We start from the raw sequence: 56,285 nt of genomic DNA, 5'->3' as shown, positions 1-56,285 counted from the left end.
GTTGCTGCCGCATGAAGTCGGGATAGTTGTTGCCAGCGTCCGGCGGCTTGGAGAATTCAACCTCTTCACCCGGCCCCAGCTCCTGCATGGTGCCGGGCTCCAGCGCAACCATCGGCGTAAAGCCATCGCGATCCAAACTGAGAGGCTGGCCGGTAACTGGATCTCTAGGCACCGGACCCGAGTCCGGCGCCGGTCGACTGATGAAGCCGGCAAACAGGTTGGCCACTTCCTGCCGAAACAACACCGCGTCGTCGTAGTTGTCGAGACTGCGCAGGCGTTTAAGCACCGGCGACAAGCGCGGCACGCCACGCAGTTGTCCGGGCTCGACTGGCTCGAAGATATGCAGCACCTGGGCGGCGGGCACCCGTACCAACTGGTTGTAGCCAGCGTTCAGCGATGAGGCATCTCGGGGATGCGACAGGTACATCCAGTACGCCACGCGTTTGCCGCCTGGGGTGAATTCGATACCAGCGCGAATCATGTTGCCGGTTTTGGTGGTTTCGAACTTGTCGTGTGGCACAAACTCGGGGGCCAGAATCTGTAGCTGCAACGGTACCGCGAGCCCTTCATCCAGACCGCGCGGTCGAAGTCGCACGAAGCATTCGCCCGAGGTCTCAACCGTCCGGGCCACCAGCGCCTGCTGGCCGTAGAAGTCGGTGCGTTCATCGGCATCCGACTCATCGACCCAGTCGTCCCAGAGTTCCTGCAGCAATCGGCGCAGGACTTCATCGTCTGTTTTTGGCCGAGGTGTGATGCCGGTGCCGATCAAATTACTGACGCGCTTATCGATCACGTTGTAAGCGTATGGATCATTACGGACCGCTGCCCGCGAGCGCGAACGCAGGTTACGCAACGCCGGGGTGTTGATGCTGTTGATTCCGTTGTCCGGCGCATCCCAGCCAGTGGAGCGACGCCCCTCCCCGGCGCCTTCGTAACTGGCTTTGATGTTCGACGGCAACACGAATCCGTTACGGGTGAGCGTCGGATAGTGGCGGGCCATTAGATTCCCTTGCCTCCGTGGTACAGCCGAACCACCCGAGAACGTGGTCCAGCTGCGCTGATCAGCGAGGTACGGATTTCTTCGCGAGCCTTGAGCAGCTCGTCGACAGTACGGTACTCCACGGTACGGTCGGAGTAGCGCACGACTTTTTCACCGCGCGCGATGGCCGCCTCAACTGCGTCGAGGTGCTTTTGGGTAAAGGACATATCAGCGTCTCTTCAGGTAACCGCTGCTGGAGCTGCGGCGTTGAGATGGCGGTGCTGCGGGTCGCGATTGCACGATCGGAGCAACGGGTGGCGAAGCTGGTTGTGCTGCAGCTGCTGGTGTTGCTTGCCCGGTGATGCGTTCACCTTGAACAGGCTTGATGCCCAGCGCTTCGTCAAAGAGTCCCGACTGCGCCAGTGACTGACGCACCCGCTCCCAGTCGTGTTCCTTGTAGCGGTTGAGCCCGAGGTAGTGCGCCATCGCCAGGCAATACACCATCAGGTCCAACGCTTCGTTGCGCTCAGCCTTGCCCTTGACCCACTCAATACGCTTGTGACCACGCACGTAACGGGCGACTTTGCGCTCGGCGACGCATTGGTCGAAGAAATCGTCCGGTAGGTCGCAGGCAAAGTGCAGTGCACCTGGGCCGGCTTCGAATGGATAGCGGTTGTAGATCCAGTCCTTGGCCGTGTCGGTACCGACGAACCACAGTTCGGCCCCATTGCGTTCGGTCTGGCCCTTCCATGTCACATCGACCATGGAGGGACGTTGAGCGATCACCGGTTTACCAGGCTTGCTCGCGCCCTTGATGGCGAATACGTTGCGCCAACGGCGCACACGGCAGAACTGGTAGACCTCGTCGGTGTGATGGCCGCCGGAGTCGACGGCCACCGCAAGAATGCCGAGGCCTACACCGCACGGATGGCGGTACTTGGCCTTGAGCAATTCATCCAGCGCCGCCCACGTGCGTTCGTCGGCGGGGTCGCCCGAGACCACCTGGTAATCGACGACCCAGCGCTCCATGCCGACGCCCCAGCCCATCGCCATAAATTCCAAGCGGTTGGCCTGAACGTCGACGGAGCCAGTGATCATTAGCACCGCTGCCGGTAGCGAGCCGAGGGTGAAGCACTCCAACCGCGCACGCTGTCTCAATACGTCGGCTTTGGTTTGCTCTTGCGCGCTATCCCAGACCTTGGCCAAACGGGTGTTGTAAAACACCTGCATGGGCTCAAGATCGCCTTTCGCCTGGGCCTTTTTTGCTTTCTCAAATTGCTTGGCCAGCGACTTCCAGTCCATCCAGCCGAGCGGTGAATACAGCGCGTTGAGATGGAAGCCCACCGTCTCGCCATCACCCTCAGCATGGGAGCGCCATTCACCCTGGGCCAGCATCTCGCCCTTGTGATACTCCTCGATCAGCACGTCACAGTCGGGGCCGGCGCACTGGTAATGCACCAAGCTGAAATCCTTGGAGTAATGTAGGCGCTCCCATTCCAGCGTTTGCATATGCCCGCAGTTCGGACACGACACGTAGTAGTGACGCTGGTCGCTGCCGTCGAACAGGTCGGAAATGCGGGAGGCACCCTTGATCGTTGGCGAGCTGGAGAAATAGAACTTGGCGTTGCGGCCGAAAGTACTGCCCCGGGTTTCCGCCAGCTCGATGGGATCGCCCTCCTCGCCGATGTCCACTTCCCAGCGGTCGATCTCGTCGCCATACACGTAGCGCGCCGAGAGCTCCGACAGGTTGGCTGCTGAGCCGGCGGTGGTGACGTACAACGTCCCACCCTCGAACTCCTTGGTGTCCATGGTGTTGCGTGAGTCGCGCGAGCGGTTGGCAGCGACCCGCTCACGCAACACCGGAGTCGCCTTGATTGTTTTGCCAATTCGCGACGACACGCGTTTGGCCAAACCGAGGCTCGGCAGCAGCGCCAGGATGTTGGACGGCGCCATGTGCATCAAGCCGCCGATCCAGTTGAGGCCAATCTGGGTTTTCATCAACTGCGACGCGACCATGGTAATCACACGCTTGCACGGGTGAGCTGGTGACAGGCAACGCATCGGCTCGCGGGCATACGGTGTGCGCGAAGTGCGGTATTGACCGGGCTCTGCGGCGCCGGTGTCACGCGGGATGCGCATGTACTCATCGGCCCACTGATCAATCCAGACATCCGGATCAGGGCGTAGCCCACGGAAATACGCCTCGCGGTACACCTCTGCACCGTCAGGGATTTCTGTGGGCATGGGTTTAACTCGGGGTCAGTGCATGTTCAAGGTCTGCCAAAGACATGCGCTCGGCATCTTCCAGTGAGCGGCGGATCGCCGCCGTGAGGTGCTTTTCGATTTCCCACGGGTCGGTCATGGACGCCAGTTCGGGCGCCAGTTGCGGTGGCATGCCGAGCAGCTGATCGCGCAGCATGCGACCGGCGTTATAGGCGCCAGTCTGAACCGCCGACATGGACACCAATGACCCCTTGGCCTTGTGCAGTTCGATCTCGGCGAGCTGCGCCAGGTTATGTTCGCGCAGTGCCCGGGCTTTCTGGAAATCGGGTAGCGGCCCCGCCTGGGTAATCGCGGGCGGCGGCGCAGCCGTTGAAGTCGGCTCGACATGGCTGGATAACTGGCTGTACACGTCACGCTGGAGCCGATCCTGCTGATGGCGATCGGCGACAGCGGCCTTGCTGGGATCGGCGGTATCGCGAATCAATGCTTCGCTGGCTGAGACATCGACCTGCTTACCATCGGCGGTCAACACCAAGCGGTTGTTGTTTTTCAGCCAGGTGATGTAACTGGGCGCCCTGCCGATTCGAGCCGCGAAGGCGCTTTTAGACAGGTACATTGGTTCTGTCATAAGCCCTCCTTTTCAACGGCTTTTCAATGCAAACCTATCAATTTCAATGGATTGAATTTCAGTAAGCTGGCAACGCTGCCGCTAACAATTTCCCGCGGGTTTCCGACCCCGTACCCTCCGAATAACCCCAGGGTCCCCGGCGGTTTCAGGCTGACCCGCCGCCATTCGGCGGAACATCGCACACGCCAAGCCGCTTGGCTGCCCAGCGTTCGTACAAGCCGATGGCAACATCCGCGCCCGCCATCGCGGTGAGGCAACCCAAGGCGCCCGCCGTCCAGAGCGACATACCCGCCGCGATCATCAACATCATCGCCGACACCCCGCAGACAATGCAGGCCCCGGACCGAAGCGCGAGGCGGCGCAACAAGGCCCAGCCCCGCGCCCCATCTTTGTCAGCCCGCCACATCTCCCCCGATACGCCACCGACCAGAGCCAGGACGATCACTAACCAGATCGGCATTTCTGCCAGCGCTTGTTGCTCGTTTGTCATCGCCAACCCCTAAACGCAAAAACCCGGCGCAATGGCCGGGTTTGGTGGTGTGGTGCCTGCCGCTCTTTGCGGTCGCACCTATCGAAGATGACTACTTTTTACAGGTCGATTCCGGTGGCAGCAACCCTGTTTTAATGCCACCCGGTGAATAAGTGGGCAACGTAGGGTGAACGCCTAGCGAATGTCGGCGAATACACATCCCCGGCATTCTGTTCCTGCGGTGGTGTCCCATACGTCCCACTTTTCAGAATCGAAGTAGGACACCTGAGAGCGCCTGAATTCGGGGCATCGCCCCACTGTCCTACTTATCTTTCTTCTGTCTCGTGTAAAGGAAGAAATTTAATGAACACGCGTTCGCGCGTAAGCGCGTAGTGCTCGCTCGCTACGCTCACACGAGCGGGAGGCGCTACTAGGCGGGACAGTGGGACAACCCAACAACGACAAGGCCCGCACCTGTCCCACCGCATCAAAACGCAGCGAGACAAGACGGGCCAGTGGGACAACCACAACCGGAACGATGCCTGGGGTCACGCAGCCAGCCCCATCATCACGCCGAAGATCTGCAGATGCGCATCATGCAAGCGCTGGTAGTACATGTCGCGACCACAACCGCAGTGGGCATACCGCAAGCGCATATCTACATCGAGCGTGCAGTAATGCTCCCGCACCACCGTCACCAGCTCTGGCGAGAGGTGCTTGGTCACGATCAGCTCAATGTCCAACGAACTCTCCAGCGGCGCGCGGAAAGCACGTCGCCCCCTGATCAGTTGCCCGTTGCTCTCCATCATCATGGCAACCATATTTCCCCCAGCCAGCCCTCCTTTCGAATGTTCTGAATGCAGCTCCTGCGCCCACAACCGAAGCAGCGAATCGATCTCCTTAATCAAAACAAGGCTCCTCGAACGCTTCACGCTGCAATGCCGATGCACCGCCCCACCCTGTCGGCTTCTTGTAAGCCCAAGGCCGCTGTCCACTCTTCACCAATGCAGGCAACCGCACGCGCCGCCAACCTAGCCGATGCATGATCGCCCCGACCCGCATTTGCTCAGGTTTGCCCCAATGCCCAAAGTCCAATTTAAGCGCATTGGCCAGCACCTCGCTCCCGGTGGTGGTCTCACCGATCTGCGACTCTTCCAGCCAGGTCAGAATTGGCCCTTCCCATTCATCCACCACAAAGCGCTCGTCCTGCTCTTCGCCGAACATTGCAGCCTCATCGAGCGTCACCCACCAGAGATCGCCCGCGTCGTAGCAGAACACAGCCTCAGCCCAAAGCTGATCACGCATCGAGCGCAACAACTCCAAATCGACCTTGGTACACGCGACCGGCCAGTAACGCCGGTTGCCGGTGGCATCTTTCAGGTACTCGTCTTGGTTGGTTGTGCCCACGAAAACACACTGGCGTGGCACGTCCATCGTTCTGCGGCCGTAGCTCTCGCGATAAGTGTCAGTGGACGCCGAAAAAAACTGCTTGGCCTTCGTACTCTCAGCCTTGTTGAAGCTGTCCAGCTCGCCCAGCTCGACGATCCACTTGCCCCGAATCGCCTGAAACCCGTCCTTGTCGCCCAGCGCAAACGGCGTGTCCATAAACCACTCACCGCCGAGAATGCTCATCGCGGTGGACTTACCTGCGCCCTGCGCGCCCTCAAGAATCATCACCGAGTCAGCCTTGCAGCCAGGCTTCATCACCCGCGCCACCGCCGACAACATCCAGCGTTTGCCGACCTTGCTCGTGTAATCGGTGGCCTTAACGCCCATGACATCGGTAAGCCAACTTTCAAGCCGGGGCACCTGATCCCACTGCACCTTGCGCAGGTACTGCCGCACTGGATGAAACGCATGGTCATGCGCAACCACACTCACCGCTTCGATCACATGCGAAGCCTTGACCCGCAAGTTGTACTGCTGCGCGAGCCACTTCATCACCCGCACATCATCAATGTCCACCCAATCGCCCGTGCCGCCGCCATAAGGCGCCGCACGCAGCTTTACGATCTTCGAACTGAAGGCACTGTAACTAATGACCCCGGCCCAACGCTCATCATTGGCCAGGATCAACTCGACATTTTGCATGTGCGCGATCAACGCGCCGCTTTCACTGCGGGCCAGCATGTCTTTCCAGCCACCAGCAGCCGGCGGCTTGACCACCGCCAACACCTGACGGCGCACAGCTTCCAAACCTTCCGCGACATGCAGGTCGTTGAAGTCGGTCCACTTGGCTCCCCGCTCACCGGAAAAGATCGGAGCAACCACCTGGCCACCAACGATCAGCGCCGCGTTATTGGCCTTCTCTTCGCCGGGGTTCCAGGCATCGCCATTGGGCTTCGTGGTCTTCCAATCATCATCGCGGCAGATGATCAGCGGACAGCCGGCAAACCGCTCGCGCATAGCCTTGCAAACCACCAACAGATTCCCGGCATCAAACGCAATGGCCACAGTCAGTGACGTGGCCATATGCAGACTTGCGCCGGTAGCGTATCCCTCACACACCAGCACCGGCTCACCCGGATCTGGATGCGGCCCGATCAGGTGAAACGCGCCCTCCTTCGACATACCATAGGGCCAGTAGGATTTATCCCGTCCGGTGTCTTCTTGAATGGTCGGGAACACCACCTGCAAGCCGACGATCTCATCGCGGACATTGCTCATCGGCACCAAAAACGCACCGGTACGCGGCGCATATCGAACACCGAACCCCACAATCTGCTTGCGATCCAGATAGCCGCTACGGCCCTTCTCTGGCATGCGTTTGAACATACCCGCTGCACGCTTCGCGGCACGACGTGCCGCGTTAGCCGATATCTCAGCCGCGCGGCGTTTGGCCTCTTCCTGCCGAGCGCGCATAACTTCGCGTTCTTCAGGCGACATCCGCCCAGCCTTGACCTTGATCTTCTGAGACTCGCCTGAACGCCAGTCACCGAACGCACCGAAGATCAGCGTCTCGCCTCTCTCCGTGTGCTGTTCATGGACGACATACCAGCCATTCTTTTCCTTGCCCTTGTCCTGCGAAGTCTTACACCGGGTCAGCTTGCCAAACACCAGCGGCTGCGCAGGCTCAAGGCCGTAGTCCGCGAATTGCCCCAACACTTCATCGAGCATGGATGGCCTCCATGATCTCCTCGACCTCTTGGCAGCTCACGCATTGCGTGCAGCCAGGAACAGCTAAACGCCGTCCCTCGGGGATTGGGCTGTCGCAGTTTTCACAGAATAGAAACGAATGCGCCGCCATTGCAGGTTTAGCGGCGTTGCGTGCAGCGAGCGCCTGATCGATACGCTCTTGCACCAGGTCATTAGCAAAATCCGCGATGTCAGCCACGATCAACACCCCGCGTCGTCTGGTTGACATACGTGGCGCGGTTGAACAACCCCAACAGTCCCTGAATTCCACGAAACACCTGCAGGCGAATTGCGGCCAGTTCCTCATCGGACACAACCCCGTCGCCAATGCTCTTGGCCCATGTATCCGCCAGATCCGCCACTTGCCGGAAGTACTCGGCAATTCCGGTGGTCAGCGTCTCGGGCATATCGTTGGTGTACGCCTCAGCCAGCTCCTGCCAAGTCGTGTCACCGACCAATGCATGCACCGCATCCAGAATGCGACGATCCTTGGTCAGCTCCAGAATCTCGCCGAACTCTTGAATGTTCACCGTATGGCTGGGGTGGGTTGGGGACAGCTTGTGCTGCAGCGTGGTCGCATTTCGGCCGGTGGTGGCGGCGATAGCAGCGGCGCCGCCGGGGTAGTCCCGTGCGGCATGGTAAAGCGCAAGATCGAGCGGCAAAACTTCCCGCTGAGCCCGGTCTAGAGAGCTCAGAATGATACGGCTCATGGCATTAATCCTTGTAAGTTGCCAGTGCCGCGCGGCGTGCAGTGGTGATACATTTGCCGCGTGGCTTGAAAGGCCTAAACGCCGGCTAGATCTTCGGGATCGATACCGGCACCGTGCCAGGGCGAGCAATCCGTTGCTCACCCCTGGCGCAACAGCTGCCAAATCTGTGGTGGAAGAGGCAGCAACACCAAGGCTTCCGAGCCTTGGAAAAGCGCGATAAAGGAAGACGGTTGCATGTGGTGTGCCCGCATACCTTTATCGCGACCCGACAGCGCTGTGGTGGTGCGTGCCGGGAGGAACTGGGCGGCCTTTGGGTCGCCTTTTTTCTTGCTACGCTGCGGCTTTGTGAGGTGCCGATGCATTCAATAGCCAAGTTGCTTGGAAGGCATTACCTTTCTGCTTCCCTGCCGTCGCCAATAGCTCAGCGTATTTGGTTTCACCTGTGTAATCCGTTCGTGGGAGGCATGCAGCCTGACGCCATTTGTTCAATGCCTGATAGCTTCTATTGCATACCTTCGCGGCGGCCCCGATGCCGCCTACGGCTTCAAACGCGAATGCAATCGCGCTAGGAAAATCTGCGGGGTCCAACATGACAACCTCCATTTATCAACTCTCGGTTGATGTTATAGATCAACTGACTATTGCGCAACCTTTATGAGACTCTCAACTCATGGTTGATAAAAATACTCTCCGCGCAGCGTTCAGCGAGCGCCTACACGAAGCACTCGACGATGCCGGTATACGAAGCCGAGGTCGGGGTGTCGACATTCATCGCCATTTAAAGAGCTTAGGAGTTAATAAGACCACTCAGGCAGTAAGCAAATGGCTAAATGGCGAAGCGATGGCCGAAGCGGACAGCATGACTGCGCTTTGCTCATGGTTAAAAGTGCGCAGAGAATGGCTGGAGTATGGCGTGTTACCGAAGGCACAGACTGGTGAGAGCAATATTCACCACCTAATAGTCGGTGATGGGAGTAATGTCAGCGAAGTGGGGCAACACTTTGGCAAGGTCCCGTTGATCTCCTGGGTGCAGGCAGGGGCTTGGTGTGAGGCGATTTCAAACTTTGAATCATATGATGCTGATTCTTGGTTATCCTGTCCCGTCCCGATCAGTGATCAAGGGTATGCATTGAAAGTTCTAGGCGACTCGATGACAAACCCAGGACCCGGGCGTAGCTATCCAACAGGCTGCATTATCTTTGTAGACCCTGACGCAGAAACCAAGACGGGTGATCGCGTAATAGCTCGGCTTCCGCGCACCAATGAAGCCACATTTAAAGTTTTAGTAGAAGATGCGGGTAGACAATTCCTGAGGCCTATCAACCCTCAATATCCGATCATCGAAATTACCGAAGAAACGCATATTTGCGGCAAAGTAGTAGGAACATTCGTTCCCGAGTGACAAAAAAATTACTGCAATAAAAATCCGAGCCAACATAAATTGGCTCGGACAAACATCAAGAAGGTATGAAGCCGCCTCTACCACTAGATGATGCGGTGAATTTAATTAAACATGCAAATTCTTCAATATCCTTAGGTGGCTCGTCATTTTCCACCACTATCACCTGCTGCTCTCTAAAGTTTTTTGCTAGTGATCGGTAGAACGAGTCTTTAACCTCATGAGTAAAGCCGACCTCATCAGTATCAGGCTCACGATATACAACCAACGGCGAATCGATAATTACAACGCCCGGATGTGGCAAATGCTTCTTTATGCAATGCAGAAGCAGGGAAAGAGAGAAAGCCGCATGAGTAATAGCGCGGACGCCTTTACCATGGCTAGATCTAGCTCTATCAATTAGCACTATATCTTGTTCTTTCTCACTAAAACCTACCCGACCATGGTTTGGGAAATTCCACTCTGCTAGCAACGTTTCAACTTCAGAGATAAATTCACTCACCTCTCCAGCACCCAATTTTGGAGATGGCATTCCTTCTGTTGTGGAATTATCAGCACCTTCAATCTCTAACAGCATATCCTCAAGTTCATGAGCACGAGCAAACAAGTCGAGCGCTCTGTTATATAAATCTCGCTCACCCTGAATGTGGAGAAAAGCATTCAGCGCTGCTTCAATTTTTGGCTTAATCAGCCCATCCAGCTCTTCACCAATAAAATTCAGCTCAGCCTTTAACATTCTAAGCTCTTGGCTAAACTCATCAATTTGTGATTCATTATCTATCCTGGTGTCGTCCAGATCAGATAATAAAGAGTTGATTTTCCTTATCTCTGCTTTACATGACAGAGTTATTTCCTCATGAGAGGGGCCAACCCGTTCATGATCATGAGCCTGATGGTCAGATAACGCACCACAGACTGGACAGTTTTCCTCCCCCATTTGGTCAAGTCGAAAGCTGACCTCAGCAATACTTTGCAGCCTTGCAAGATCCGAGATGTACTGTTGCTTTAACAATGCAAAACGATTCTTCAGCTCTGCCAAAACATCTACTCTTGACTCAACTTTATACACCTCAATCAGAACATCTCTCCGACGAGCCTCAAGAAAATACGAAATTTCATTATCAGCCTGCAGCGCCAATTCCGTATCTTTGTAGACAACATCAACTCTTTTAGACTCCTCATACGCATATTCCCACGCAGGAATTGAAAGCGACAAAGAATCAATTTTTTTATTATTCTCCTCCAGCAAATAGCTTAATAACTCGACTTTACCTAACTGCTTCAAAGGAGAGAGCTTCTGCTCTTCGACCCCCTCTATCAAAGATGCATCAACTCCAGTCAACAACAATCGAAAAACAGAACTTTCCGCGGTTGCAGAAATGTATTGCCCTGTGAGCGCAGGCGATATCTCCTTGATTATTGATTCTTCATCAACGATTATCAGACGAGCGACATCTCTAAAACTAAGCTCCCTGACTTTACCGTCTTTATTAACCCTGACCCGCTTGTCTATGAAACCAGACATTTTCAGAAGAAAATTAGATAGGGTTTGTGAGTCACCAGCCTTATGCTTCGCTGCCAGATAAAATGTCTCGGTTGACCTTACGACCTTGAATTTCCCGGCAGTTTTTAAGCTTCGCGAAATTCTTACTTCTTCCCCAGTATCGATTTCAATCAAGCAAAGTTCTGCACTTTCATAAAAAGACGCTTCAGGCACACTCTTAGGTACTTTACTAGCACCTAGAAGATAATCAATGCATTGAACAATGAACGTTTTTCCAGTATCTGACGGCCCGGATATTACGTTTAGTCCCGTCCTGAAAATCACCTCCGCATTCGGCACGGAGGCTCCAGACAATGTCAAACTGGAAATCTGAAACCCCTTCATAACTCAAGTCCTTTTTTTAGAGCCGGTGCCATTTCAAATTCAGCCCCCCAGTCACCCGCCTCTTTCCTTACTAATTCAGAAAGTGCTTGATCCGACTGTTCCTTGAAACGATCCACCAACCACCCAGCCCTATCACGAAGTTTTAGCGAATAGCCTGCGTTGAGCACATCCATAAAAGAACCAGATTTTTCGGTAGCCGAGTACAAAACACCATTCTCCATGAACTTTCTCTCAATAAGCCCTTTGCTTTGATATAAAAGAAGACCTTTCTCGAGAGCAGCCCGCCTCACCAATAGCTCCCCACTCCTATGAGGAGTCTGCGGATGCAGACCCACAGGTCCAAAATTTAGATCATCAGAATGCACTATTAAGTAATCTAATATTACTAAACGCTGCAATGAATACGCAGAAGGATAATCTTCAGTGAGAACAGCTAACGCCCTTAAACCCACCTCGAGGGGGCCATTATATTGCGAAAACTCCGCAGCTTCATTCATCATTAGCCCCCCAACCAAACTCACCATCATTTACTAACTGATGGCAAATACCTTTCTTGTCTAAAATTGTAAGGCGCTCAACCAAGGGGTTGTCGGTAATAGGCAATAATGCCGCGAAGTTAGTAACCGACGTCAAACGCAAAAATTTTAGGTCATGATCCGCATCCAGTACGTCTGCCACACCTGCCCTTACTAGAAATTGCAGCTTAGTAAAAGGGCCTGGCGGAAGCGTATCTCGAGAGAAGGTGCGCAGGGCTTCAGCACTGTAGAATTCAAAACGTGAAGAGCTGAAATGCCGATTATATTTTTTATAAGCAGTCAAATCCTTTACAGAGCTAACCACTGTGGACAAAGCCTCACCATACACATCTAACAAAGCCTTTACATAATTCACTTCTTCATTTGCAATTTCTTCTGGAGGCGTCTCTACTGTCGGACGCAAAGGTAATCCCCCCCCAAAACGTGCAGCATGCCAACGTGTTTTAGCGTGCTGCTCAATTATACGAAGGGGAGGTACCGCATGAAAAATTGCAAAATCCAAGCCATCTAGATAGCTTTCAATACCCCCAGCAAGAACAATATCAGTTGTTGACGTTATCCTCTTTTCACACTGATCTTTCCACTGGAGCTTTAATTGCTCTTTTAGCAGCTTAGGCTTTTTCAACAGGTTCGATAACTTAGTCCCAGCTCCTTGGGGCGCGATGAAATAGTACTTCCTTGGATAGCGATACTCCCCAATAAACGTATAATAAACTAACTTACCCAACTCCACCCATATGTCAGATGGTGTCAATCCACTTTTGTAGTGCTTACATTGATAATTATCCCAAACATCAGGATCGACTATATCAGTAGCGATAATGTCCCTACCCATGTCTCCCGCACCACCACAACGCTCCACCTCTTTATAATTTTCACGGATCGAATCAACCCATTCGAGAGTGAAGTCTTCCCATTGACTAGCGCTAAAAATCTTAATGCGGTCAATCTTGGGAATGGGAATTCCAAACGCCGAATAAACAGCTGCCTCGTCGCTCATCGACGTCGTTGGCAGGGGCACCTTTTCGTCCATTTACTCACCCTAGATCCATTGGCCCTTTCTCTAATGCCTCTTAGGGCACCTTGTAAATCTGAGCTTATCTGAGATGTTGATTGGACGATAGCAATGCGGCATCAGCGGTGGCTCAGATCAAAATATCAACCACCAGTTGACATTTGTAGCGCTTTTGGTTGATCTTGTTGTCACTCTTCCACCACAGAGCGATACGAGACTATGTCCATCACAGCCACTGTGCACATCCACCCTACCGTAACTAACCTCTCTCGAATTTTCGAGGCTCGCCGCATCGCACGCGAGGGCGGCTGCATGTTTGTCATAAGCAGACCAAAGCAAAATGTAGGCGCGGCTCCATCGCCATCCGATCCAAATGGCGGAGGGCGTGCGGCATGATCAAATACAAAATCGACAACCGCACCCTGCAGTTGCTCAACGCCCAGGTCAATCTGACCGAGACCTTCAACCACGTCCTCCGGACAGCGCCCAAACGCGAGTGCCTTGCGTTCCGTCTCAAAATCGAACGCGGTACAACAGAGAGCACTTTCGTCGTCGAACTGGGCAACGAACGCCACACGCTGACCCTGCCGAACGACAAGAAAACGCACCTCAAACTGGCTGACTTCATCGAGGAGATCGCCAACGGCCCGTTTGACGCGAGCAACACTAGCGACCTGATACACCGCCCGCATGCCAGTCGCGAATACGGTCGCTTTGAAGTCTCAGACAAACAACGCGTATTCGAACTAATACGCACCGGCGGCGTACTTAACCTCGACATGGGCTTCGATTACCCCATTCAGGTTGCACTGCACCGTACTCAATCGCGCTCAGGTGTCACCACCATTCTGAGCATCGGTAACAAAAGCCCGCACACCCGATGCTTCACCGTGTACGGGAGCGATGTCGAGATCTACGGCAAGGTCACTGAATCCATCAACCATCTCGCTGCAGCGGCCACCCCCGCCGCGCACGCGGCATGAGGGGGACGCCATGGAACGCACCCTCGCCCAAGCCGCAACTCACCTGGGGCTGACTCGCCCGAAGCTCATTGCAAGCATGCGAGAGAAAGGCCTGCTCAACAAGCGGAACCTACCTGCCTACCCCAATCGTGATCGCGACTATCTGCGGGTCAAGGATGGCCACTGGTACCACGATCAGCTCGGCATGCAATACAGCCAATCGACCCGGATCAAGCAGCCCGGTATCCGCTGGTTGGCCGAGCAGTTGGGGATCGAGCTACCCGCCATCCCGGCAGACAACCGTGACGTGGCCTAGGGAATACGCCCGCCAGATCATCGCCATGCGGACACGAGAGGAGCGAAACGCCGCGCTCCTCGAAGTGCCCGAACATCTGCGCGAGCTGACCAAACGGCACTGCCTAAACGCCTGGAACCACCCGGCCAGAAAACAAAGCAAAGAGGCCCAACAAAGCCATGAGTAACACAGCGCAAAACCCGCTGCTCCTGCACCCGGCACCGGAGTCAGCCACCGTCGAACTGCTCTACCGCATCTTCGGCGACGTCCTGATCCCGCTCGACAAAGTGCGCGAGCAGTACTTCCGCAACCTCAACGAGCAATCGTTCGTGGCCGAGATCAGCAGCGGCCGCATCCAGCTCCCCATCACCACGCTGGACACCAGCCGCAAGGCACCGAAGTACGCCCACATCCGGCACGTCGCCTCATTGATCGACATCCGCGCCTACAAGGCCGACGAAGACATGCAGCGACAGCAGGACGACACCAACGATTAACACCCACAAAACCGAACGACTGCCACCACCAGCCAATGAGATCACCAAGAGCACACCACATGACCGCAATTCAGATCTGCGCACTCATCGCCCTGATCGCCCTCGCCGCCCTCCTTGTCTGGGCGGGCTACAGAATGGGTTACAGCGACGGCAAATCAACTGGCATGGAGGAAGGACAAGAGATCCAGCACGCCGCAAGCGCCAAGAACATTCGCGAATTGAAGGCGTCCCTCCACTTCATCACGGCCGACCGTACCCGCTTGGCGCACTACAGCAAACGTCTGGAAGTAGCGCTGGCGTTCGGCGGCCCTGAACACCTGGCACTGCTGGAAATCGCCGAAAAACTTCGGATTGCTGCAGAAACATTTAGTGCCTTCCGCACAGGTAAAAAGCTAGAGCGCGACACCCGCGGACTACGTGATAAGGCACTCGACATGGCTCAGCAATTGGCTCCTTTCAATGCAGGAGACGCCGCATGACCGAGAACCTCACTCAACCCGACAGCCCTCGCTACACGGCACACGCTTTACCAGCGGCTGACGAACCAACGCGCAACCAAAACTCAGAGGAAAGCGGCAAGCAAAAGGGCCGGTACAACACCCAATCCACGACCGCTTTGCTCTGCAAAGAAACCAGCGTCTCCACACTAGAAACAAACAGTCTCTGCTGCGAAGCAGCAGGCATTATTGCCTCTTCCAGCAGCACCACCGAGGCGCTTATACCCCACGAAAAGCTGCGCGAGGCAGCCACACCCAATGCAACGCTAACCGCTCAGAATCGCCCGCCCGCGCAGCTTGCTCAGGGGTATAAGCGTCCTTCATTGGAGGCCGCGTGAATGAGCTGGCTCTTTTCGCAGGCGCTGGTGGCGGAATACTCGGCGGCCAGCTCCTCGGCTGGCGCACCGTCTGCGCCGTTGAGCGTGATGCCTACGTCGCACAGATTCTGGCGCAACGACAAACCGATGGATTGCTCCCGCCTTTCCCGATTTGGTCTGACGTGTGCAGTTTTGACGGACGACCATGGCGAGGCCTTGTTGACGTGGTTTCGGGAGGATTTCCTTGTCAGGACATCTCGGCCGCGGGCAATGGTCTGGGCATCGCCGGCGCACGCTCTGGACTGTGGAGACAGATGGCACGAATTACCGATGAGGTACGACCGCGCTACGTCGAGTTGGAGAACTCACCGTTGCTTGTGGGAAGAGGTCTTGCCGTCGTGCTCGGTGACCTTGCCGAAATGGGGTATGACGCGCAATGGGGTGTTATCGGAGCGGCTGACTTCGCCGCTCCGCATCAGCGGAATCGAATCTGGCTCATTGCAGAGGACAGCACGCAGGCGCTGGCCAACGCCGGTGGCGAGCATGGCCAAGGGGTCCTCTCCTGCCGCATTGACTCGCCGATCCGGGGCAAACCGCACAAACGATCGCCTGGATCATGCAGTGATGGCACTGGATGGTGGTCATCTGAACCCGGACTGGGCCGAGTGGCTGATGGGGTGGCCTATCGGCTGGACCGACTTAAAGCCATTGGCAACGGACAGGTTCCAATCGTGGCAGCGAGCGCATTCAACCTACTTTTCAACAGACAATAACCAGGAGGCCGCATGAACACCCTTTTCCTGTTGATGGCCCAGTACAACGGTCAGGCAGTTATTTCCCTGGATCGCGTATGCGCCGATTACATGAATCTGACCGTGGAGAAATTCAAGCATAAGCGCTTGTCGGGAGAGATCGATATACCTGTGGTTCGCCTAGGTGCCAATAGCCAGAAAGCCGGGCTGGGCATCCACCTGAAGGATCTTGCCGACTACATTGATCGACAGCGTGAAAAGGCCACTCGCGAGCAGAATCAATTGATGGGCAGGGTTGCCTGAGGAGCAAACCAAAGAAGGAGAGCTCACGCTCTCCTTCTTTGCGAAACGTCCTAATTATAGAGAACACCATCCGGTTTGAGCTTCAACCACCACTCACACAATTTTTTCTCTTTCGTGGCGAGAGCCCCTTCCAGCAGCCCCATCATCAGATACTGAGCGTCCAGAACATCGTGCCTGATGCGTTCTCTCAGCTTGGGCGTCATGACAGACGCGATACCACCAGGGTATTTAACCTTGAGATCCAGGACAAACAGCAATCCCACCTGAAGCCATCTGAAGGTGATCCACTCATGGTCAATTCTGGCGACATTGGTTGATGAAAAAAACGGAGATTGCTTCAACAGCAACTCTGCCTTATGCCGCACAAAATCAACATCGGTAAAAATCTTATCCTGAGCCTTCCGCTTTAGAGCGAGATAGTCCTTCTCAAGCGCTAGCTCAAATTCTGGAAACAGGATCGGAATACTGTCGATCAGCGATAGCATCTGATCGGTATCCTCGTCGATTTCCTTCCTTTTCCTATCTAGGGCCTTGATCAGGTCCTCCGGAACCGAATAACCCGGATTCCGATACAACGCCGTATGCGAGTGATCGATATTCCGTACATGGCTGCTGGGCAAACCGCAGGCTGCATTGCTTCGCTGTTCGTGGCGCATCAGAACGCCCGGAGTCGGAATCAATTCGAACGGTCTCGCCACATCCGGGAACTTGTAGAACCACTTTGCCCTGTCGGCATCGGTACCTTTCACCAACTCATACAGCATAGCCTCAGTCATCAACAACCCGTGCGCTGATGCCAACTCGGTCATACTTTCCTTGGATACCGCCTGCAGATAGGACTTATCAACAACGACATTCGACTTAAAAGCGTTAGACATTTACACCAAAATCCTTTTTAACCAGGCCCAGTTCAAATAGGCATCCCCATTGCCTCGAAGATGGGTATAACGACGAAGCGAATTCCAGTCCCGATGCCCGGACACGCTCGACACTCTGGGAATGTCCCAGTCCATCTCGAACAGCCGACTCACCCCTTCGTGCCGCAGGTCATGGAAGTGCAGGTCCTTGATACCTAGGAGCGGGCAAGCCCGGGTGAAGGAAGCCGACACCGACTTGCCGTTATACGGAAAGATTTCATCGGCCACTTTCGGCATAGCTTGAATGATCGCCCATGCCTCATCGGGAAGATGACACCACACGTCATTGCCGATCTTCTGCCCGGGGTTCTTCATGTCCCGCACCAGCACCGCTTGCCGGGCGCAGTCGAGATCGTCCCAACGTATTCGGGTGATCTCCTCCTGCCGGCGCGTCGAAAAGATCGCGAAGGCGATCAGCTTCGGCATGTCGATCTGGGCTTTGCGTCGAGTCTGCATCTCGAAGTAATGCACCATCAACTTGTCCAGCTCCGTCAGCGTCGGCCGGCGGTTGCGCTCCTTGCTCTTGCTGACCATGCCCAGCTTGCGCAACACCTTGCGCGCGTCCGGCATGGCCAGCGGATCAATCGCATATCCCCAAGCCGGCCGCGCCACAGATAACACCGCTCCGAGGTGGGACAGATCGTTGCCCACCGTCTGTGCCTGAATGCCGCCGCCCTCATCGCTCATGCGCCACTGCGCGAACTTCACCAGCTTCTGACTGGTCAGGGCCGAGTCGTCTAGCTCGCCCAACCAGGTGTCCTTGATCGCGTTCAGCGTCGCTCTTTTGGTTTTGCCCAACGGACGGACCTTTTCGTACTCCTTCAGGTACTGCTCGATCATCTGCCTGATCGTCACACCCTTGCGGTTCGCCCGCTCGATCGCGCCGGGCTCGGCCAGCTCCGTCTCCCGGCGTTTGATCCAGACCTGGGCGACCTGCTTGCGGTCGAAGGTCTGGCTTTCCTGATAGACTGTGCGCCCATCCCGATTGATCCGTATCTGCGCCGTGTAGGCCGTCGAATTGTCCTTGCGCTTGCGAGATGTGATCGTGCCCATTTCCAGTTGCTACATGGCTGATTTCAGTTGCTACATTGTAGCAACCGACCTCGAAAAACAAGGAGATATGGGTAAAAACCGCTGTATAAAAGATCAGTATCAATGAAATCCGAAAAAGCTGAAGCCCCCGTAAATACCGGCAACTCCCGTTCCGAGCCGTCTCGCCGCTTCAGTGTAGCGCCGATGATGGATTGGACTGATAAACATTGCCGTTTTTTCCTACGCCTATTGTCGAAAAACGCCCTCCTCTACACCGAAATGGTCACCACCGGCGCGCTCCTAAACGGCGATCACGACCGTTTCCTCCGTCACAACGAAGCTGAACACCCGCTCGCGCTACAACTCGGCGGCAGCGTCCCCCTCGACCTTGCCGCCTGCGCCCGCATGGCCCAAGACCACGGCTACGACGAGGTAAATCTCAACGTCGGCTGCCCGAGTGACCGCGTGCAGAACAACATGATCGGCGCCTGCCTGATGGGGCATCCGCAGTTGGTGGCTGATTGTGTGAAGGCGATGCGTGATGCGGTGTCGATTCCGGTGACAGTGAAGCACCGCATCGGGATTAATGGGCGGGACAGTTACGAGCAGTTGTGTGATTTCGTCGGTACGGTTCGGGATGCCGGGTGTACGAGTTTTACGGTGCATGCGCGGATTGCGATTCTGGAGGGGTTGTCGCCGAAGGAGAACCGGGATATTCCGCCCCTGCGTTATGACGTGGCGGCACGGTTGAAGACAGATTTTCCGGACCTGGAGATTATTCTCAACGGCGGGATCAAGACGCTGGAGGCTTGTCACGAGCATTTGCAGACGTTCGACGGTGTGATGCTGGGTCGGGAGGCGTATCACAATCCTTATGTGATGGCTGAGGTGGATCAGCAGCTGTTCGGCAGCACGGCACCGGTGATCACACGGGCCGAGGCACTGGCGCAGTTGCGGCCTTATATCGCCGCGCACATCGATGCGGGTGGTTCGATGCACCATATCACCCGGCATGTGCTGGGGCTGGGCACCGGGTTCCCGGGGGCGCGCAAGTTTCGGCAGTTGTTGTCGGTGGATATTCATAAGGCTAAAGAGCCTTTGGTGTTGCTGGATCAGGCGGCGGAGTTGTTGGAGGGCCGCTAACGGTCGCCCGGGTTGAACCTGTGCGCTGATTTGGCATCGTATTTACCGATAGCGCGCCCCGCCATTCAAACAGCCGTTTTCAGGTTGTTGCCGCTGGGGCCATCGATACGTACATGCGCCCTTGAGTGGCTGTCAGCGCTCGGGTAATGTCATTAGACCCACAGGACAGAGCACGCCCATGACTTCCAAGCTGGAACAACTTAAACAAATGACCACCGTGGTTGCCGATACTGGCGACTTCGAAGCAATCGCTCGCGTTAAACCGGTGGACGCTACGACCAACCCTTCCCTGCTGCTCAAAGCCGCGGCCATCCCTGCGTACGCCGAATTGCTGAACGCCTGTGTTCATGACTGCAAAGGCGATGTGGGCCTGGCCAGCGACCGTTTCGGCGTTGCGGTCGGGCAAGAGATTCTGAAAGTGGTACCGGGCCGTATTTCTACCGAAGTGGATGCGCGCCTGTCGTTCGACACTGATGCCGTATTGAAGCGCGCTCACCGTCTGATCGAGCTGTACGACAAGGCCGGCATCGGCCGTGACCGCGTATTGATCAAGATCGCCTCCACCTGGGAAGGCATCCGCGCCGCAGAGACATTGGAAAAAGAAGGCATCCAGACCAACCTGACGCTGCTGTTCTCCTTTGCTCAGGCGGCAGCGTGTGCCGATGCCGGTGTGTTCCTGATCTCGCCGTTCGTAGGCCGGATTTACGACTGGTACAAGAAAGCCAACGGTAACGACTACACAGGCGCGGATGATCCAGGCGTGCAGTCGGTAACGCGGATTTACAACTACTACAAGGCCAATGACTACAAGACTGTGGTGATGGGCGCAAGCTTCCGCAACCTTAGTCAGATCGAGCAGTTGGCCGGTTGTGATCGCCTGACCATCAGCCCGGACCTGCTGGAGAAACTGGCGGCGGATACGGGCAAGCTGGAGCGCAAGCTGACGCCTGGGCATGCAGGTGAAGCGCGCCTGAGCCTGAATGAAGCGCAGTTCCGTTGGCTATCCAACGAGGATGCGATGGCGACTGAGAAACTGGCTGAGGGTATTCGACAGTTTGCTCGGGATCAGGAGAAACTTGAGGCGTTGTTGCAGGACAAGCTGTGATCTAGCTCCAGGTGATGCAAAAAGGGCGAACCTTGGTGGTTCGCCCTTTTTTGTGCCTGGTGGTTTAACTGCGCGCCTGATCAGTGACGCTCGAGCGCATTCACCAGATCATGGAACGCTTCGCGATTGTGGTCGTTCAGCCCCATGAGGATTTTGTGTGCTTCGAGGACTTTGATCCGCACCACTTCTTCGGACTGGTCCTGGTCTGGCAGGTCGTCCAGGCATTCCGGGCACGGCACGGGTTGGTCAACGATGTTAAACACTTGCTCGAAGCCCATGGACTCCAGCAGACGGGTGATGTCTTCGTGGGTGGTGACGACAGTCGGCAGCAGGCCGACCTTTTGCCGCGACAAGATCGACAATTTGGCCAGCAGACCAAGGGTGGTGCTGTCGATGCTGCGTGTTTCGGTCAGGTCGATCACGATCGCGTTGAAGTTCAAAGCGGTAAAGATACGATCAATAGTCGCATCCAACGCCGAACACAGGGTCAGGCGAACTTCACCGACGAATTTCAGGACGAAAGTGCCATCCTGCTCGGCGAACTGGATTCTACCGGTACTCATTAAAGATTCCTGCTCAACACCAACAGGGCGATATCATCCGGCATCTCCCCAAGCGTGGCCAATCCAAAAACCTGCCGCAGCCCATCCAGGGTGCCGCCCGCAGCCTTGACCCGTTGGGGCAACGCCGCTTCTTTTTCTTTGAGTGTGGGTTCTGGCAAAAGGTCCAGAATGCCATCAGACATCAGCGTCAGGCTGAACGTTGGCGGCAGCTCCAGTACGTGGTCTTCGTAGGTGGCTTCATTGAAGAGGCCCACCGGCAGACCACGCCCTTCCAGATAACGAACACTGTCTGGCGTGTACAACACAGGCAACGGCAAATGACCACCGATGCTATAGGTCAACAAACCTGTCTCCTCGTCGATGACTCCACCGACCATTGTGACGTGTTTACCCAGCTTACAACTGATCAGGCCTCGGTTGATATGACCAAGGACCTCTGAAGGCTTGAATTCCGGCAATGTGCCGCTGCGCTTGGATTCAAACAGCAAGCGCGTGGTCATGAACTTCAGCAGTACGGTAACGAAGGCTGAAGAGGCGCCATGCCCGGAAACGTCTGCCAGGTAGAACGCTACCCGACGCTCGTCGACCCGAAAATAGTCAACAAAATCACCCGACAGGTACAGCGACGGGATGATCTGGTGCGCAAACTGGAACTCGTCGATGGTCCAGGGGCTGACCGGCAGCATGTTCATCTGCACTTGCCGACCGGCGTTCTGGTCTTCCTGGAGCAGGTTCAGGCTGGCGGCGAGTTCACGGTTGGCCTTTTCCAGCTTCTCGCGGTAGCGCTGGTTTTCCAGCAGCAGACGCGCGCGATCCAGGGCTCGGCGCACAGAATGCTCGAGCACAGCCAGATCTTCGAGAGGCTTGATCAGGTAATCCGCTGCGCCCAGGCGCAACGCCTCGACCGCGTCGTTCATCACGCCGGCACCCGAGACCACAATCACAGGGGTTTGCGGAGACCGCTCAGTGACCTGGCGGATAAGTTCGAGTCCGCCCATCTGCGGCATGCGCAGATCGCAGATGACCAGGTCGGGCTTGTCTTGCTCGAATACCTGAAGACCCTGCTGGCCATTGCTGGCCTGCAGGACACTGAAACCACTGTCTTCCAAATAGGCCGCGAGACTCGCGCGCACTACTTCGTCATCATCGATTATCAGCAGCGTGGCACTGGTTTTTGGCATGTGGGCAAACGGCGCCAGAATTAGGTTGGCGTAGCAGGCACGGGATTTAGCCCGGCTCACACTACTGGATTCGCTTTCTAGCCACTCTGTCGCACCGTTTTCGAGCGTTTGCCCTACTCACACGTCCACCAGAGGTGCCCTTCTAAGGCGCAGACGGTACTCCCATCCGCGGGGCGTTTCAAGCTCACGCCGATGGTCGCTTGACGTCTTTATTTGTCAAATCACCGGGAGTTATAAGAACAGACAATTCCGTAACCCAATGTAAGGTTGAGCCCATGAGCCAAACCGGACAGGACTGCAGCGAAAAGCGCGCTTTCATCGGCATGCGAGTCGATGCCGAGGTGGTGCGCATAGGCCGGATCCAAACGAAAGAAGGCGGCCCAATGGCCGCCTTCTTCGCATTAGCGATCGAGATTAAAAATCGTCTTCGACCTGGCCGTCTTTGACTTTGAATTCGCGGTTCTGCAAGTACGCATTACGAATAAAGATGTACTTGTCCCCGGTGATCAGTTTTTCGCTCGACAGCAAGCTGGCGCGCGTGTCGACGATGTTCAGGCCGAAGACCGTGTTACGCACCGACACGTCGTCGATGTACGGGTACGGACCGGTGTAGCTGTCGACGAGCTTGGAAGGCGCATCACGCACGGTGCTAGGCCCCAGCAATGGCAGCACCACGTAAGGACCGCTACCGACACCCCAATAGCCGAGGGTTTGCCCGAAATCTTCGTCGTTGCGATGCAGGCCCATCTTGGTGCCTACGTCGAAAAAGCCCAGCAGACCGAACGTGGTGTTGAAGATGATGCGCGCTGTGTCGGTGCCCGCCGCAACCGGTTTGACCTGCAGAATGTCGTTCACCAGGTTGGTGACATCACCGACGTTGCGGAACATGTTGTGAATGCCGTCTTCCAGAAACTGCGGCGTTATGAACTGATAGCCCTGAGCAACAGGCTTGAGGGCATAGGTGTCGATCACATCGTTGAACTTGAAGATCGGACGGTTAACGCTTTCCCAAGGGTCATCTTCCGGAGCAGCCTGGGCCACAAACGGAACCAGCAACACGCCGGCACACACACAAAGCTGAGCGAAATGTTTGCTCAAGCGCATAGAAAAACCCCCTGGACTATTACTGGCGCGGGCACTTGGCCCGGGCGTTAAGCTGGTGAGTATAAGACGGAAAAGCCGGTTTAGGCAGCATCGCGCGCATTCGCCTACAGATGAATCATGTTCATTGGGAGCGCTTCACATCAATGTCACTCAACTGTCACTGACGCCGCATAACCTTGTCACTATTTCAGGGACGTTGATATGCCAAACGCTGAAACCTTGCCCATTGCAGCACCCGGCTTGACTGCCGTCTTGTTCGGCCTCAGCGGTTGTCTGGTAGATTTCGGCGCCCGGACTCGCCAATACGGGGTTTATTCTGCGGAGCACGCCGAGGCCACCCCCGGTGCGCTGGACAGCCTGCGCAGTTTGCAGCGCCAGCAAATCCCTTGCGCCTGGCTCGACGAGCTACCCGCTGCCCTCAGCCATTCACTGGCCGCAACCCTGCCGTCCTGGATCAGTTCTTCGCAACACCCCGCAACAATCAAACCATGGCCCGCACCGAACGCCTGTTGGCAAGCCTTGATGGCGATGAATGTAGAACGTCTGGATGGCTGCGTACTGGTCAGCGGCGAACCACGGTTGCTGCAATCAGGCCTGAATGCCGGGTTGTGGACGATCGGGCTGGCGTCCTGCGGCTCGCTCTGCGGCCTCGCCCCCATCGAATGGCACGCACTGAGCCAAAAAGAACGCGAGCATTTACGCGGCAAGGCGACGATGCAGTTATTCAAATTGGGCGTGCACTCGGTGATCGATCATCTGGGTGAACTCGATACCTGTCTGGCCGATATCAGCCTGCGCCGACTCAAGGGCGAAAAGCCCTGACCGAGATCATGCAGGTTGTGCGCAAGTGGATTAATCTAAAGGTCAGCCATAGACCTTTGGCGCGAGGCTGCGGTCTATGCCAGTGCCTATCGATAAAAGGAAGAACGCCATGCCTGCCCGCGAACTGCAAAAACAACTCGATACTCTGCGCGAGCAATTGGAACAGAACCCCCCGCTTACCGAAGCCGAGCGCGAGGATCTGCACGCGCTGATGCAACAGATCGAGCTGGAAATTGAACTGGAAACCAAAACCAAGGATTCCAGCCTGGCTGACGGCGTCAACCTGGCCGTCGAACGCTTTGAACTCGACCACCCCGTCATTGCCGGCACCTTGCGCAACATCGCTCAAACCCTGGGCAATATCGGAATCTGAACCTGTCAGATGCAAAAAAGCCCCGCTATCGCTAGCGGGGCTTTTTCATGCCTGCGTCTTGCAACACCGTCTCCCTGTGGGAGCGAGCCTGCTCGCGATGGCTGAGTGTCAGGCGAAATCTATTTTGAATGAGCTACCGTTATCGCGAGCAGGCTCACTCCCACAGAGGGGCTTTATTGACGGACCAGGCGGTGGTTCGGCAGTTGAACCGTCTCGGTACTGCGATACGGGTTGATATCCAACCCGCCACGGCGCACATAACGCGCATACACCGTCAATTTCTCCGGCTTCAACAACCGCTGCAGGTCGAGGAAGATCCGCTCCACACACTGTTCATGGAAGTCCGAGTGCTGTCGGAAGCTCACGATGTATTCCAGCAAACTTGCATGATCCAGTGCCGCGCCACGATATTCCACCGCCACGCTCCCCCAGTCCGGCTGACTGGTCACCGGACAGTTGGACTTGAGCAGATGGCTGTGCACGCTCTCTTCGACAATGCGCGACTCATCGCAACGCAGCAGTTCCGGGCGCGGATGCTCGTAGTTGCTGACGCTGATGTCCAGATCATCGATGCATACGCCCGGCAGCGCCACGACGCCTTCGGCTTCAACGTCTTTGAGACTGCGAATGCGCACACCAACCAGCTTGCCGGCGGCGGCCGACAGGTCCTTCGTCAGCGCTGCTTCAAGGCTGGTGGTGTCGGCAAATGGTGTTTGGTTCAGCGAGTTCAGGTACAGCTTGAACGACTTCGATTCAATGATGTTCGGCGAATTCGCCGGGATGCTGAACTCGCCAATCGCCACCACGGGCTTGCCGGATGGCAACAGCCACGACAGCTCGAAACAGTTCCAGAAATCCACGCCTTTATACGGCAGGGTTTCAGCCGTCAGGCCCAGCTCGGCCCATTTCGCGGTACGCGGAATCGGGAACAGCAAGGACGGCGTGTAAGTGGCGATGTATTCGCTGGATTTGCCCAGCGGCGAGTGTTCGGCTGCGGGATGCATGGCGGAAACCTGACTGAAGAATCAGCGGATTCTACCAGCCTTTGCGTCCGCCATTGAGTGCTTACTGACTGACAGTCAACTTGCCGACCATGCCAGCCTGATAATGGCCAGGGATGTTGCAGGCAAATTCCAGGCGGGTGGCCTTGGTGAAGGTCCAGATCAGTTCGGCTGTTTTGCCCGGTTCGACGAGAATGCTATTCGGGTCGTCGTGCTTCATCGCGCCATGATCCATGCCAGCCATCGAACCGTGGTCCATTTCCTTCATGCCTGTAGGCGTCAGCATGCCGCTCTGCTGCATCTGCAACATTTCCTGCTGGTGTTTGGCATGCTTCACCGCGTCCCCCAGGTTGAATTCGTGCAGCAACTGGCCTTTATTCACCAGTACAAAGCGAACCGTCTCACCGGCCTTGATCTCGATATTCTTGGGAGTGAACGACATATCGCCCATCACCACTTCAACACTGCGAGTCGCCTTGGCCGCCGCGGCGGGTTGGCCGAAGTCGTAGGTATGCGCCGGGGCTGCCCACACCGGTGAACTCACCGCCAACAAACACACCACCCGCAGCAATGATTTGCACAAAAACATCGTCGTACTCCAACAAGATAAGGTTCAGCCTGTGGAAAACTCTAAACTGTTGCGACTGCCCGCTACCTGACAGCCAGATTACAACTTTGTCAGGTTGATCTGTATCGACGCTGCCCACGGTATAAAGCGTTCGTTCCATTTGCCTAGAGTCGCCCATGAAATTGCTGATTGTCGAAGACCAACCGAAAACCGGCCACTACCTGCGTCAGGGCCTGAACGAGGCCGGTTTCAACGCCGAACTGGTGGCCGACGGTTGCACCGGGCAACAACTGGCGCTGAGCGGTGAATACGCGTTGTTAATTCTCGACGTGATGCTGCCCGGCCGCGATGGCTGGCAGATCCTGCAAGCGGTGCGCGGTGCCGGTCTCGACACGCCGGTACTTTTTCTGACCGCACGAGACGCAGTGGAAGACCGGGTTCATGGTCTGGAGCTGGGTGCCGACGATTACCTGGTCAAACCGTTCGCCTTCTCCGAACTGCTGGCCCGGGTTCGCAGCCTGTTGCGTCGTGGCAACACCTCGCCACAGGAAACCAGTTTGCAACTGGCCGATTTGCGCCTGGATTTGATCCGCCGCCGTGTTGAGCGCAACGGTCAGCGCATCGACCTGACCGCCAAGGACTTCGCCCTGCTGGAAATGCTCCTGCGCCGTCAGGGCGAAGTCCTGCCCAAATCGCTGATCGCCTCCCAGGTCTGGGACATGAATTTCGATAGTGACACCAATGTGATCGAAGTCGCTATCCGTCGTTTGCGCCTGAAGATCGACGATGAATTCCCCAACAAACTGATCCACACCGTGCGCGGCATGGGTTACGTCCTTGAAGAGCGTTCAGCCTGATGCGGAGCCTTTCGTTAAGCAGCCGACTGGCGCTGCTGTTTGCGGCCTGTACCGCGGTGGTTTCGCTGTCCGCCGGGGTGTTGTTCAGCCGCGCCAGCGAAGCGCACTTTGTCGAACTCGATCAGCAGTTGCTGGATGGCAAGTTGATGGGTTTACGTCGGGCGCTTCATGACATTCAATCCAGCGACAGCCAAATCAGACTCGCGGATGAATTGAGCCGCCAGGCCGACTTGTCGCTGCGCATTACGGGCAGCGATGGCCAGCGCTGGTATGACAATTCGGCGCAGCTGCCGGACAGGCTCCCGCAAAAACCGGGTTTATCGACCCTGAACGACGCCGGCAGCGATTACCGCGTGCTGAACGCGCCATTGTTTGTTGATAGACCTGACTCCCCACAATTGACCTTGTTGCTGGACATCACCCATCACCAGCACTTTCTGCAACGCATGCAGCATCTGATCTGGCTGACCGTCGGGTTGTCAGCCCTGGCCACTGCCCTGCTCGGCGCGTGGGCGGCGCGCAGCGGGTTGCGCCCGTTGCGGCGCATGAGCGCGGTCGCCAGCGGTGTTTCGGCGCAATCGCTCAATGCGCGCCTGCCAGAAGAGAACATGCCGCCCGAACTCGCGGAAATGGCCCACAGCTTCAACGCCATGCTCGGACGCCTCGACGACTCCTTTCAGCGGCTCTCGGCGTTCTCAGCTGACATCGCCCATGAACTGCGCACACCGCTGTCGAACCTGCTGACCCACACGCAGGTCACCCTCACCCGCCCCCGCCCCATCGAGGACTACCGCGAGGCGCTGCACAGCAACCTCGAAGAACTGCAATGGATGGCGCAACTGGTCAATGACATGTTGTACCTGGCCAAGGCAGATCACGGCTTGCTGACGCCCAAGCGTGAACCGCTGGAGCTGGCAGTGGAAACGGATCTGTTGCTGGAGTTTTTTGCGCCACTGGCTGAAGACGCTCGGGTAACGCTAAGGCGCGAGGGTCACGCCCGGTTTGAGGGTGACCGCAGCATGTTGCGGCGGGCGCTTTCCAATCTGCTGGATAACGCGTTGCGATTTACGCCGGCTGAGGGCGAGGTTCGGGTACGGATTGTTGATCAGGTCAAAGGGTTGAGTCTGACGGTTGAAAACAGCGGTGATGGAATTGACGGGGCGTTGATGCCGCGATTGTTTGACCGGTTTTATCGAGCCGATCCGGCGCGTCAGGAAAGCAGCAGTGAACATGCGGGGCTGGGGTTGGCGATTACGCAGTCGATCATTCGTGCCCATGGCGGGCGGATTCGTTGCGAATCAGAGAATGGGTGGTCTCGGTTTGTGATTGAGTTGCCGCGAACCTGATCGTTCCCACGCTCTGCGTGGGAATGCAGCCCGTGACGCTCTGCGTCACATCCAGAGCCGAACGCGGAGCGTCCGTTGAGGCATTCCCACGCAGAGCGTGGGAATGATCGCAAACCCTGTGCGAGCCTGCTCGCGATAGCGGTGTAAGGGCTTACGAATACCTCAATGCGTGCGCCGGTTCGATCTTCGCTGCACGCCACGCCGGGTACACAGTGGCAAGGAAGCTCAAGATGAATCCCGCCGAGCAAATCAACAGCACATCCGCGCCCTGCAATTCCGAAGGCAGGTTGCTGACGAAATACACATCAGAGCTGAAGATGTGCTGCCCGCTCACCCGCTCGATCCAGCCCACCAGCGCACTGACGTTCAACGCCGCAATCACCCCAAGCACGCCACCGATCAAGGTCCCGACAACCCCGATCACCGTCCCCTGGACCATGAAGATCGCCATGATCTGCCCCGGCGTGGCGCCGATGGTGCGCAGGATCGCGATGTCCGCGCCCTTGTCATTCACCACCATGATCAGGGTTGCGATGATGTTGAACGCCGCCACCGCGACAATCATCAGCAACAGCAGGCCGATCATGGTCTTTTCCATCTTCATCGCGCTGAACAGACTGCCCTGGGTATGGGTCCAGTCGTCAGCCTTGTACGCGGCGCCCAAACCCGTGGCGATGTCGCTCGACACTTGTGGTGCGGCGTACAAATCCTTCACCGCCAGACGCACGCTCTGCACCTGATTCGGTTCCCAGTGCTGCATCTGCGCAGCATCGGCAACGTGAATCAATGCCATCGAACCGTCCAGCTCAGCACCGACCTTGAACACACCGACCACGTTCAGGCGCTGCATGCGCGGGGTAATCCCGCCCGGTGCGCTGCTGATTTCCGGCACGATCAGGGTGAGCTTGTCGCCGACATTCAAACGAAAACGACGTGCCGTGATCTCGCCGATCACCACACCGAATTCACCCGGCTTCAAGTCATCCAGACGCCCCTGAACGATATGCTGGGCAACGATCGACACTTTGCCTTCCTGTGCCGGATCGATACCGCTGACCTGAATCGGCTGCATCGTGCCCTTATAGGAGAGCATGCCTTCCATCTCGGTAAACGGTACGGCCGCTGTCACCTGCGGGTTTTTCATCGCAGCGGCGGCAACGGGCTGCCAATCGTCGATCGGGTTCACGCCGACGATGGTGGCGTGCGGCACCATGCCGAGGATGCGCGAGCTCATTTCGCGCTGAAAACCGTTCATGACCGACAACACCACAATCATCGCCAGCACGCCGAGGGCGAGGCCGATCATCGAGGTCATCGAGATGAAGGAAACAAAGCGATTGCGGCGCTTGGCGCGGGTATAGCGCGCGCCGATGAAGATCGATAACGGTCTGAACATTCGCTGGGGCACCGTATAAAAATAAAAGACCCGACGTACCGTCTGGTACGTCGGGTTTCGCTCACTCAGATGGGCGTCAGGCAACCTTCCTGCAAGTGCAGGACGCGATCCATCTGGCGGGCCAGGTTCATGTCGTGGGTCACCACCAGGAACGCGGTGCGCATCGACGTGCTGAGTTCCAGCATCAAATCCTGAATGCCCTGGGCGGTGTGGGAGTCGAGGTTGCCGGTCGGCTCATCGAGCATCACCAGGCCTGGATTGTTCACCAGCGCACGAGCGATAGCCACGCGCTGGCGTTCACCACCGGACAATTCTGCCGGTTTATGCTCCAGACGGTGACCCAACCCTACCCGCTCCAGCAACGCCGTGGCACGCTGACGCGCCTCCGGGATCGACGTCTTGCCAATCAACAACGGCATGCAGACGTTTTCCAAAGCGGTGAATTCCGGCAGCAAGTGGTGGAACTGGTACACAAACCCGAGGGCGCGGTTACGCAGCAGACCGCGATTCTTTTCGCTCAATGCCGACAGCTCTTCACCGTCGAGCCAGACGCTGCCCTTGGTCGGCGTATCAAGCCCGCCCAGCATATTAAGCAAGGTGCTTTTGCCAGAACCCGACTTGCCGACAATCGCCACGCGCTCGCCCGGGTGCAACTCCAGCTGCAGACCGGCCAAGACTTCTACCGACTCCGGGCCTTCCTCGTAGGACTTACCCAGGTTGCGGCAGCTCAAGATTGCTTTATCACTCATGCCCGACTCACTCATAACGTAGCGCCTCCGCAGGCTGGGTGCGCGCGGCACGCCAGGCTGGATACAGGGTGGCGAGGAAACTCAGGATCAACGCGGCGCCGCAGACCATCAAGACGTCCTGGCTCTGCACTTGCGACGGCAGGTAATCGATGAAGTACACGTCGGCGTTGAGGAATTTATGGCCGATCAGGCCTTCGAGGGCCGAGATCGCGGCGCTGACGTTCAACGCGGCGAAGATCCCGACCGCGGTACCGATCAGCGTCCCGACCACCCCGATGACGGTGCCCTGCACCATGAAGATCGCCATGATCGTGCGCGGTGTGGCGCCCAATGTGCGCAATATCGCGATGTCGCCCTTCTTGTCGTTCACCACCATTACCAGTGTGGAAATGATGTTGAACGCGGCAACGGCGACGATCAGCAGCAACAGCAGCCCGATCATGGCTTTTTCCATGCGGATGGCCTGATACAGATTGCCGTGGGTGCGCGTCCAGTCGCGGGCGTAGAAATGGTCTTCACCGAGTTGCTGGGCGATGCTCCATGCAGTGCGCGGGGCCTGGAACAGGTCATCGAACTTCAGGCGAATGCCCTGCACCTGATCCGGTTTCCAGCGGTGCAGCCGGGCCAGATCCTGCAAGTTGGTGATGCCCAGATAACCATCCAGCTCACCGGCGCCGACATGGAAGATGCCGACCACGGTAAAGCGTTTCATGCGCGGGAACATGCCGGCCGGGGTCACGGTAACCTCCGGCGCGACGAACGTCAGCTTGTCGCCGATGGTGGCGCCGAGCTTGGCCGCAGCCTTGTCGCCGATGACGATGCCAAATTCACCCGGGACCAGATCGTCGAGTTTGCCCTGCTGCATGAAGTGATCAATGATCGAGACGTTGCGCTCCAGCGCAGGATCGATGGCATTGAGCAGGACTTTGGAGACTTTGCCGTTGTTGGTCAGCAAACCCTGCATCTGAGTGAACGGCGCCACGGCTGTCACTTGCGGGTTTTTCTTGACCTTGGTGGCCAGGCTTTGCCAGTCGCTGATCGGCTCACCGGACTCGATGGTCGCGTGAGGCACCATGCCCAGCACACGGGTGCGCATCTCATGATCGAAGCCGTTCATGACCGACAGCACGACAATCATCACTACCACGCCGAGGGCGAGTCCGATCATTGAAGTCAGGGAAATGAACGACACAAAATGATTGCGACGCTTTGCACGGGTATAACGCGTGCCTATAAATACGAAGAGAGGTCTGAACATGTCGGGGCTTGTTCGGAGGGAAAAGGAACGTCCTTGTGGCGGGGGTCGATATCCAGCTTTACACTCAGACCACCGCCGCTACCATGGGTTCGCCATGTCGACATTAGATGAAGAAGATCGCCGCGAATACTACCGTATCGAGGACACGATCGCACTGGAAATTCGGACCCTGTCCGCTCCCGAGGCCGCAGGCCAGGAAGTGTTGCAGGATGCTTCTCCACTATTCAATTTGCTCAGCGAGCTGCACCTGAGCGAATTCGAGTCGCAACACCTGTTACGCCAGATCAGTGAGCGCGACCGCAACCTCGCGGCGTTCCTGAAATCCCAGAACAAACGCATCGATTTACTGAGCCAGGTGATCGCAATCACCGTGCTCGGACAGATCGGCGAGCCGCAGCCGGTAGTCATTTCCGAAGGCGGTATCGAATTCCGGCATCCGACGCCCATCGCCGTGGGCGCGCACCTGTCGGTCAAACTGGTGTTGATGCCGCAAGCCCTCGGCCTGTTGCTGCGAGCCCGCGTCATCCATTGCGACCGCAAGGCGGGCAGCTTTGATGTCGGCACCGAGTTCGAACGCCCGACCGATGCCCAGCGGCAGTTGCTGGCCCGCTACATTTTGCAGAAGCAGGCCCAGGAACGACGACTGGCCCGTGAAAACGAATCAGGCATTTAAATTAAGGAAGAACCGTGACCCTCATCTACGGCCATCGCGGCGCCAAGGGCGAAGCACCGGAAAACACCCTGACCAGCTTTCAGCAATGCCTCAAGCACGGCGTTCGCCGTTGCGAGCTGGACCTGCACCTGTCCATGGACAACGAGTTGATGGTCATCCACGACCCGACACTCAAGCGCACCACTGACCGGCGCGGCAAGGTTGTCGAGCATACGGCGGCCGAGCTGGTGACGTATGACGCTCGCAACGGCGGCCCGGGCTGGATCAAACCCTGTCCGATCCCGACGCTGGAAGCGTTGTTCGAGAAGTGCGACTTCGATCACTGGCAACTGGAAGTCAAAAGCGCCTCACGCACCCGCGCTGCCACGACCGTGCTGGCGATCCGTGAGATGGCTCAGCGTTTCGGCCTGCTCGACAAGGTCACGATCACTTCAAGTTCACGCGAAGTGCTCAAAGCCGCGCTGGATCTGGTGCCGGACGTGTCTCGCGGATTGGTGGCCGAATACGCCTGGCTCGACCCGTTGAAGGTCGCGCAAAGCTATGGCTGTGAGATTCTGGCGTTGAACTGGACCCTATGTACGCCGGAACGCCTGCAGAAGGCGCAGCGTCAGGGGCTGCATGTGTCGGTGTGGACAGTCAACGAGCCCGCGCTGATGCGCAGACTCGCCGACTTCGGCGTTGACAGCCTGATTACAGACTTTCCCGGTTTGGCCAGCGCCACGCTCGAGAATTGCTGAAATCGGTCTCCCCGGCCGGCTCAGGCCACCGGCCGGAGCCACTCAAAAAAGCCGGTTGAGGCCATCGTACGCCGCTACCCGATAGGCTTCGGCCATGGTCGGATAGTTGAACGTCGTGTTGACGAAGTACTTCAACGTGTTCAGTTCGCCTGGCTGGTTCATGATCGCCTGACCGATGTGCACGATCTCCGACGCCTGATAACCGAAGCAATGAACACCTAGCACTTCCAGGGTTTCGCGGTGGAAGAGGATCTTCAGCATGCCTTGCGGCTCGCCGGCAATCTGCGCGCGCGCCATGCCTTTGAAGAACGCCTTGCCCACTTCGTACGGCACCTTGGCCTGAGTCAGTTCCTGCTCGTTCTTGCCGATCGAGCTGATCTCCGGAATGGTGTAGATGCCGGTCGGAACATCATTCACAAAACGCCAGCTACCGTTTTCGATGATGCTGCCAGCGGCGGAACGACCCTGGTCATGCGCAGCACTCGCCAGGCTCGGCCAGCCAATCACGTCGCCGGCGCCGTAAATATTCGGTACGCAGGTACGGTAGGCTTCGTCCACTTCGATCTGACCACGGCTGTTGACCTTCACGCCGATGTTTTCCAGACCCAACTGGTCGGTATTGCCGGTACGGCCGTTGCACCAGAGCAAGGCGTCGGCCTTGATCTTCTTGCCGGACTTGAGGTGCAGGACCACACCGTTGTCCACGCCTTCGACGCGGTCGTAGTCTTCGTTGTGGCGAACCGTGATGTTGTTGTTGCTGAAGTGGTAGCTCAACGCCTGGGAAATTTCCGAGTCGAGGAAGCTCAGCAACTGACCGCGGTTATCCACCAGTTCAACCAGCACACCCAGACCGCTGAAGATCGAGGCGTACTCGCAACCGATCACACCTGCGCCGTAAACGATGAGTTTGCGCGGGGTGTGGCCGAGGCTGAGGATGGTGTCGCTATCGTAGATACGCGGATGGTGGAAATCGATGTCCGCCGGGCGATAAGGACGCGAGCCGGTGGCGATGATGATGTGCTTGGCGACAAGCTTTTCAACGACACCGTTAGCGCAGACCACTTCGATGGTTTGCTCGTCGGCGAAGCTGCCAGTGCCGAAGAACACATCGACGCGGTTACGGGCGTAGTAGCCGGTGCGCGAAGCGACTTGTTTGGAAATGACTTTTTCGGCGCTTTTCAGTACGTCCGGGAACGAGAACCAGCGCGGCTCACCAATGGCCCGGAACATCGGGTTGGTGTTGAACTGCATGATCTGCCGGACGGAGTGACGCAGTGCCTTTGACGGGATGGTACCCAAGTGGGTGCAGTTGCCGCCGACCTGGCGACGGCTATCGACCATCGCCACCTTGCGCCCTGCTTTGGCGGCGTTCATTGCCGCGCCTTCTCCCGCCGGGCCGGAACCCAGCACCACCACGTCGTAGTTGTAGACAGCCATGCGTACTCCTCAGAACAGGCCGCGGCGCCATCGGCACCCTGCGGCTAAATCACGCCGATCTGTGGCGTGAAGGAACAATTTGGGGCCAGTGCAGAACCCGGACACAGTCTATAGAAGCGTCAACGCCGCGCACATTAACCCTTGGTCGCGTCGTAGGCTAGTTTTGCCTGCACTACAACGCCAGCTTTCGTATTGTCCTCAGTCAGTTTTTTGCGCCGCTGAGCCGCTCAAAAGCCTGATTGGTTCGTGTGACAAAACCTGTATCGGCACGAATCACAAAGAATGCACCGATGTCATGTGTCTGGGCATAGTCCCACCCCCGTTCAGGGCCGAGAATCAGCAACAGTGTCGATAGTCCATCGGCCATCAGCGCTGAAGGATGAATCACCGTGACTGACGCCAGGGTGTGCAGGACCGGTGCACCGGTGCGGGCATCGAAGGTGTGGGAATATCGCTTTCCGTCCTGCTGAAAATAGTTGCGATAGTCGCCGGAGGTGGACACGCCATAACCATCGACAGCGATAACCTTTTGCGCAATCTGCTGATCATCCCGAGGTTCTTGGAGGGCAATACGCCAAGGTGAACCGTCGAGTTTTTTGCCGGCGGCCTTGAGCTCACCCGTGGCTTCGGCGAGGTAATTGTGGATGCCCATGGCGTCGAGTTTTGCGGCAATGGTGTCGACTGCATAACCTGCAGCGATGCTGTTGAAGTCGACTTCGACGGCGGCATCCTTGCACAACTGGTCGCGATCGATACGCAGATGCCGGTAACCCACTCGCTGCCGCACTTCGGCCAGTGCTTGGGCGGCCGGGATTTTTTCCTCGCGCGCCTGTGGGCCGAACCCCCACAGGTTGAGCAGAGGTTCTACTGTCAGGTCGTAGGAGCCGTCACTTTGTTCAGACAGTTGTTCGCCGACGCGGATCAATCCGAGGACGGGTTCGGGCATTTTCTGACAGCGATTGGCGGGAAGATCATTGAAGCGCTCGATGTCCGAGTCGCTGCGATAAGTCGACATTTGTTTATCGACGTCGGCGAGGATTTTCTCAACCTCGATCTGGACATCTTTGGAGGCGGGAAGACCTGCGCGGCGAACATATTTGATCGAATAAGTACTGCCCATGGTGGGACCGCCGAAGCTCTCCAGGGAGTCGCTGTTGCCGCAGCCTGACAACATGATAATCAGACTTAAAAGACCGCACTGTCGCCATTTCAACAATCGAAGCCCTCCTGACACACCACTGAAGCCAGCCATTATGCGACACAACTGTGGGAGCACGCCGACAAGATCGTTCCCTCGCTCCGCGTGGGAATGCAGCCCAGGACGCTCCGCGTCCTTGCCGAAGAGCGGACGCGGAGCGTCCATTGAGGCATTCCCACGCAGAGCATGGGAACGATCACCGCACAAAAAAAAAACGCCCCGACCTGAGTCGGGGCGTTTTCATGTGTAGCTACTAACGCTTAGCGCGGGAAAGCTGGCGGGTTTACACCGGCCATGTCTTCCATCACGCGTACCACCTGGCAGCTGTAACCGAATTCGTTGTCGTACCAAACGTACAGAACAACGCGGTTGTCTTGGCTGATGGTCGCTTCAGCATCCACAACGCCTGCGTGCCGCGAGCCAACGAAGTCCGTGGAAACCACTTCCTGCGAGTTGACGTAGTCGATTTGCTTATGCAGATCGGAGTGCAGCGCCATGTAGCGCAGGTACTCGTTCATCTCTTCGCGGGTGGCGGCTTTCTCAAGGTTCAGGTTGAGAATGGCCATCGACACGTTAGGCGTCGGAACGCGGATCGCGTTACCGGTCAACTTGCCGGCCAGCTCAGGCAGTGCCTTGGCAGCAGCAGTGGCAGCACCGGTCTCGGTGATCACCATGTTCAACGCGGCGCTACGGCCACGGCGATCGCCTTTGTGGAAGTTGTCGATCAGGTTCTGGTCGTTGGTGTACGAGTGAACGGTTTCAACGTGACCATTGATGATGCCGAACTTGTCGTTCACAGCTTTCAGCACCGGCACGATGGCGTTGGTGGTGCAGGAAGCGGCGGAAACGATCTTGTCGTCAGCGGTGATTTCACCGTGGTTGATGCCGTGAACGATGTTCTTCAGCTTGCCTTTACCCGGCGCGGTCAGAACAACGCGGTCGATACCCGGGCAAGCCAGGTGTTGACCCAGGCCATCGGCGTCACGCCATACACCGGTGTTGTCCACCAGCAGCGCGTCTTTGATGCCGTACTGGGTGTAATCCACCTCAGTCGGGTTTTTCGCGTAGATAACCTGGATCAGGTTGCCGTTGGCGGTGATGGTGCTGTTGGCTTCATCAATGGTGATGGTGCCATCGAACGGACCATGAACCGAGTCACGACGCAGCAGGCTTGCACGCTTGACCAGATCGTTCTCGGCGCCCTTGCGGACGACGATGGCGCGCAGACGCAGACCGTCGCCACCACCGGTTTTCTCGATCAGGATGCGCGCCAGCAGACGGCCGATACGACCGAAGCCGTACAGGACAACGTCGGTGCCTTTGCGAGCGGCAACGTTCTGCTGACCAACCACATCAGCCAGTTCTTCACGGACGAACTGCTCGGCGGTACGACCTTTGCCTTCGGCCTTGAACTTGACCGCAAGCTTGCCCAGGTCTACCGAAGCGGCGCCGAGCTTGAGCTCGCTCATCGCTTTGAGCAGCGGGAATGTTTCGTGGACGGACAATTCAGTGTCATCGGACTGACGATGACGAGCAAAGCGGTGAGCTTTGAGAATCGCAATGACTGAACGGTTGATCAGGCTGCGGCCATAGATCGAGCTCACCACGTTGTTATTGCGGTAGAGCTGACCGATAAGCGGAATCATCGCTTCTGCGAGTGCTTCACGGTCGATCCATTCACCAAGACACTGGTCGGGCTTCTGAGTCACGGGAACCTTCCACATGTAGGGGCAGAAAAAAGGGGCTACATTATGCCGCCGACTCCTTCCCGTAGCAATGCGCGCTTGTCGCGCGATCCGTAACAATTTCCTGTTCAAAAAAATTACGCTCCGCTTAAGCCCAATAAAACCGGGGCTTTCAGCGCAGTCAATTTTTTGGAGATAACGCTACCTTGTCCGTAACCCTCCGTAACACCGGTTGGTTTTGCCACTACATATTCAGCATTTATAAGTAAAAAACCCATGAATTTTGTCTTTACCACTACATTTCGCCAAACCTGCGTAATAGACACAGTCTGCAACTGACAGGCGGCACCCGGGGCCGCTACAATTACAGACTTTGTCGCAACGCTTGGAGCTCAACCTTCCGTGCCCGTTCTGCGTCTACCGCTTCTCCCTGCCGCGGCAGGTAAACAGCACTGGGGCAACCTGCCCGGTGCCGCCCTCAGCCTGGCCATCGCCGAGGCTGCCAGCGCTGCCAAGCGCTTTACCCTGCTGCTGACCGCCGACAGCCAAAGTGCCGAACGGCTGGAACAGGAGCTGAGTTTCTTCGCCCCGGATTTGCCCGTATTGCATTTCCCGGACTGGGAAACCCTGCCCTACGATCTGTTTTCGCCGCACCAGGACATTATTTCCCAGCGCATCGCCGCCCTTTACAGGCTGCCGGAGCTGAGTCATGGCGTTCTGGTGGTGCCGATCACGACAGCCCTGCATCGCCTCGCCCCGACCAAATTCCTGCTGGGTAGCAGCCTGGTCCTGGACGTTGGCCAGAAGCTCGACGTTGAACAAATGCGCACCCGGCTTGAAGCCAGTGGTTATCGCTACGTCGACACGGTGTATGAGCATGGCGAGTTCACTGTGCGCGGCTCGCTGATCGATCTGTTCCCGATGGGCAGCAAACTGCCATTCCGCATCGACCTTTTCGATGACGAAATCGAGACGCTGCGCACATTCGATCCGGAAAACCAGCGATCTATCGATAAAGTCGACACCGTCCGCTTGCTGCCAGCGCGGGAATTCCCGCTGCAGAAAGACGCGGTCACCCGCTTTAAGGCACGCTTCCGTGAGCGCTTTGATGTCGACTTCCGCCGCTGCCCGATCTTTCAGGATCTGAGCAGCGGGATTACTCCGGCCGGTATCGAGTACTACCTGCCGCTGTTCTTTGACGAAACCTCCACGCTATTCGATTACCTGCCGCAGGACACGCAAGTGTTTTCCCTGCCGGGCATCGAGCAGGCGGCAGAGAATTTCTGGAACGACGTGCGTAACCGCTATGAAGAGCGCCGCGTCGACCCGTCCCGTCCTTTGTTGCCGCCGGCCGAGTTGTTCCTGCCGGTGGAGGATTGCTTTGCCCGCCTCAAAAGCTGGCCACGCGTGGTGGCCAGCCAACAGGACGTGGAAACCGGTGTCGGCCGCGAACGTTTCCCGGCGCGGGAACTGCCGAACCTGGCCATCGAAGCCAAAGCCACTCAGCCATTGGCGGCGCTGGCCGGTTTCCTCGACGAATTCCCTGGCCGCGTGCTGTTTACCGCAGAGTCGGCGGGCCGTCGTGAAGTGCTGCTGGAATTGCTCGAACGCTTGAAGCTGCGACCGAAAACCGTCGACAGCTGGCCAGACTTCGTCGCGAGCAAGGAGCGCCTGGCGATCACCATTGCTCCGCTCGACGAAGGTCTGGTACTCGACAACCCGGCCCTGGCGCTGGTGGCTGAAAGTCCGTTGTTCGGTCAGCGCGTGATGCAACGCCGTCGCCGGGAAAAACGCGCCGACGCCAACAACGATGCAGTCATCAAGAACCTCACCGAACTGCGCGAAGGCGCGCCGGTGGTGCACATCGATCACGGCGTCGGTCGCTACCTCGGGTTGGCAACGCTGGAAATCGACGATCAAGCCGCCGAGTTCCTCACGCTGCAATACGCCGAAGGCGCCAAGCTATACGTGCCGGTGGCCAACCTGCACCTGATCGCACGTTACACCGGCAGCGACGACGCCCTGGCCCCGCTGCACCGTCTAGGCTCCGAAACCTGGCAAAAAGCCAAACGCAAAGCCGCCGAACAGGTGCGCGATGTGGCCGCCGAGTTGCTCGACATCTATGCCCGTCGCGCCGCCCGCGAAGGCTATGCCTTCGAAGACCCGAAAGCCGACTACGCGACGTTCAGCGCCGGTTTCCCGTTCGAAGAAACCCCGGATCAGCAAACCACCATCGATGCGGTACGCGCCGACATGCTCGCGCCGAAACCGATGGACCGACTGGTCTGCGGCGACGTGGGTTTCGGCAAGACTGAAGTGGCGATGCGCGCGGCTTTCATCGCGGTGCATGGCGGTCGGCAGGTAGCGATTCTGGTGCCAACCACCCTGCTCGCCCAGCAGCATTACAACAGCTTCCGCGACCGTTTCGCCGATTGGCCGGTGACCGTGGAAGTGATGAGCCGCTTCAAGTCGACCAAGGAAGTGAACGCCGCCGTTGCGGATCTGGCCGAAGGCAAGATCGACATCGTGATCGGCACGCACAAGCTGCTGCAAGATGACGTGAAGATCAAAAACCTCGGGCTGGTAATCATCGACGAAGAGCACCGTTTTGGTGTGCGTCAGAAGGAACAGCTCAAGGCCCTGCGCAGTGAAGTCGACATTCTTACCCTGACTGCCACGCCAATTCCGCGCACGCTGAACATGGCGGTGTCGGGCATGCGTGACCTGTCGATCATCGCCACCCCGCCGGCGCGTCGCCTGTCGGTGCGAACGTTCGTCATGGAGCAGAACAAGAGCACGGTCAAAGAAGCCCTGCTGCGTGAGCTGCTGCGTGGTGGCCAGGTTTACTACCTGCATAACGACGTGAAAACCATCGAGAAATGCGCCGCCGACCTCGCCGAACTCGTGCCGGAAGCACGGATCGGTATCGGCCATGGGCAGATGCGCGAACGCGAACTCGAACAGGTGATGAGCGACTTCTATCACAAGCGCTTCAACGTGCTGATCGCCTCGACCATCATCGAGACCGGCATCGACGTACCGAGCGCCAACACCATCATCATCGAGCGTGCCGACAAGTTCGGCCTGGCGCAACTGCACCAGTTGCGTGGCCGTGTCGGCCGCAGTCACCACCAGGCTTACGCTTACCTGCTGACGCCACCGCGCCAGCAAATCACCCCGGATGCGGAAAAGCGCCTGGAAGCGATCGCCAACACCCAGGATCTCGGCGCAGGCTTCGTGCTGGCCACCAACGACCTGGAAATCCGTGGCGCCGGCGAGCTGTTGGGCGACGGTCAGAGCGGGCAGATCCAGGCGGTTGGCTTTACGCTGTACATGGAAATGCTTGAACGCGCCGTGAAGTCGATCCGCAAAGGCGAGCAGCCGAATCTGGATCAGCCGCTGGGCGGTGGTCCGGAAGTCAATCTGCGCGTACCGGCGTTGATTCCCGAAGACTATCTGCCCGACGTTCACGCGCGATTGATTCTCTACAAACGCATCGCGTCCGCCACGGACGAGGACGGTCTCAAGGATCTGCAAGTAGAGATGATCGACCGTTTCGGTCTGTTGCCGGAACCGACCAAGAACCTGATCCGCATCACGGCGCTGAAATTGCAGGCCGAATTGCTGGGTATCAAGAAAGTCGACGGCGGTCCGCAAGGTGGCCGCATCGAGTTTGCGGCACAGACGCCGGTCGACCCGCTGACACTGATCAAACTGATTCAGGGCCAGCCAAAACGCTATAAATTCGAAGGTGCCACGATGTTTAAATTCATGGTGCCGATGGAGCGCTCAGAAGAACGCTTTAATACTGTAGAGGCGCTGCTTGAGCTCCTTATCCCGAAAACTGCTTGAAGGACGCCGCATGCGCCTGTTTCGCTCATTGCCCCTGCTGTTAACGCTGATCGCACCCACGGCGTTTGCCGATGATCTGTATCAGATTGAATTGATTCTGGTCCGGCAAAACGCCGTGCCTGCCATCGTCAGCCGAGCCGCACCGGAAGACTGGGCAGCCGGCGCCCTACCCATCAGCAAGGACAGCCTGCGCACGCCGACCCTGAATGGCGAAGTGGAAAAACTGACCGCCAGCAACGAATACACCGTGTTGCTGCACAAGGCCTGGCAGCAAAACCTCGGCGAACAAGAGAGCAAAGTCGCGATCAGCGACGGCAAGGAACAATACGGTCAGTTCCCGATAGAGGGCACGTTGAACCTGAAACTGGGGCGCTTCACCGACGTGGGCGCCGACTTCTGGGTCAATCAGATTGACGCCAATGGCACGATTACCGCCAGTGAGCGCCTCAAGCAAGAAAGCCACACCAAGAACGGCCAGCTGAACTTCCTGGACAACGGCCACCTCGGCATGCTGATCAAGATCACCTCGCTCACCGCCCCTGCTCCTAGGCCAGTTCCCGAAGAAATTCCGGACTGATTGCTATGCCCCCAAGCCTGAGCAAACCCCTGGCATCTTCCTGGGTCAGCCGATTCAAGGAACAAAGCCTGGAGCGCGGCCGCCGCTACGCGCTGGAGAATCGCGTCAGGATCGTCGAGGTCGGCGACGCTACGATCACCGCCGCGTGCGAAGGCTCGGGCGGTAACGTTTACCGTCAGACCATTCGCCTGCGCGAGTCGGCCAAAGCCACCTTGCTGATGGTCGACGCGACATGCACCTGCCCGGTTCACAGCAACTGCAAGCATTGCGCGGCGGTGTTGCTGAAAGTGCAGGAAACACTGGCCTACCCCGCCGCTGCGCAAGATGCCGATCTGCTGGAAAAACTTCAGGCCGTACTGGAAAACCGTGGCCCGAAAGCACCGCCGCAAGTGCTTGTGGATAACGTTCAACCGGTGCCTCGCCTGTGGCTGGCGAGTATCGAGTTCAGCGCCTTCGAACCGCGCAACGGCAAGATGCAGCGCTACATTCAGCATCGCGCGGCGTTGTCTTTCAGCTATCTGGATGAATACGTCAGCGGACAAAAGAACGCCGACATCCTGATCCGCCAGGAAACCCAGACGCTACGGATAAAACGCCACCCGGATGTCGAACAGACCTACCGGGAACAGTTACGCATCCTCGGCTTCAAGATTGCCACCCGGCAAAGCAAAGCCTTGCCGGAAAGTGCCGGCGAACTCTACGAGATGGTCAATGACAGTGCCTGGCTGACCTTCACCCTCAACGAACTACCCAAGCTGCGCACCCAAGGCTGGGAGTTGCAGATCGACGAAGACTTCGGTTTCGACTTGACTGCGGTGGATGATTGGTACGCCACCGTCGAGCAGGTGCCGGAGCGCGACTGGTTTGATCTGGAACTGGGGATCATCGTCAACGGCGAGCGTCTGAGCTTGCTGCCGATCCTGTTGAACCTGATGCGCTCGCACACTGAAATCCTCAACCCGGAACGCCTCGCCCGACGCCGCGACGACGAACTGATTCTGGTGAACATCCCCAATCGCCCGAACTCCGAGTACGGCCCACTGCAAGTCGCCCTGCCCTTCGGCCGTTTGAAGCCGGTGCTGGCGACGCTCGGCGAGTTCTATCTGCAAGAACCCGGCGAAACCACGCTGCGCCTGAGCAAAGCCGACGCCACGCGCCTGAATCCGCTGGAAGACTTGCCACTGCTTTGGGAAGGCGGCGAACAGATCCGCACCTTTGCCCAGCGCCTGCGCGACATCAAGGACTACACCGCCACCGCACCTGAAGGCTTGAACGCAACTCTGCGCCCTTATCAGCTCGAAGGCTTGAGCTGGATGCAATCATTGCGGCAACTGGAGGTCGGCGGGATTCTCGCGGACGACATGGGCCTGGGTAAAACCCTACAAACCCTGGCGCATATTCTCACTGAGAAAGCGGTTGGACGCCTTGATCGGCCGTGCATGGTGGTGATGCCCACCAGCCTGATCCCGAACTGGCTCGACGAAGCAGCGCACTTCACACCGCAACTCAAAGTACTGGCACTGTACGGTGCCAGCCGCAAAAAACACTTCGATAAGCTGGCAGACTACGACCTGATCCTGACCACCTATGCGCTGCTGCCCAAAGACATTGAACAACTCGCCGCGCAGCCTTTGCATGTGCTGGTGCTGGATGAAGCGCAGTACATCAAAAACCCCAACAGCAAGGCGGCACAGGCGGCGCGGGAGCTGAATGCGCGTCAGCGTTTGTGCCTCAGTGGTACGCCGCTGGAAAACCACTTGGGTGAGTTGTGGTCGTTGTTTCACTTCCTGCTGCCAGGCTGGCTTGGCGATGTGAAAAGCTTCAACCGTGATTACCGCGTGCCCATTGAAAAACGCGCCAGCGAAGTCAGACTTCAACATCTCAACGGCCGGATCAAACCGTTTCTGTTGCGCAGGACCAAGGAACAGGTCGCGACGGAATTGCCACCGAAGACCGAGATCATTCACTGGGTCGAACTCAATGAAGCCCAGCGCGATGTGTACGAAACCATGCGTCTGGCGATGGATAAGAAGGTCCGCGACGAGATCACCCGCAAAGGCGTGGCGCGCAGCCAGATCATCATTCTCGAGGCGCTGCTGAAACTGCGTCAGGTGTGTTGCGATTTGCGTCTGGTCAACGACGCCGCCCTGCCGGCTCGCGGCAGCACATCGGGCAAGCTCGACAGCCTGATGGAAATGCTTGATGAATTGTTTGAAGAAGGTCGTCGAATTCTGCTGTTCTCGCAGTTCACGTCGATGCTGGCGCTGATCGAGGTTGAGCTGAAAAAGCGCGGTGTTGAATACGCGCTGCTGACCGGACAGACCCGCGACCGACGCGCACCGGTGAAGGACTTTCAGAGCGGCAAGCGACAGATTTTTCTGATCAGCTTGAAGGCCGGCGGCGTGGGCTTGAACCTGACCGAAGCGGATACGGTGATTCACTACGATCCGTGGTGGAATCCGGCGACGGAGAATCAGGCGACAGACCGGGCATATCGTATCGGCCAGGAGAAACCGGTGTTCGTCTACAAGATGATTGCCCGGGGGACCGTCGAAGAGAAGATTCAGCACCTGCAGAAAGAAAAATCCGATCTGGCAGCTGGTGTTCTGGATGGACGCAGGACGGGAGACTGGAAGTTGCAGACCGATGATATTGAAGCGTTGTTTGCGCCACTGCCGGACAAGCTCGAAAAGCGCTGAGGTTTGCGTTGGCAGTTAGATTGCCATCGCGAGCAGGCTCGCTCCCACTTTTGGATCTGTGCTTGCCCACCATGATGGGAACGCCATAGATATACTGTGGGAGCGAGCCTGCTCGCGGAGGGGCCATTATTGAAGAAGCCGACTGTCAGGACTTGGAGTTGGGCAGTGGCGCAAACAGCGCCTCAATTTCAGTCTGCTCAAGCTTCCATCCTCCGGTTGTTCCGCCCTCAAGCACAGCCCCCGCCAAAGCGGCCTTCTCCTGCTGCAAAGCCTGAATTTTCTCTTCCACTGTGCCCCGAGCAATCAGCTTGTAAACAAACACCGGTTTGTTTTGCCCAATCCTGTAGGCACGATCGGTCGCCTGATTTTCCACCGCCGGGTTCCACCATGGGTCGAAATGGATCACCGTGTCCGCTGCTGTCAGGTTCAGACCTGTGCCGCCCGCTTTCAGACTGATCAGAAACAGCGGCACTTTACCGCTCTGGAAGTCTTTGACCGGTGTGCGCCGATCCGTCGTATCACCGGTCAACAACGAGTAACCGAGATCACGCTGCTGCAACTCCTCCTCAATCAAGGCAAGCATCGAAGTAAACTGCGAAAACAGTAAAATCTTGCGGCCTTCACTGAGCAACTCTTCCAGCATCTCCATCAAGCTGATCAGCTTCCCACTACCGGACCGAAGCGACTTTGCCGTGATCGTCGTTTTGACCAGCCGCAAATCGCAGCACACCTGACGCAGCTTGAGTAACGCATCAAGGATGATGATTTGACTGCGTCCAACGCCATTGAGGGCGATTTCGTCACGCACCTTCTTGTCCATCGCGACGCGGACGGTTTCATACACATCTCGCTGCCCATCGCTGAGATCAACCCAATGCACAATCTCGGTTTTTGGTGGTAATTCGGTTGCTACCTGGTCTTTCTTGCGGCGTAACAGAAAGGGTTTTATCCGGGCCGTCAGATGTTGCATCCGATCACTATTGGCGTGTTTCTCGATTGGCGTGCGGTAGTCACGATTGAAGGTTTTGCTGTCACCAAGCCAACCAGGCAGTAAAAAGTGAAACTGGGACCACAGTTCGCCGAGGTGGTTTTCCAGAGGCGTGCCAGACAAACACAGTCGCTGGCGGGACTTTAGGTCGCGGGCTGCCTGAGCAGCTTTACTAACCGGGTTCTTGATGTTTTGCGCCTCATCGAGAATCAACACACTCCAGACTTGCGGCTGCAAAACCTCTAGATCCCGAGGCAGCAGCGCATAGGTGGTCAACACCAAATCGTATTCAGCAAGATTGGCAAAATCTTTTTGCCGGGCGGAGCCATGCAACGCCAGAACCTTCAATTGCGGGGTAAAACGTGCCGCCTCGTCGAGCCAGTTCGGAATCAGGCTGGTTGGCATTACAGCCAGCGCTGGAAGATCAAGTCGCCCGGTCTGCTTTTCCGTGAGCAAATGCGCCAGGGTTTGCAGGGTTTTCCCCAGCCCCATGTCGTCGCCCAGAATGCCGCCGACTTCTAACTCGCGAAGGGTTTGCATCCAATTCAGCCCTTCGAGCTGATACGGTCGCAGCGTCGCCTTGAGACCCTCAGGCGCCGAGACTTGAACATGGGTCGACTCACGTAATCGTTGCGCAAAACTGCGCAGTCGCTCGCCACCCTGCCAGACCAGCGGAACACTTTCCAGCAAACTCAGGCGAGCAGCATCCGGAACATTCAAGCGCAATGAATCGCCCTGATGCGATCCCAGATACAACTCGCCAAGGGTGGCCATCAACGGCTTGATTCGGCCGTAGGGCAGCGCGACTTTGCTTCGGGGCTTGCCACCTGTATTCCCGGCGCCAAGTTCGATCAGCAGTTGTTCATCATCGTTACGTTGAGCCAGGCTTTCGGGGTCCATCAACTGTGGCTGGCTCCGCAGCAAATGCAGCAGTATCGGCAGCAGGCTGTGACGCTCGCCATTGACGACGATCCCCAATTGCAGATCGAACCACTGATGCCCCGACTCTTCCTCGATCTCGGCATACCACTCTTCCACTGGCTGCAAGTTGAAGTGAAAGTTATCGCTGATATCGATCAGCCAGTTTTTCGCCCGCAGTGCCGGGACCCCATCCTGCGCAAAGGCAAGCCAGGCGGTATCATCCGGCAGGGTGAACATTTCGCCTGGACGGTCCAGGCTGCTTTTACGCGTAGCCTTTCTAAAACCGTGTTTTTGCAAGGTCTGACGCAAGGCTTTTTCGGCGATGGGGTTGCGCTGGATACGCTGGGTTTCCGCCCCGGAAAGAATCAACACTTCCGGGTTTCGGTCCGACGTCGGATGGCCGTTGTAGGTAAACGCCAATGCCGCTCGGTGCTCTGGCTCGTGTTGCCAGCGGATGTAGCGCTTGCCGCTGGCTAGAGTCAGGTGAGCCTCGGGAAGAATGCCATCGATGATCCGCTCTGTCAGCGCATGGGGTGCCGGAGCTACCCGTGTCGCGGCGCTCATCCGATGGCTGAACTGCATCGCCTGCCGCGCCGGAATATCGGGAGCCAAGGACAAGTGGCGAGCCAGCTTTTCGTCAAATGCATTGAACAGTGGTCCAATTTGCAGACGCTCGCGATCCAGATAGTACAAGGGTTCCAGGGCCAGGATCGTTTCCACCGAGGCTTCGTCGCTACCCCATTGCGAGCGAAAACTGCCGTTGGCCTGTTCGGCCCAGATAAATTGGCCCGTTCTTCTTGTTCCTTGCGTTAAAGGTTGTGGCTGTTCGAGATCGAGGAAAAGGCGCGAAGTTCGCAACAGCATTTCAATGAGTTCAGCACCACTGCTGCCATCCAAGGGATAGCCGGCGTAATAGGCATGATGGGAGTGAACGGCGACCAACAGCCTGGCGATGCGCAGATCCAGTTCAGTCAAGTAACCGGGTTGCCGGATAAGCGTATCCGACAACGAGTACACCGATTTGATGTCTTGCAGGCGGCCGTCCTTGAGCTGACGGGCCTTGAAAATTTCCAGCGTCCATTTCCCGGCAGTTGGCGTTGCCCGGAGTTTGTAAAACAGGCGCGTACTCGTTACCTGCGCCGCCTCATCGACGGCATTGCTTGCAGAAGGAATTCCGTCGAGCCAGCGCTCCAGTTCACGGTTCAGGTGAACAGGGTCAGAACCGTCAGGCGCTGCGACCGGAAGGTCCTGCAAATGATAAATAACGGTTGCGCAATGTTTGCAATCAATCACTACGGGGCATGAGCAAGAGCAGTCCAGCTCAAAATCGCCATTGGCACCCTCAATCAGTTCGATGTGCTGTTCGTAGACGTTACCTTCAGAGCCCCTGCAGGTCGCCCGCACCAACACATCATCAAGTTCGAGGATTTTCACCCGATGTTCATGGGCGTATCTACGCGCCTTGTCGAGGGCACGATGACTGAACTCATCCGCCCATGGCAGCTGTTGAAGTTTCTCGATGATTGCCGACATACACTCGATGCTTATTAAAATGAATCAATGATGGTCGTGTACAACCTGGCCTTTTAGCACCCGCGCCAACGTCGCTTTAACCTTCCCCATCCCGTCCTGCAGCGCCTGCTCGATTTCGGCCATGGTAATCACCGCCGTCGACTTGCCCGCCGCCGGGTTCACCACCAGTGCCAGGCACGCATAATCCAGTTCCAGTTCACGCGCCAGTGCCGCTTCCGGCATGCCGGTCATGCCCACGATGTCGCAACCGTCACGCTCTAGACGCGCGATTTCAGCGACGGTTTCCAGACGGGGACCCTGTGTGCAGGCGTACACGCCAAAGTCGCTGTAATCCAAGCCTTGGGCCGCCAGTGCCGCGATCAGCTGCTGACGCAGCGGCTCGCTGTAGGGGTAGCTGAAGTCGATGTGGGTGACGTGTTCCAGGTCATCGGCGAAATAGGTGTGCTCACGACCGAAGGTGTAATCGATCAGCTGATGTGGCACGCAGAAATGCCCGGTGCCCATCGCCGCATGAATTCCGCCCACGGCGTTGACCGCGAGGATCGCTTCGGCACCCGCCTGCTTCAATGCCCAGAGGTTGGCGCGGTAGTTCACCTGATGTGGAGGAAAACGGTGTGGATGACCGTGACGCGCAAGAAACAGCACGTCCTTGCCGGCGAATTCACCGATCTGCACATCAGCTGAAGGGGCGCCGTAAGGCGTGTCCACGGCCAGCGATTGACGAATGCTCAAGCCTTCGAGTTGAGTCAGGCCGGTGCCTCCGATAATCGCGTAAACCGTCATGGCGCAAAGTCCTTATTCGATCAGTTGAGCTTCTTTGAGCGCGCCGACAGCGGCCAGCCAGCGTGGGTTCTGACGGTATTCAATATTGGCATATGCCTGGCCGCGCATCCGCGCAATACGCTCGGACGGTTTGACCTTCAGGCGCTGGGCTGCGCTTAGCGCCAGTTCGGCAGCGGCGCGGTCGTTACACACCAGGCCCATGTCGCAGCCGGCGGTCAGCGCGGCTTCGATACGGCTGGCGGCATCGCCGACCACATGAGCACCGGCCATGGACAGGTCGTCGCTGAAGATCACGCCGTCGAATTGCAACTCGCCGCGCAGGATGTCCTGCAACCAGCGGCGGGAAAAGCCGGCAGGCTGGGTGTCGACTTGCGGGTAGATAACGTGGGCCGGCATGACGGCAGCCAGTTGCTTGCTCAATTTGGCGAACGGCACCAGGTCGTTGGCACGGATCTCGTCGAGGCTGCGCTCGTCATTCGGGATGGCGACGTGGGAGTCCGCCTCAGCCCAGCCATGGCCGGGGAAATGCTTGCCGGTGGCGGCCATGCCGGCACTGTTCATGCCACGGATGAATGCACCGGCCAGCAGCGCTGCGCGCTCCGGGTCACCCTCGAACGAACGGGTACCGACAACAGCACTGCGTTGGTAATCCAGATCCAGCACCGGGGCGAAACTGAGGTCCAGACCGACGGCCAGCACTTCGGTGGCCATGATCCAGCCGCATTGTTCAGCCAGGTATTCGGCATTCGGATTGTCGGCGATGGCACGCATGGCGGGCAGTCGCACGAAGCCTTTGCGCAAACGCTGAACGCGGCCACCTTCCTGGTCCACCGCCAGCAACAGATCGGGACGAATAGCGCGAATCGAGGCGCTCAACTCGCGCACCTGGCGCGGGTGTTCGATGTTGCGAGCAAAAATGATCAAGCCGCCCACTTCGGGCTGGCGCAACAATTGGCGATCTTCGGCCGTCAGCCAGGTACCGGCGACGTCCACCATCAACGAGCCTTGCAGGCCAGCAGTCATAGAGATTCCTTGAGAACGAGAAACCCGGTCCGCACGCATGCACCGCCTTGGGCGATGCCCGGCAGGTCGGCAATACAAATGGGGGACAGGTTCAGAACGAGAGTCGGCATGGGCGGCTAGCTTAGCGGATGTCAGCTGCCGCGCCCACCCGTGCGCGGTTAAACCTTGGCGACAGCCGAAGCGGTCTTGCTACGTGGACGCAGTTGCGCGGCGGCCATGTTTGTGTCGGTCACGCCGGTTTCAGCACGCATACCCGCGGCGAGGAACGGCACCATCAAGCGCATTACCTGCTCAATGGAGGTATTGACGCCGAAATCGGTCTCGGCAATCGCGCGCAGGGCCTTGATCCCCGACATGCTGAACGCCGCAGCACCCAGCATGAAGTGCACGCGCCAGAACAACTCGATCGGCGGAATACGCGGCGCGGCTTCGTTGACCAGCATCATATAGCGGCGGAACACCTTGCCGTACATGTCTTCCAGATAACGACGCAAGTGGCCCTGGCTCTGACTGAATGCCAGCCCCAGCAGACGCATGAAGATGGAAAGGTCGTTGCCGCTGCGCGGCTGCACGACAAGGGCTTGCTCGACGAGGATTTCCAGCAGCTCTTCAAGGGTCGGCTTGTTTTCAGGCTTGGCCTGACGCCGCTCCAGCTCTTTATCGAGGCTGATGCAGAACGGCCCGAGGAAGCGCGAAAAGACGGCTTGAATCAACGCTTTCTTGGAGCCGAAGTGATAGTTCACCGCCGCCAGATTCACACCGGCCTTGCTGGTGATCAAACGCAATGAGGTTTCTGCGAAACCTTTTTCCGCGAACAGCTGCTCGGCAGCATCGAGAATGCGTTCAACGGTTTCCGACTGGGCCATGGCTACTCCGCCTGACAAACACTTGTTTGAAACATACGTTTCAGCCTGTGTATTGTCAAGCTTGGCCGTTCATTTCGGGAATGGTCGGTCAGCTATTTAACCACACAACGACAAAGCTTCAAGCAGTGGTCAGATCGACCGTCCGGCGGCCTGCAAAAAAAGGGGCATTGCCAAGATGCTTTCACTGTATATAATCCCAGTCACTGTATAAAAAGACAGAGCGATCAAAATGCTAAAGCTGACGCCACGCCAAGCAGAGATTCTGGCCTTCATCAAACGCTGCCTCGAAGACAACGGCTACCCGCCGACCCGTGCGGAAATCGCTCAGGAACTGGGTTTCAAGTCGCCCAACGCGGCGGAAGAACACCTGAAGGCGCTGGCCCGCAAAGGCGCCATCGAGATGACCCCGGGCGCTTCCCGCGGCATTCGCATTCCAGGCTTCGAAGCCAAGGCCGACGAGTCTACCCTGCCGATCATTGGCCGAGTGGCTGCCGGCGCCCCCATTCTGGCCCAACAGCACATCGAAGAGTCCTGCAACATCAACCCTGCATTCTTCCATCCGCGCGCCGACTATTTACTGCGCGTGCATGGCATGAGCATGAAGGACGTCGGTATTTTCGACGGAGACCTGCTGGCCGTACACACCACACGTGAAGCCCGTAACGGCCAGATCGTGGTCGCACGAATCGGCGATGAAGTAACGGTCAAGCGCTTCAAGCGTGATGGCAGCAAGGTCTGGTTGATTGCCGAAAACCCTGAATTTGCCCCTATCGAAGTGAACCTGAAAGATCAGGAACTGGTGATTGAAGGCTTGAGCGTCGGCGTGATTCGCCGCTAAAGGAGGCTTTATGCAGTCCCCACACACATCACAGCAAGCCCAACTGCCGCTGTTCGAGGCGTTCATGGCGCAACCACTGGCGCCGATTCTGAAAGACGTGGTCGAGTCGCCCTGGAGCGCCGAGCCCGAAGTCTTCAGTGAGCTGTCGCTACGTGGTGCAACCGGGAACTGCTTGAACCTTCTCGCACCGATTCTCAGGGAACTGAGTCAGGACCAGGACGCACGCTGGTTGACACTGATAGCCCCACCCGCGAGCCTGACCCAAACCTGGCTCCGGGACGCCGGCCTTAACCGCGAACGTATTTTGCTGCTGCAACCTCGCGGCACTCAGAGCGCACAACAGCTGACTTGCGAAGCCTTGCGCCTGGGCCGTAGCCACACTGTGGTCAGCTGGCTCACCCCATTGAACACGACTTCACGGCAACAGTTGATCAGCGCCGCCCGAACCGGGGACGCACAGAGCTTGAATATTCGATTGGGCTAACTGAAAAACCATGCGCGCATTGAACTGCGCGGGGCTTCTCCAAGGATAGAGAAGCCGAAATGAGGCGATTACCGTAATCCGACAGGCGGGATCAGTGGAGGACGCGAGATCCCTGATCTTTATCAAATTCGCCTTCGACCAGTCGGCCTGCCATCTGAACGCCGACGCTCAACATCGCCTTGGCGACTTCCACATACTGACCTTGCAGGAACGCTTTGGCATCCTCGGAGAAATCCAAAGTAACCAGAGAACCCTCGTCCTCGGCTCTGCGCAGCTCGATACGGCCGTCTGGTAACTCGACAATTTCTAGAAAGGACGTTGGCATAAAGGTTTGTTCTCCACGAAAGGCGGGGATTATATAGGCATCGGACAGGCTTCGCTCGGCAACTTGACCAGATGTCATGGCAAGTAAATATCTTTTCGCGCTCATCCCTGAGGGGACACCCTGTCTGGGCATCCGTCCTGTCGATTAATCTTTCAGCACTCGTTCAACCCTTCGCGAAACCGGATCGCCAACCCCTTGAGGTTCTGGCGCCAGCTTTCCAGCTCTTCCCGGCTTAACTCTTTAGGCGCCTCTTCTTCATCGAGGTTAACGGCCAGGATCAGCGGCTGAGTCACGTCGCCTTTAGGTTTGTGCGGAACGCGGGGAGGTTGAAACAGATCCGCATGGGCCGCCAACAGCTTGGCTAGCCAGGTTTCCGGATTTTGCGCAAGCTCGACCATCTCGGCCATTTCAGGAATGGCGATGGTTTCGAGCACCTCACGAGTCAGCAACAACTCAGCCCGAGGCGCATTGGCCTGAGGCAAGCGATAGAACCCGGCGATTTCATGACACAGCCCCAACAGGGCACCGTAAAGGTGAAACAACGCCGACTCACGTCCCGCCTGGATCAGAGCCAGAGAGTTCATCGCCCGCCCCTCTTCGGCTCTGGCGAGCGCTTCCAGCGACAGGCCGGCGAAATAAATCTTCTGATTGGTACGGGTATAGAGTTCGTGGGCCATGACGGCAGCCTCCACAACGAAATAATTGCTTCACACAGGTCAGACAGTGTCGTGGATCACATCCGCCTCCCGCAAGCATAAAACAAAAAGGCCGCATGAAAACCCGAAGGTTGTCATGCGGCCTTTTTTGTACAGCGCTTTAAGCCTTGGCTGCTGGACGCTTGTCTTCAACCTTCCACTTGCCGCCGTCGTAGTAAGCCTTCCAGCCAGTCGGCTTACCGTCGACTTCTGTCTGCACATACTGCTCTTTGGTCTTGCGGCTATAACGGATCACCGAAGGCAGACCGTCGGGATCTTTCTTTGGCGCTTCGCAGAGGAAGTGATACTTCGGATCGATCTCATCCTTGTGCGGCACAATTTCCATGACCAGCGGAGCACGGGTCTCGCGGTTTTTCGGAAATTGGCTGGCCGCCAGAAACAGACCGGAAGCACCGTCGCGCAGGATGTAAGTGTCGTTGACCTTTTCGCACTTAAGCTCGGGCATCTTCACCGGATCCATCTTCGGCGGCGCCGCGTCACCGCTCTTCAGCAGCTTGCGGGTGTTCTTGCACGTCGCGTTGGTGCAACCGAAGAACTTGCCGAAACGGCCCGTCTTGAGCTGCATCTCGCTGCCGCACTTGTCACACTCCAGGCTCGGGCCTTCATAGCCTTTGATGCGATAGGTGCCCTCTTCGATTTCGTAGCCAGAGCAATCCGGGTTGTTACCGCAGATGTGCAGCTTGCGCTTCTCGTCGAGCAGGTAAGCGTCCATCGCGGTGCTGCAGATTGGGCAGCGATGCTTGCCACGCAGAACCAGCGACTCCGATTCACCTTCGTCGTCCGCGGCGATTTCATCACCCGGCACCAGATTGACGGTTGCCTTGCAGCGCTCTTTCGGCGGCAGGCTGTAGCCCGAGCAGCCGAGGAACACGCCCGTCGAGGCCGTACGAATCTGCATCGGACGGCCACAGGTCAGGCACGGAATGTCGGTCATCACCGGCTGATTGGCGCGCATGCCGTTTTCTGCACTTTCGGCGACTTCCAGCTTCTTCTTGAAGTCACCATAGAACTCGTCCAGCACGTTTTTCCAGTCGCGCTCGCCCTGAGCCACGTCATCGAGATTCTCTTCCATGCCGGCGGTGAAGCCGTAGTCCATGAGATTGGAGAAACTCTCGGACAGACGCTCAGTGACGATGTCGCCCATCTTTTCCGAATAGAAACGACGGTTGTGCAGCGCCACGTAGCCACGGTCCTGGATGGTCGAAATGATCGCCGCATAGGTCGAAGGACGACCGATGCCGCGTTTTTCCATTTCTTTAACCAGGCTCGCTTCGGAGTAGCGTGCAGGCGGCTTGGTGAAGTGCTGGGTCGGATCAAGCTTGATCAGCTTCATCGCATCGCCCTGGGCCATGTCCGGCAGCACATCATCATCGCCCGGCTTGGCAATTTGCGGCATCACACGGGTGTAACCGTCGAACTTGAGGATGCGGCCCTTGGCACGCAGCTCAAAATCACCAGCACCGACGGTGACCGTGGTCGACAGGTATTGCGCCGGCAGCATCTGGCAAGCGAGGAACTGGCGCCAGATCAGCTCGTAGAGCCGCTCTGCATCACGCTCCATGCCCGACAACTTGCTTGGCTCGGTGTTGGCATCGGAAGGACGAATCGCTTCGTGAGCCTCTTGTGCGCCTTCCTTGCTGCTGTAGACGTTCGGGGTCTCCGGCAGGTACTTCTTGCCGAACTCGCCCTCAATATAAGTGCGCGCCATCGTCACGGCATCGGCCGAGAGGTTGGTGGAGTCAGTACGCATGTACGTGATGTAGCCGGCTTCGTACAGACGCTGGGCCATCATCATGGTTTTCTTCACGCCGAAGCCCAAGCGGTTGCTCGCGGCCTGTTGCAACGTGGACGTGATGAACGGGGCCGAGGGCTTGCTGCTGGTCGGCTTGTCTTCACGCTTGACGATGCTGTAGCTGGAAGCCTTGAGCTTTTCCAGCGCGGCCATGGCCTGGGTTTCGTTGAGCGGCTTGAAGGCTTCGCCGTTCTCGCGAGCCACATCAAAGCGCACAGTCGCGCCCTTGGCAGTGCCGAGGTCAGCGTGGACTTCCCAGTATTCTTCCGGGTTGAACGCGCGGATTTCACGCTCGCGCTCAACGACCAGCTTTACCGCCACCGACTGCACGCGACCGGCGGACAGGCCTCGGGCGATCTTGGCCCACAGCAGCGGCGAAACCATGTAACCCACAACGCGGTCGAGGAAACGGCGCGCCTGCTGAGCGTTTACACGGTCGATATCCAGCTCGCCCGGCTTGGAGAAAGCTTCCTGAATCGCCTTCTTGGTGATTTCGTTGAACACCACGCGCTTGTAGCGGCTGTCGTCACCACCGATGGCTTCGCGCAGGTGCCAGGCAATGGCTTCCCCCTCGCGGTCCAAGTCGGTTGCGAGATAGATGGTGTCAGCATCTTTGGCGAGCCGACGCAGCTCTTCGATGACTTTTTCCTTGCCCGGGAGGATCTCGTACTTGGCTTTCCAGCCATGATCGGGATCGACACCCATGCGCGAGACCAGCTGCTTGCGCGCTTTCTCTTTCGGCGTGAGCACCGGACCTTCACCCGCAGCGGCCTTTCCGCGCTTGGCGGCTGGCTCTTTGCTGGCGCTAGCCGAACCGCTGGTGGGCAGGTCTCGGATATGGCCGATACTCGACTTCACCACGTATTGGTTACCCAGATACTTGTTGATGGTCTTGGCCTTAGCCGGGGATTCCACAATGACCAGCGATTTGCCCATGGATCAGAAAATTCCTGAATTCTAGAAGTGAAAGGCGGTTGGCGCCTGACGCGGCACCGCTATATATAGTGGCTACAAGGTGAGGTCAAGCGCAGGGTTCTGCGCGCACTCCCCTTACGGCTTCGGAAAAACGCTCGGTTCGGCTTGTACCAAAGCAAAGCGTGGCACCTGTTCGCCGTCAACCTCGACCGACTCCAGGAAC

55 protein-coding genes (2 of these 55 cut by a window edge) are annotated in these 56,285 nt (G+C 57.4%); 22 read left to right on the top strand and 33 right to left on the bottom strand.

Going from position 1 to position 56,285, the window contains the following annotated elements; genetic code table 11:
* The 9 genes from J2Y56_RS14525 to J2Y56_RS14485 all read right to left on the bottom strand — a co-directional run.
* Nucleotides 1-1,000: the 5' portion of a phage portal protein gene (locus J2Y56_RS14525; RefSeq protein WP_310350887.1), read on the bottom strand. 482 nt of this gene lie to the left of the window's left edge; only the first 1,000 of its 1,482 coding nucleotides appear in the window; the start codon lies at nucleotides 998-1,000; its stop codon lies beyond the left edge, outside the window.
* A complete protein-coding gene (locus J2Y56_RS14520) occupies nucleotides 1,000-1,206 on the bottom strand; it encodes a phage head-tail joining protein (protein ID WP_310350886.1) in 207 nt (68 codons plus the stop codon). The genes J2Y56_RS14525 and J2Y56_RS14520 overlap by 1 nt, the downstream gene beginning before the upstream one ends.
* A gap of 1 nt (nucleotide 1,207) precedes the next feature.
* Nucleotides 1,208-3,223 (bottom strand): phage terminase large subunit family protein, encoded by a 2,016-nt coding sequence (locus J2Y56_RS14515; RefSeq protein ID WP_310350884.1) that lies wholly within the window; start codon nucleotides 3,221-3,223, stop codon nucleotides 1,208-1,210.
* A gap of 4 nt (nucleotides 3,224-3,227) precedes the next feature.
* Nucleotides 3,228-3,830: a terminase small subunit gene (locus J2Y56_RS14510; RefSeq protein WP_310350882.1), complete on the bottom strand. Its 603-nt coding sequence runs from the start codon at nucleotides 3,828-3,830 to the stop codon at nucleotides 3,228-3,230.
* Nucleotides 3,831-3,975: 145 nt separating this feature from the next.
* Nucleotides 3,976-4,320, bottom strand: coding sequence for a phage holin family protein (locus J2Y56_RS14505; protein ID WP_310350880.1), 345 nt, complete (start codon nucleotides 4,318-4,320; stop codon nucleotides 3,976-3,978).
* Nucleotides 4,321-4,847: 527 nt separating this feature from the next.
* Nucleotides 4,848-5,207, bottom strand: a complete 360-nt coding sequence (locus J2Y56_RS14500; protein ID WP_310350878.1) for a hypothetical protein — start codon at nucleotides 5,205-5,207, stop codon at nucleotides 4,848-4,850.
* Nucleotides 5,200-7,416 (bottom strand): VapE domain-containing protein, encoded by a 2,217-nt coding sequence (locus J2Y56_RS14495; RefSeq protein ID WP_310350876.1) that lies wholly within the window; start codon nucleotides 7,414-7,416, stop codon nucleotides 5,200-5,202. Before J2Y56_RS14495 ends, J2Y56_RS14500 begins: the two co-directional genes overlap by 8 nt.
* A complete protein-coding gene (locus J2Y56_RS14490) occupies nucleotides 7,406-7,633 on the bottom strand; it encodes a TraR/DksA family transcriptional regulator (protein WP_310350874.1) in 228 nt (75 codons plus the stop codon). The genes J2Y56_RS14495 and J2Y56_RS14490 overlap by 11 nt, the downstream gene beginning before the upstream one ends.
* Nucleotides 7,626-8,144, bottom strand: coding sequence for a phage regulatory CII family protein (locus J2Y56_RS14485; protein ID WP_177413691.1), 519 nt, complete (start codon nucleotides 8,142-8,144; stop codon nucleotides 7,626-7,628). The genes J2Y56_RS14490 and J2Y56_RS14485 overlap by 8 nt, the downstream gene beginning before the upstream one ends.
* Nucleotides 8,145-8,814: 670 nt before the next feature.
* Here J2Y56_RS14485 and J2Y56_RS14480 point away from each other — a divergent pair.
* Complete coding sequence (locus tag J2Y56_RS14480) at nucleotides 8,815-9,546, top strand: S24 family peptidase (RefSeq protein WP_310350869.1); 732 nt, start codon at nucleotides 8,815-8,817, stop codon at nucleotides 9,544-9,546.
* Between the two features lie 55 nt (nucleotides 9,547-9,601).
* Here the strand turns inward: J2Y56_RS14480 and J2Y56_RS14475 are convergent, their stop codons facing one another.
* From J2Y56_RS14475 to J2Y56_RS14465, 3 genes are read right to left on the bottom strand one after another with little or no spacing between them, the layout of a single operon-like run.
* The gene (locus tag J2Y56_RS14475; protein ID WP_310350868.1) at nucleotides 9,602-11,431 is read right to left on the bottom strand and encodes an AAA family ATPase; all 1,830 of its coding nucleotides are present in this window, start codon (nucleotides 11,429-11,431) and stop codon (nucleotides 9,602-9,604) included.
* Nucleotides 11,428-11,931 (bottom strand): ABC-three component system middle component 2, encoded by a 504-nt coding sequence (locus J2Y56_RS14470; RefSeq protein WP_310350865.1) that lies wholly within the window; start codon nucleotides 11,929-11,931, stop codon nucleotides 11,428-11,430. Before J2Y56_RS14470 ends, J2Y56_RS14475 begins: the two co-directional genes overlap by 4 nt.
* Entirely contained in the window at nucleotides 11,921-13,000 is a 1,080-nt protein-coding gene (locus tag J2Y56_RS14465; RefSeq protein ID WP_310350862.1) for an ABC-three component system protein, read from the bottom strand. The genes J2Y56_RS14470 and J2Y56_RS14465 overlap by 11 nt, the downstream gene beginning before the upstream one ends.
* Nucleotides 13,001-13,374: 374 nt before the next feature.
* On the opposite strand from J2Y56_RS14465, the gene J2Y56_RS14460 reads away from it, so the two are divergent.
* The 7 genes from J2Y56_RS14460 (at nucleotide 13,375) to J2Y56_RS14430 (ending at nucleotide 16,605) form a co-directional block, all read left to right on the top strand.
* The gene (locus J2Y56_RS14460) at nucleotides 13,375-13,965 is read left to right on the top strand and encodes a hypothetical protein (RefSeq protein WP_310350860.1); all 591 of its coding nucleotides are present in this window, start codon (nucleotides 13,375-13,377) and stop codon (nucleotides 13,963-13,965) included.
* A gap of 10 nt (nucleotides 13,966-13,975) precedes the next feature.
* Nucleotides 13,976-14,260 (top strand): phage antirepressor KilAC domain-containing protein, encoded by a 285-nt coding sequence (locus tag J2Y56_RS14455; protein WP_310350857.1) that lies wholly within the window; start codon nucleotides 13,976-13,978, stop codon nucleotides 14,258-14,260.
* 158 nt (nucleotides 14,261-14,418) lie between these two features.
* Nucleotides 14,419-14,736: a pyocin activator PrtN family protein gene (locus J2Y56_RS14450; RefSeq protein ID WP_310350854.1), complete on the top strand. Its 318-nt coding sequence runs from the start codon at nucleotides 14,419-14,421 to the stop codon at nucleotides 14,734-14,736.
* A 59-nt stretch (nucleotides 14,737-14,795) separates the two neighbouring features.
* Nucleotides 14,796-15,215, top strand: coding sequence for a hypothetical protein (locus J2Y56_RS14445; RefSeq protein ID WP_310350852.1), 420 nt, complete (start codon nucleotides 14,796-14,798; stop codon nucleotides 15,213-15,215).
* On the top strand, nucleotides 15,212-15,571 hold the full coding sequence (locus tag J2Y56_RS14440; protein WP_310350850.1) for a hypothetical protein: 360 nt from the start codon (nucleotides 15,212-15,214) through the stop codon (nucleotides 15,569-15,571). The genes J2Y56_RS14445 and J2Y56_RS14440 overlap by 4 nt, the downstream gene beginning before the upstream one ends.
* Nucleotides 15,568-16,323 carry a DNA cytosine methyltransferase gene (locus J2Y56_RS14435; RefSeq protein ID WP_310350847.1) on the top strand — a complete coding sequence of 252 codons (756 nt, stop codon included), beginning with the start codon at nucleotides 15,568-15,570 and terminating at the stop codon, nucleotides 16,321-16,323. Before J2Y56_RS14440 ends, J2Y56_RS14435 begins: the two co-directional genes overlap by 4 nt.
* Nucleotides 16,324-16,335: 12 nt before the next feature.
* Nucleotides 16,336-16,605, top strand: a complete 270-nt coding sequence (locus J2Y56_RS14430) for a pyocin activator PrtN family protein (protein ID WP_310350844.1) — start codon at nucleotides 16,336-16,338, stop codon at nucleotides 16,603-16,605.
* A gap of 50 nt (nucleotides 16,606-16,655) precedes the next feature.
* Here J2Y56_RS14430 and J2Y56_RS14425 read toward each other — a convergent pair whose 3' ends face one another.
* Nucleotides 16,656-17,483, bottom strand: coding sequence for a hypothetical protein (locus J2Y56_RS14425; RefSeq protein ID WP_310350842.1), 828 nt, complete (start codon nucleotides 17,481-17,483; stop codon nucleotides 16,656-16,658).
* Entirely contained in the window at nucleotides 17,484-18,575 is a 1,092-nt protein-coding gene (locus tag J2Y56_RS14420) for a tyrosine-type recombinase/integrase (RefSeq protein ID WP_310350839.1), read from the bottom strand.
* Nucleotides 18,576-18,677: 102 nt separating this feature from the next.
* Here J2Y56_RS14420 and dusA point away from each other — a divergent pair, with 102 nt between their 5' ends.
* Both dusA and tal read left to right on the top strand, forming a co-directional pair.
* Nucleotides 18,678-19,697, top strand: a complete 1,020-nt coding sequence (gene dusA, locus J2Y56_RS14415; RefSeq protein ID WP_310350837.1) for a tRNA dihydrouridine(20/20a) synthase DusA — start codon at nucleotides 18,678-18,680, stop codon at nucleotides 19,695-19,697.
* Nucleotides 19,698-19,875: 178 nt separating this feature from the next.
* Nucleotides 19,876-20,802, top strand: a complete 927-nt coding sequence (gene tal / locus J2Y56_RS14410) for a transaldolase (RefSeq protein ID WP_007943683.1) — start codon at nucleotides 19,876-19,878, stop codon at nucleotides 20,800-20,802.
* An 80-nt stretch (nucleotides 20,803-20,882) separates the two neighbouring features.
* Here the strand turns inward: tal and rssC are convergent, their stop codons facing one another.
* Both rssC and rssB read right to left on the bottom strand, forming a co-directional pair.
* A complete protein-coding gene (rssC, locus tag J2Y56_RS14405) occupies nucleotides 20,883-21,365 on the bottom strand; it encodes an anti-sigma factor antagonist RssC (protein WP_007943680.1) in 483 nt (160 codons plus the stop codon).
* Nucleotides 21,365-22,546 carry a two-component system response regulator RssB gene (rssB, locus tag J2Y56_RS14400; RefSeq protein WP_007943679.1) on the bottom strand — a complete coding sequence of 394 codons (1,182 nt, stop codon included), beginning with the start codon at nucleotides 22,544-22,546 and terminating at the stop codon, nucleotides 21,365-21,367. Before rssB ends, rssC begins: the two co-directional genes overlap by 1 nt.
* A 275-nt stretch (nucleotides 22,547-22,821) precedes the next feature.
* Here rssB and J2Y56_RS14395 point away from each other — a divergent pair, with 275 nt between their 5' ends.
* The gene (locus J2Y56_RS14395; protein ID WP_007943678.1) at nucleotides 22,822-22,992 is read left to right on the top strand and encodes a hypothetical protein; all 171 of its coding nucleotides are present in this window, start codon (nucleotides 22,822-22,824) and stop codon (nucleotides 22,990-22,992) included.
* Here J2Y56_RS14395 and J2Y56_RS14390 read toward each other — a convergent pair.
* Nucleotides 22,961-23,650: a VacJ family lipoprotein gene (locus J2Y56_RS14390; protein ID WP_007943677.1), complete on the bottom strand. Its 690-nt coding sequence runs from the start codon at nucleotides 23,648-23,650 to the stop codon at nucleotides 22,961-22,963. The genes J2Y56_RS14395 and J2Y56_RS14390 overlap by 32 nt on opposite strands.
* Before the next feature lie 201 nt (nucleotides 23,651-23,851).
* Here J2Y56_RS14390 and J2Y56_RS14385 point away from each other — a divergent pair, with 201 nt between their 5' ends.
* Together J2Y56_RS14385 and J2Y56_RS14380 are read left to right on the top strand one after the other, a co-directional pair.
* A complete protein-coding gene (locus J2Y56_RS14385; RefSeq protein ID WP_310350832.1) occupies nucleotides 23,852-24,472 on the top strand; it encodes an HAD family phosphatase in 621 nt (206 codons plus the stop codon).
* A gap of 109 nt (nucleotides 24,473-24,581) precedes the next feature.
* Nucleotides 24,582-24,845 carry a DUF4404 family protein gene (locus J2Y56_RS14380; RefSeq protein WP_033048880.1) on the top strand — a complete coding sequence of 88 codons (264 nt, stop codon included), beginning with the start codon at nucleotides 24,582-24,584 and terminating at the stop codon, nucleotides 24,843-24,845.
* A gap of 173 nt (nucleotides 24,846-25,018) precedes the next feature.
* On the opposite strand, the gene queF is transcribed toward J2Y56_RS14380, so the two are convergent.
* Together queF and J2Y56_RS14370 are read right to left on the bottom strand one after the other, a co-directional pair.
* Nucleotides 25,019-25,849 carry an NADPH-dependent 7-cyano-7-deazaguanine reductase QueF gene (gene queF, locus J2Y56_RS14375; RefSeq protein WP_007943672.1) on the bottom strand — a complete coding sequence of 277 codons (831 nt, stop codon included), beginning with the start codon at nucleotides 25,847-25,849 and terminating at the stop codon, nucleotides 25,019-25,021.
* A 61-nt stretch (nucleotides 25,850-25,910) separates the two neighbouring features.
* Nucleotides 25,911-26,435 (bottom strand): plastocyanin/azurin family copper-binding protein, encoded by a 525-nt coding sequence (locus J2Y56_RS14370; protein ID WP_007943671.1) that lies wholly within the window; start codon nucleotides 26,433-26,435, stop codon nucleotides 25,911-25,913.
* 155 nt (nucleotides 26,436-26,590) lie between these two features.
* On the opposite strand from J2Y56_RS14370, the gene J2Y56_RS14365 reads away from it, so the two are divergent.
* Both J2Y56_RS14365 and J2Y56_RS14360 read left to right on the top strand, forming a co-directional pair.
* Nucleotides 26,591-27,271, top strand: coding sequence for a heavy metal response regulator transcription factor (locus tag J2Y56_RS14365; RefSeq protein WP_007943669.1), 681 nt, complete (start codon nucleotides 26,591-26,593; stop codon nucleotides 27,269-27,271).
* Nucleotides 27,271-28,617, top strand: coding sequence for a heavy metal sensor histidine kinase (locus J2Y56_RS14360; protein WP_310350827.1), 1,347 nt, complete (start codon nucleotides 27,271-27,273; stop codon nucleotides 28,615-28,617). The genes J2Y56_RS14365 and J2Y56_RS14360 overlap by 1 nt, the downstream gene beginning before the upstream one ends.
* A gap of 151 nt (nucleotides 28,618-28,768) precedes the next feature.
* Here the strand turns inward: J2Y56_RS14360 and J2Y56_RS14355 are convergent, their stop codons facing one another.
* The 3 genes from J2Y56_RS14355 to J2Y56_RS14345 all read right to left on the bottom strand — a co-directional run bounded on the left by J2Y56_RS14355 (nucleotide 28,769) and on the right by J2Y56_RS14345 (nucleotide 32,020).
* Nucleotides 28,769-30,013, bottom strand: coding sequence for a lipoprotein-releasing ABC transporter permease subunit (locus tag J2Y56_RS14355; RefSeq protein ID WP_310335593.1), 1,245 nt, complete (start codon nucleotides 30,011-30,013; stop codon nucleotides 28,769-28,771).
* 65 nt (nucleotides 30,014-30,078) lie between these two features.
* Nucleotides 30,079-30,762 carry a lipoprotein-releasing ABC transporter ATP-binding protein LolD gene (gene lolD / locus J2Y56_RS14350; RefSeq protein WP_162830870.1) on the bottom strand — a complete coding sequence of 228 codons (684 nt, stop codon included), beginning with the start codon at nucleotides 30,760-30,762 and terminating at the stop codon, nucleotides 30,079-30,081.
* A 7-nt stretch (nucleotides 30,763-30,769) separates the two neighbouring features.
* A complete protein-coding gene (locus J2Y56_RS14345) occupies nucleotides 30,770-32,020 on the bottom strand; it encodes a lipoprotein-releasing ABC transporter permease subunit (protein ID WP_310350825.1) in 1,251 nt (416 codons plus the stop codon).
* 94 nt (nucleotides 32,021-32,114) lie between these two features.
* Between J2Y56_RS14345 and J2Y56_RS14340 the strand changes: the two genes are divergently transcribed.
* Nucleotides 32,115-32,693, top strand: a complete 579-nt coding sequence (locus J2Y56_RS14340) for a PilZ domain-containing protein (RefSeq protein ID WP_033048877.1) — start codon at nucleotides 32,115-32,117, stop codon at nucleotides 32,691-32,693.
* 14 nt (nucleotides 32,694-32,707) lie between these two features.
* Nucleotides 32,708-33,430 carry a glycerophosphodiester phosphodiesterase family protein gene (locus tag J2Y56_RS14335; RefSeq protein ID WP_007943661.1) on the top strand — a complete coding sequence of 241 codons (723 nt, stop codon included), beginning with the start codon at nucleotides 32,708-32,710 and terminating at the stop codon, nucleotides 33,428-33,430.
* A gap of 42 nt (nucleotides 33,431-33,472) precedes the next feature.
* On the opposite strand, the gene sthA is transcribed toward J2Y56_RS14335, so the two are convergent.
* From sthA to J2Y56_RS14320, 3 genes are all read right to left on the bottom strand, one after another.
* Entirely contained in the window at nucleotides 33,473-34,867 is a 1,395-nt protein-coding gene (gene sthA / locus J2Y56_RS14330) for a Si-specific NAD(P)(+) transhydrogenase (RefSeq protein WP_007943660.1), read from the bottom strand.
* A 202-nt stretch (nucleotides 34,868-35,069) separates the two neighbouring features.
* Nucleotides 35,070-36,041, bottom strand: a complete 972-nt coding sequence (locus J2Y56_RS14325; RefSeq protein ID WP_310350820.1) for an FAD:protein FMN transferase — start codon at nucleotides 36,039-36,041, stop codon at nucleotides 35,070-35,072.
* 284 nt (nucleotides 36,042-36,325) lie between these two features.
* Nucleotides 36,326-37,789 (bottom strand): glyceraldehyde-3-phosphate dehydrogenase, encoded by a 1,464-nt coding sequence (locus tag J2Y56_RS14320; protein WP_007943658.1) that lies wholly within the window; start codon nucleotides 37,787-37,789, stop codon nucleotides 36,326-36,328.
* Between the two features lie 363 nt (nucleotides 37,790-38,152).
* Between J2Y56_RS14320 and mfd the strand changes: the two genes are divergently transcribed.
* From mfd to J2Y56_RS14305, 3 genes are read left to right on the top strand one after another with little or no spacing between them, the layout of a single operon-like run.
* The gene (mfd, locus tag J2Y56_RS14315) at nucleotides 38,153-41,602 is read left to right on the top strand and encodes a transcription-repair coupling factor (RefSeq protein ID WP_007943657.1); all 3,450 of its coding nucleotides are present in this window, start codon (nucleotides 38,153-38,155) and stop codon (nucleotides 41,600-41,602) included.
* A gap of 10 nt (nucleotides 41,603-41,612) precedes the next feature.
* A complete protein-coding gene (locus tag J2Y56_RS14310) occupies nucleotides 41,613-42,179 on the top strand; it encodes a CsiV family protein (RefSeq protein ID WP_310350816.1) in 567 nt (188 codons plus the stop codon).
* 5 nt (nucleotides 42,180-42,184) lie between these two features.
* Nucleotides 42,185-44,878: a DEAD/DEAH box helicase gene (locus J2Y56_RS14305; RefSeq protein WP_310350815.1), complete on the top strand. Its 2,694-nt coding sequence runs from the start codon at nucleotides 42,185-42,187 to the stop codon at nucleotides 44,876-44,878.
* Nucleotides 44,879-45,023: 145 nt separating this feature from the next.
* Here the strand turns inward: J2Y56_RS14305 and J2Y56_RS14300 are convergent, their stop codons facing one another.
* From J2Y56_RS14300 to J2Y56_RS14285, 4 genes are all read right to left on the bottom strand, one after another.
* On the bottom strand, nucleotides 45,024-48,320 hold the full coding sequence (locus J2Y56_RS14300; RefSeq protein WP_310350813.1) for a DEAD/DEAH box helicase: 3,297 nt from the start codon (nucleotides 48,318-48,320) through the stop codon (nucleotides 45,024-45,026).
* 24 nt (nucleotides 48,321-48,344) lie between these two features.
* A complete protein-coding gene (locus J2Y56_RS14295; protein ID WP_310350811.1) occupies nucleotides 48,345-49,103 on the bottom strand; it encodes an S-methyl-5'-thioinosine phosphorylase in 759 nt (252 codons plus the stop codon).
* A 12-nt stretch (nucleotides 49,104-49,115) separates the two neighbouring features.
* Nucleotides 49,116-50,126 (bottom strand): beta-N-acetylhexosaminidase, encoded by a 1,011-nt coding sequence (gene nagZ, locus J2Y56_RS14290; RefSeq protein WP_007944152.1) that lies wholly within the window; start codon nucleotides 50,124-50,126, stop codon nucleotides 49,116-49,118.
* Nucleotides 50,127-50,284: 158 nt separating this feature from the next.
* The gene (locus J2Y56_RS14285; protein ID WP_007944150.1) at nucleotides 50,285-50,992 is read right to left on the bottom strand and encodes a TetR/AcrR family transcriptional regulator; all 708 of its coding nucleotides are present in this window, start codon (nucleotides 50,990-50,992) and stop codon (nucleotides 50,285-50,287) included.
* Nucleotides 50,993-51,221: 229 nt separating this feature from the next.
* Here J2Y56_RS14285 and lexA point away from each other — a divergent pair, with 229 nt between their 5' ends.
* A complete protein-coding gene (lexA, locus tag J2Y56_RS14280; protein WP_007944149.1) occupies nucleotides 51,222-51,830 on the top strand; it encodes a transcriptional repressor LexA in 609 nt (202 codons plus the stop codon).
* A 10-nt stretch (nucleotides 51,831-51,840) separates the two neighbouring features.
* Entirely contained in the window at nucleotides 51,841-52,314 is a 474-nt protein-coding gene (gene sulA / locus J2Y56_RS14275; RefSeq protein ID WP_007944146.1) for an SOS-induced cell division inhibitor SulA, read from the top strand.
* 91 nt (nucleotides 52,315-52,405) lie between these two features.
* On the opposite strand, the gene J2Y56_RS14270 is transcribed toward sulA, so the two are convergent.
* The 4 genes from J2Y56_RS14270 to J2Y56_RS14255 form a co-directional block, all read right to left on the bottom strand.
* Complete coding sequence (locus J2Y56_RS14270) at nucleotides 52,406-52,639, bottom strand: hypothetical protein (protein WP_007944145.1); 234 nt, start codon at nucleotides 52,637-52,639, stop codon at nucleotides 52,406-52,408.
* 152 nt (nucleotides 52,640-52,791) lie between these two features.
* Complete coding sequence (locus J2Y56_RS14265; protein WP_007944144.1) at nucleotides 52,792-53,316, bottom strand: DUF6586 family protein; 525 nt, start codon at nucleotides 53,314-53,316, stop codon at nucleotides 52,792-52,794.
* 139 nt (nucleotides 53,317-53,455) lie between these two features.
* The gene (topA, locus tag J2Y56_RS14260) at nucleotides 53,456-56,083 is read right to left on the bottom strand and encodes a type I DNA topoisomerase (protein WP_007944143.1); all 2,628 of its coding nucleotides are present in this window, start codon (nucleotides 56,081-56,083) and stop codon (nucleotides 53,456-53,458) included.
* A 114-nt stretch (nucleotides 56,084-56,197) separates the two neighbouring features.
* On the bottom strand, nucleotides 56,198-56,285 hold the end of the coding sequence (locus tag J2Y56_RS14255; RefSeq protein WP_007944142.1) for a DUF1653 domain-containing protein. Its footprint extends 149 nt past the window's final position; the window shows 88 of its 237 coding nt (coding positions 150-237); its start codon lies beyond the right edge, outside the window; it ends in the stop codon at nucleotides 56,198-56,200.

Origin of the sequence: Pseudomonas sp. BE134 (assembly GCF_031456105.1) — a bacterium.
Lineage (GTDB): Bacteria > Pseudomonadota > Gammaproteobacteria > Pseudomonadales > Pseudomonadaceae > Aquipseudomonas.
Note: the sequence above shows the minus strand (reverse complement) of the source record. Positions and strands in the feature narration are given on the sequence as shown.

Coding starts and splice junctions, on each gene's coding strand:
- J2Y56_RS14520 (WP_310350886.1), bottom strand. CDS start 1,206: ATGTCCTTTACCCAAAAGCACCTCGACGCAGTTGAGGCGGCCATCGCG.
- J2Y56_RS14515 (WP_310350884.1), bottom strand. CDS start 3,223: ATGCCCACAGAAATCCCTGACGGTGCAGAGGTGTACCGCGAGGCGTAT.
- J2Y56_RS14510 (WP_310350882.1), bottom strand. CDS start 3,830: ATGACAGAACCAATGTACCTGTCTAAAAGCGCCTTCGCGGCTCGAATC.
- J2Y56_RS14505 (WP_310350880.1), bottom strand. CDS start 4,320: ATGACAAACGAGCAACAAGCGCTGGCAGAAATGCCGATCTGGTTAGTG.
- J2Y56_RS14495 (WP_310350876.1), bottom strand. CDS start 7,416: ATGCTCGATGAAGTGTTGGGGCAATTCGCGGACTACGGCCTTGAGCCT.
- J2Y56_RS14485 (WP_177413691.1), bottom strand. CDS start 8,144: ATGAGCCGTATCATTCTGAGCTCTCTAGACCGGGCTCAGCGGGAAGTT.
- J2Y56_RS14480 (WP_310350869.1), top strand. CDS start 8,815: ATGGTTGATAAAAATACTCTCCGCGCAGCGTTCAGCGAGCGCCTACAC.
- J2Y56_RS14475 (WP_310350868.1), bottom strand. CDS start 11,431: ATGAAGGGGTTTCAGATTTCCAGTTTGACATTGTCTGGAGCCTCCGTG.
- J2Y56_RS14470 (WP_310350865.1), bottom strand. CDS start 11,931: ATGATGAATGAAGCTGCGGAGTTTTCGCAATATAATGGCCCCCTCGAG.
- J2Y56_RS14465 (WP_310350862.1), bottom strand. CDS start 13,000: ATGGACGAAAAGGTGCCCCTGCCAACGACGTCGATGAGCGACGAGGCA.
- J2Y56_RS14460 (WP_310350860.1), top strand. CDS start 13,375: ATGATCAAATACAAAATCGACAACCGCACCCTGCAGTTGCTCAACGCC.
- J2Y56_RS14455 (WP_310350857.1), top strand. CDS start 13,976: ATGGAACGCACCCTCGCCCAAGCCGCAACTCACCTGGGGCTGACTCGC.
- J2Y56_RS14450 (WP_310350854.1), top strand. CDS start 14,419: ATGAGTAACACAGCGCAAAACCCGCTGCTCCTGCACCCGGCACCGGAG.
- J2Y56_RS14445 (WP_310350852.1), top strand. CDS start 14,796: ATGACCGCAATTCAGATCTGCGCACTCATCGCCCTGATCGCCCTCGCC.
- J2Y56_RS14440 (WP_310350850.1), top strand. CDS start 15,212: ATGACCGAGAACCTCACTCAACCCGACAGCCCTCGCTACACGGCACAC.
- J2Y56_RS14430 (WP_310350844.1), top strand. CDS start 16,336: ATGAACACCCTTTTCCTGTTGATGGCCCAGTACAACGGTCAGGCAGTT.
- J2Y56_RS14425 (WP_310350842.1), bottom strand. CDS start 17,483: ATGTCTAACGCTTTTAAGTCGAATGTCGTTGTTGATAAGTCCTATCTG.
- J2Y56_RS14420 (WP_310350839.1), bottom strand. CDS start 18,575: ATGGGCACGATCACATCTCGCAAGCGCAAGGACAATTCGACGGCCTAC.
- dusA (WP_310350837.1), top strand. CDS start 18,678: ATGAAATCCGAAAAAGCTGAAGCCCCCGTAAATACCGGCAACTCCCGT.
- tal (WP_007943683.1), top strand. CDS start 19,876: ATGACTTCCAAGCTGGAACAACTTAAACAAATGACCACCGTGGTTGCC.
- rssC (WP_007943680.1), bottom strand. CDS start 21,365: ATGAGTACCGGTAGAATCCAGTTCGCCGAGCAGGATGGCACTTTCGTC.
- rssB (WP_007943679.1), bottom strand. CDS start 22,546: ATGCCAAAAACCAGTGCCACGCTGCTGATAATCGATGATGACGAAGTA.
- J2Y56_RS14395 (WP_007943678.1), top strand. CDS start 22,822: ATGAGCCAAACCGGACAGGACTGCAGCGAAAAGCGCGCTTTCATCGGC.
- J2Y56_RS14390 (WP_007943677.1), bottom strand. CDS start 23,650: ATGCGCTTGAGCAAACATTTCGCTCAGCTTTGTGTGTGTGCCGGCGTG.
- J2Y56_RS14385 (WP_310350832.1), top strand. CDS start 23,852: ATGCCAAACGCTGAAACCTTGCCCATTGCAGCACCCGGCTTGACTGCC.
- J2Y56_RS14380 (WP_033048880.1), top strand. CDS start 24,582: ATGCCTGCCCGCGAACTGCAAAAACAACTCGATACTCTGCGCGAGCAA.
- queF (WP_007943672.1), bottom strand. CDS start 25,849: ATGCATCCCGCAGCCGAACACTCGCCGCTGGGCAAATCCAGCGAATAC.
- J2Y56_RS14370 (WP_007943671.1), bottom strand. CDS start 26,435: ATGTTTTTGTGCAAATCATTGCTGCGGGTGGTGTGTTTGTTGGCGGTG.
- J2Y56_RS14365 (WP_007943669.1), top strand. CDS start 26,591: ATGAAATTGCTGATTGTCGAAGACCAACCGAAAACCGGCCACTACCTG.
- J2Y56_RS14360 (WP_310350827.1), top strand. CDS start 27,271: ATGCGGAGCCTTTCGTTAAGCAGCCGACTGGCGCTGCTGTTTGCGGCC.
- J2Y56_RS14355 (WP_310335593.1), bottom strand. CDS start 30,013: ATGTTCAGACCGTTATCGATCTTCATCGGCGCGCGCTATACCCGCGCC.
- lolD (WP_162830870.1), bottom strand. CDS start 30,762: ATGAGTGATAAAGCAATCTTGAGCTGCCGCAACCTGGGTAAGTCCTAC.
- J2Y56_RS14345 (WP_310350825.1), bottom strand. CDS start 32,020: ATGTTCAGACCTCTCTTCGTATTTATAGGCACGCGTTATACCCGTGCA.
- J2Y56_RS14340 (WP_033048877.1), top strand. CDS start 32,115: ATGTCGACATTAGATGAAGAAGATCGCCGCGAATACTACCGTATCGAG.
- sthA (WP_007943660.1), bottom strand. CDS start 34,867: ATGGCTGTCTACAACTACGACGTGGTGGTGCTGGGTTCCGGCCCGGCG.
- J2Y56_RS14325 (WP_310350820.1), bottom strand. CDS start 36,041: ATGTTGTCAGGCTGCGGCAACAGCGACTCCCTGGAGAGCTTCGGCGGT.
- J2Y56_RS14320 (WP_007943658.1), bottom strand. CDS start 37,789: ATGTGGAAGGTTCCCGTGACTCAGAAGCCCGACCAGTGTCTTGGTGAA.
- J2Y56_RS14310 (WP_310350816.1), top strand. CDS start 41,613: ATGCGCCTGTTTCGCTCATTGCCCCTGCTGTTAACGCTGATCGCACCC.
- J2Y56_RS14305 (WP_310350815.1), top strand. CDS start 42,185: ATGCCCCCAAGCCTGAGCAAACCCCTGGCATCTTCCTGGGTCAGCCGA.
- J2Y56_RS14300 (WP_310350813.1), bottom strand. CDS start 48,320: ATGTCGGCAATCATCGAGAAACTTCAACAGCTGCCATGGGCGGATGAG.
- J2Y56_RS14295 (WP_310350811.1), bottom strand. CDS start 49,103: ATGACGGTTTACGCGATTATCGGAGGCACCGGCCTGACTCAACTCGAA.
- nagZ (WP_007944152.1), bottom strand. CDS start 50,126: ATGACTGCTGGCCTGCAAGGCTCGTTGATGGTGGACGTCGCCGGTACC.
- J2Y56_RS14285 (WP_007944150.1), bottom strand. CDS start 50,992: ATGGCCCAGTCGGAAACCGTTGAACGCATTCTCGATGCTGCCGAGCAG.
- lexA (WP_007944149.1), top strand. CDS start 51,222: ATGCTAAAGCTGACGCCACGCCAAGCAGAGATTCTGGCCTTCATCAAA.
- sulA (WP_007944146.1), top strand. CDS start 51,841: ATGCAGTCCCCACACACATCACAGCAAGCCCAACTGCCGCTGTTCGAG.
- J2Y56_RS14270 (WP_007944145.1), bottom strand. CDS start 52,639: ATGCCAACGTCCTTTCTAGAAATTGTCGAGTTACCAGACGGCCGTATC.
- J2Y56_RS14265 (WP_007944144.1), bottom strand. CDS start 53,316: ATGGCCCACGAACTCTATACCCGTACCAATCAGAAGATTTATTTCGCC.
- topA (WP_007944143.1), bottom strand. CDS start 56,083: ATGGGCAAATCGCTGGTCATTGTGGAATCCCCGGCTAAGGCCAAGACC.